At 58.8% G+C, this 56520-nt stretch carries 54 protein-coding genes (2 of these 54 cut by a window edge); 23 read left to right on the top strand and 31 right to left on the bottom strand.

Annotated features, from left to right (window positions below):
* Positions 1-1693, top strand: the 3' portion of a protein-coding gene (locus tag F3I47_RS18455; protein WP_009087627.1) for an ABC transporter ATP-binding protein. Its footprint begins 212 nt before the window's first position; the window shows 1693 of its 1905 coding nt (coding positions 213-1905); the start codon falls outside the window, past its left edge; the stop codon is at positions 1691-1693.
* A gap of 42 nt (positions 1694-1735) precedes the next feature.
* On the opposite strand, the gene tauD is transcribed toward F3I47_RS18455, so the two are convergent.
* From tauD to tauA, 4 genes are read right to left on the bottom strand one after another with little or no spacing between them, the layout of a single operon-like run.
* Positions 1736-2575 carry a taurine dioxygenase gene (tauD, locus tag F3I47_RS18450; protein ID WP_150030069.1) on the bottom strand — a complete coding sequence of 280 codons (840 nt, stop codon included), beginning with the start codon at positions 2573-2575 and terminating at the stop codon, positions 1736-1738.
* Entirely contained in the window at positions 2572-3399 is an 828-nt protein-coding gene (gene tauC, locus F3I47_RS18445) for a taurine ABC transporter permease TauC (RefSeq protein WP_150030070.1), read from the bottom strand. The genes tauD and tauC overlap by 4 nt, the downstream gene beginning before the upstream one ends.
* Positions 3396-4163, bottom strand: a complete 768-nt coding sequence (gene tauB, locus F3I47_RS18440) for a taurine ABC transporter ATP-binding subunit (protein WP_009087632.1) — start codon at positions 4161-4163, stop codon at positions 3396-3398. Before tauB ends, tauC begins: the two co-directional genes overlap by 4 nt.
* A 9-nt stretch (positions 4164-4172) precedes the next feature.
* Complete coding sequence (gene tauA / locus F3I47_RS18435) at positions 4173-5150, bottom strand: taurine ABC transporter substrate-binding protein (RefSeq protein ID WP_150030071.1); 978 nt, start codon at positions 5148-5150, stop codon at positions 4173-4175.
* Positions 5151-5390: 240 nt separating this feature from the next.
* On the opposite strand from tauA, the gene F3I47_RS18430 reads away from it, so the two are divergent.
* A complete protein-coding gene (locus F3I47_RS18430) occupies positions 5391-6371 on the top strand; it encodes a LacI family DNA-binding transcriptional regulator (protein ID WP_046100706.1) in 981 nt (326 codons plus the stop codon).
* Position 6372: 1 nt separating this feature from the next.
* On the opposite strand, the gene F3I47_RS18425 is transcribed toward F3I47_RS18430, so the two are convergent.
* Complete coding sequence (locus tag F3I47_RS18425) at positions 6373-6975, bottom strand: LysE family translocator (protein WP_009087637.1); 603 nt, start codon at positions 6973-6975, stop codon at positions 6373-6375.
* A 58-nt stretch (positions 6976-7033) separates the two neighbouring features.
* On the opposite strand from F3I47_RS18425, the gene F3I47_RS18420 reads away from it, so the two are divergent.
* From F3I47_RS18420 to F3I47_RS18410, 3 genes are all read left to right on the top strand, one after another.
* Positions 7034-8050 (top strand): hydrolase, encoded by a 1017-nt coding sequence (locus F3I47_RS18420; protein ID WP_150030072.1) that lies wholly within the window; start codon positions 7034-7036, stop codon positions 8048-8050.
* 4 nt (positions 8051-8054) lie between these two features.
* A complete protein-coding gene (locus F3I47_RS18415; RefSeq protein ID WP_009087640.1) occupies positions 8055-8273 on the top strand; it encodes a YheU family protein in 219 nt (72 codons plus the stop codon).
* 61 nt (positions 8274-8334) lie between these two features.
* Positions 8335-9204: a phosphoribulokinase gene (locus tag F3I47_RS18410; RefSeq protein WP_009087643.1), complete on the top strand. Its 870-nt coding sequence runs from the start codon at positions 8335-8337 to the stop codon at positions 9202-9204.
* Between the two features lie 419 nt (positions 9205-9623).
* On the opposite strand, the gene F3I47_RS18405 is transcribed toward F3I47_RS18410, so the two are convergent.
* On the bottom strand, positions 9624-10028 hold the full coding sequence (locus F3I47_RS18405; protein WP_150030073.1) for an OsmC family protein: 405 nt from the start codon (positions 10026-10028) through the stop codon (positions 9624-9626).
* Positions 10029-10331: 303 nt separating this feature from the next.
* Between F3I47_RS18405 and crp the strand changes: the two genes are divergently transcribed.
* On the top strand, positions 10332-10964 hold the full coding sequence (gene crp, locus F3I47_RS18400) for a cAMP-activated global transcriptional regulator CRP (protein WP_003852956.1): 633 nt from the start codon (positions 10332-10334) through the stop codon (positions 10962-10964).
* Positions 10965-11021: 57 nt separating this feature from the next.
* The gene (locus F3I47_RS18395) at positions 11022-13109 is read left to right on the top strand and encodes a YccS/YhfK family putative transporter (protein WP_009087646.1); all 2088 of its coding nucleotides are present in this window, start codon (positions 11022-11024) and stop codon (positions 13107-13109) included.
* On the opposite strand, the gene F3I47_RS18390 is transcribed toward F3I47_RS18395, so the two are convergent.
* The 5 genes from F3I47_RS18390 to ppiA all read right to left on the bottom strand — a co-directional run bounded on the left by F3I47_RS18390 (position 13099) and on the right by ppiA (position 16443).
* Entirely contained in the window at positions 13099-14319 is a 1221-nt protein-coding gene (locus tag F3I47_RS18390; protein ID WP_150030074.1) for an aspartate aminotransferase family protein, read from the bottom strand. The genes F3I47_RS18395 and F3I47_RS18390 overlap by 11 nt on opposite strands.
* Before the next feature lie 81 nt (positions 14320-14400).
* On the bottom strand, positions 14401-14976 hold the full coding sequence (locus F3I47_RS18385; RefSeq protein ID WP_009087650.1) for an aminodeoxychorismate/anthranilate synthase component II: 576 nt from the start codon (positions 14974-14976) through the stop codon (positions 14401-14403).
* A gap of 41 nt (positions 14977-15017) precedes the next feature.
* A complete protein-coding gene (locus F3I47_RS18380) occupies positions 15018-15611 on the bottom strand; it encodes a putative adenosine monophosphate-protein transferase Fic (RefSeq protein ID WP_150030075.1) in 594 nt (197 codons plus the stop codon).
* A complete protein-coding gene (locus F3I47_RS18375; RefSeq protein WP_009087653.1) occupies positions 15601-15771 on the bottom strand; it encodes a YhfG family protein in 171 nt (56 codons plus the stop codon). The genes F3I47_RS18380 and F3I47_RS18375 overlap by 11 nt, the downstream gene beginning before the upstream one ends.
* Before the next feature lie 99 nt (positions 15772-15870).
* Positions 15871-16443, bottom strand: coding sequence for a peptidylprolyl isomerase A (ppiA, locus tag F3I47_RS18370; protein WP_046100711.1), 573 nt, complete (start codon positions 16441-16443; stop codon positions 15871-15873).
* A 263-nt stretch (positions 16444-16706) separates the two neighbouring features.
* On the opposite strand from ppiA, the gene tsgA reads away from it, so the two are divergent.
* On the top strand, positions 16707-17885 hold the full coding sequence (gene tsgA, locus F3I47_RS18365) for an MFS transporter TsgA (RefSeq protein ID WP_046100712.1): 1179 nt from the start codon (positions 16707-16709) through the stop codon (positions 17883-17885).
* Between the two features lie 35 nt (positions 17886-17920).
* Here tsgA and F3I47_RS18360 read toward each other — a convergent pair whose 3' ends face one another.
* Positions 17921-19198 (bottom strand): cytosine deaminase, encoded by a 1278-nt coding sequence (locus F3I47_RS18360; RefSeq protein ID WP_304621958.1) that lies wholly within the window; start codon positions 19196-19198, stop codon positions 17921-17923.
* Between the two features lie 215 nt (positions 19199-19413).
* Between F3I47_RS18360 and nirB the strand changes: the two genes are divergently transcribed.
* From nirB to cysG, 3 genes are read left to right on the top strand one after another with little or no spacing between them, the layout of a single operon-like run.
* Positions 19414-21954 carry a nitrite reductase large subunit NirB gene (gene nirB, locus F3I47_RS18355; protein ID WP_150030077.1) on the top strand — a complete coding sequence of 847 codons (2541 nt, stop codon included), beginning with the start codon at positions 19414-19416 and terminating at the stop codon, positions 21952-21954.
* Positions 21951-22277, top strand: a complete 327-nt coding sequence (gene nirD, locus F3I47_RS18350; protein ID WP_150030078.1) for a nitrite reductase small subunit NirD — start codon at positions 21951-21953, stop codon at positions 22275-22277. Before nirB ends, nirD begins: the two co-directional genes overlap by 4 nt.
* Before the next feature lie 44 nt (positions 22278-22321).
* Complete coding sequence (cysG, locus tag F3I47_RS18345; protein WP_150030079.1) at positions 22322-23686, top strand: siroheme synthase CysG; 1365 nt, start codon at positions 22322-22324, stop codon at positions 23684-23686.
* 56 nt (positions 23687-23742) lie between these two features.
* On the opposite strand, the gene trpS is transcribed toward cysG, so the two are convergent.
* The 12 genes from trpS to pilM all read right to left on the bottom strand — a co-directional run bounded on the left by trpS (position 23743) and on the right by pilM (position 33607).
* Positions 23743-24744, bottom strand: a complete 1002-nt coding sequence (gene trpS / locus F3I47_RS18340) for a tryptophan--tRNA ligase (RefSeq protein WP_009087666.1) — start codon at positions 24742-24744, stop codon at positions 23743-23745.
* Between the two features lie 16 nt (positions 24745-24760).
* On the bottom strand, positions 24761-25438 hold the full coding sequence (locus F3I47_RS18335) for a phosphoglycolate phosphatase (protein ID WP_150030080.1): 678 nt from the start codon (positions 25436-25438) through the stop codon (positions 24761-24763).
* Positions 25422-26105 (bottom strand): ribulose-phosphate 3-epimerase, encoded by a 684-nt coding sequence (rpe, locus tag F3I47_RS18330; protein ID WP_009087670.1) that lies wholly within the window; start codon positions 26103-26105, stop codon positions 25422-25424. Before rpe ends, F3I47_RS18335 begins: the two co-directional genes overlap by 17 nt.
* A 67-nt stretch (positions 26106-26172) precedes the next feature.
* Positions 26173-26988 carry an adenine-specific DNA-methyltransferase gene (dam, locus tag F3I47_RS18325; RefSeq protein WP_046100717.1) on the bottom strand — a complete coding sequence of 272 codons (816 nt, stop codon included), beginning with the start codon at positions 26986-26988 and terminating at the stop codon, positions 26173-26175.
* A 93-nt stretch (positions 26989-27081) separates the two neighbouring features.
* Complete coding sequence (locus F3I47_RS18320; RefSeq protein ID WP_150030081.1) at positions 27082-28113, bottom strand: SPOR domain-containing protein; 1032 nt, start codon at positions 28111-28113, stop codon at positions 27082-27084.
* Positions 28114-28185: 72 nt separating this feature from the next.
* Entirely contained in the window at positions 28186-29274 is a 1089-nt protein-coding gene (gene aroB, locus F3I47_RS18315; protein ID WP_150030082.1) for a 3-dehydroquinate synthase, read from the bottom strand.
* Between the two features lie 38 nt (positions 29275-29312).
* The gene (gene aroK, locus F3I47_RS18310) at positions 29313-29834 is read right to left on the bottom strand and encodes a shikimate kinase AroK (RefSeq protein WP_003852989.1); all 522 of its coding nucleotides are present in this window, start codon (positions 29832-29834) and stop codon (positions 29313-29315) included.
* A 363-nt stretch (positions 29835-30197) separates the two neighbouring features.
* Entirely contained in the window at positions 30198-31466 is a 1269-nt protein-coding gene (gene hofQ, locus F3I47_RS18300; protein WP_150030083.1) for a DNA uptake porin HofQ, read from the bottom strand.
* Entirely contained in the window at positions 31408-31788 is a 381-nt protein-coding gene (locus tag F3I47_RS18295) for a HofP DNA utilization family protein (RefSeq protein ID WP_046100719.1), read from the bottom strand. The genes hofQ and F3I47_RS18295 overlap by 59 nt, the downstream gene beginning before the upstream one ends.
* Positions 31778-32266: a hypothetical protein gene (locus F3I47_RS18290; protein ID WP_150030084.1), complete on the bottom strand. Its 489-nt coding sequence runs from the start codon at positions 32264-32266 to the stop codon at positions 31778-31780. Before F3I47_RS18290 ends, F3I47_RS18295 begins: the two co-directional genes overlap by 11 nt.
* Complete coding sequence (locus F3I47_RS18285; RefSeq protein WP_150030085.1) at positions 32259-32798, bottom strand: PilN domain-containing protein; 540 nt, start codon at positions 32796-32798, stop codon at positions 32259-32261. The genes F3I47_RS18290 and F3I47_RS18285 overlap by 8 nt, the downstream gene beginning before the upstream one ends.
* Positions 32789-33607, bottom strand: coding sequence for a type IV pilus biogenesis protein PilM (pilM, locus tag F3I47_RS18280; RefSeq protein ID WP_150030086.1), 819 nt, complete (start codon positions 33605-33607; stop codon positions 32789-32791). The genes F3I47_RS18285 and pilM overlap by 10 nt, the downstream gene beginning before the upstream one ends.
* A gap of 116 nt (positions 33608-33723) precedes the next feature.
* Between pilM and mrcA the strand changes: the two genes are divergently transcribed.
* Positions 33724-36273 carry a peptidoglycan glycosyltransferase/peptidoglycan DD-transpeptidase MrcA gene (gene mrcA, locus F3I47_RS18275; RefSeq protein WP_009087693.1) on the top strand — a complete coding sequence of 850 codons (2550 nt, stop codon included), beginning with the start codon at positions 33724-33726 and terminating at the stop codon, positions 36271-36273.
* Between the two features lie 54 nt (positions 36274-36327).
* Here mrcA and nudE read toward each other — a convergent pair whose 3' ends face one another.
* Positions 36328-36891 (bottom strand): ADP compounds hydrolase NudE, encoded by a 564-nt coding sequence (gene nudE / locus F3I47_RS18270; RefSeq protein ID WP_046100723.1) that lies wholly within the window; start codon positions 36889-36891, stop codon positions 36328-36330.
* Positions 36892-37281: 390 nt separating this feature from the next.
* Between nudE and F3I47_RS18265 the strand changes: the two genes are divergently transcribed.
* The 5 genes from F3I47_RS18265 (at position 37282) to pckA (ending at position 43439) form a co-directional block, all read left to right on the top strand.
* A complete protein-coding gene (locus F3I47_RS18265) occupies positions 37282-39417 on the top strand; it encodes an intracellular growth attenuator family protein (protein ID WP_009087696.1) in 2136 nt (711 codons plus the stop codon).
* Between the two features lie 56 nt (positions 39418-39473).
* Positions 39474-40121 carry a GMP/IMP nucleotidase gene (gene yrfG / locus F3I47_RS18260; protein WP_150030087.1) on the top strand — a complete coding sequence of 216 codons (648 nt, stop codon included), beginning with the start codon at positions 39474-39476 and terminating at the stop codon, positions 40119-40121.
* Between the two features lie 13 nt (positions 40122-40134).
* Positions 40135-40536 (top strand): ribosome-associated heat shock protein Hsp15, encoded by a 402-nt coding sequence (hslR, locus tag F3I47_RS18255; protein WP_009087700.1) that lies wholly within the window; start codon positions 40135-40137, stop codon positions 40534-40536.
* A gap of 49 nt (positions 40537-40585) precedes the next feature.
* Positions 40586-41452: an Hsp33 family molecular chaperone HslO gene (hslO, locus tag F3I47_RS18250; protein WP_009087701.1), complete on the top strand. Its 867-nt coding sequence runs from the start codon at positions 40586-40588 to the stop codon at positions 41450-41452.
* A 367-nt stretch (positions 41453-41819) separates the two neighbouring features.
* Positions 41820-43439, top strand: a complete 1620-nt coding sequence (gene pckA / locus F3I47_RS18245; RefSeq protein WP_111207882.1) for a phosphoenolpyruvate carboxykinase (ATP) — start codon at positions 41820-41822, stop codon at positions 43437-43439.
* Positions 43440-43475: 36 nt separating this feature from the next.
* On the opposite strand, the gene envZ is transcribed toward pckA, so the two are convergent.
* Together envZ and ompR are read right to left on the bottom strand one after the other, a co-directional pair.
* Positions 43476-44846 carry a two-component system sensor histidine kinase EnvZ gene (envZ, locus tag F3I47_RS18240; protein WP_009087704.1) on the bottom strand — a complete coding sequence of 457 codons (1371 nt, stop codon included), beginning with the start codon at positions 44844-44846 and terminating at the stop codon, positions 43476-43478.
* The gene (ompR, locus tag F3I47_RS18235) at positions 44843-45562 is read right to left on the bottom strand and encodes a two-component system response regulator OmpR (RefSeq protein WP_003853014.1); all 720 of its coding nucleotides are present in this window, start codon (positions 45560-45562) and stop codon (positions 44843-44845) included. The genes envZ and ompR overlap by 4 nt, the downstream gene beginning before the upstream one ends.
* Before the next feature lie 536 nt (positions 45563-46098).
* Here ompR and yjbE point away from each other — a divergent pair.
* From yjbE to F3I47_RS18215, 4 genes are all read left to right on the top strand, one after another.
* Positions 46099-46347: an exopolysaccharide production protein YjbE gene (gene yjbE, locus F3I47_RS18230; protein WP_009087705.1), complete on the top strand. Its 249-nt coding sequence runs from the start codon at positions 46099-46101 to the stop codon at positions 46345-46347.
* Between the two features lie 179 nt (positions 46348-46526).
* The gene (gene greB, locus F3I47_RS18225; RefSeq protein WP_009087707.1) at positions 46527-47000 is read left to right on the top strand and encodes a transcription elongation factor GreB; all 474 of its coding nucleotides are present in this window, start codon (positions 46527-46529) and stop codon (positions 46998-47000) included.
* 103 nt (positions 47001-47103) lie between these two features.
* A complete protein-coding gene (locus F3I47_RS18220; RefSeq protein WP_150030088.1) occupies positions 47104-49431 on the top strand; it encodes a Tex family protein in 2328 nt (775 codons plus the stop codon).
* Positions 49432-49559: 128 nt separating this feature from the next.
* Positions 49560-51245 carry an alpha-amylase family glycosyl hydrolase gene (locus F3I47_RS18215; protein WP_150030089.1) on the top strand — a complete coding sequence of 562 codons (1686 nt, stop codon included), beginning with the start codon at positions 49560-49562 and terminating at the stop codon, positions 51243-51245.
* On the opposite strand, the gene F3I47_RS18210 is transcribed toward F3I47_RS18215, so the two are convergent.
* Together F3I47_RS18210 and bioH are read right to left on the bottom strand one after the other, a co-directional pair.
* Positions 51246-51515: a YdgH/BhsA/McbA-like domain containing protein gene (locus F3I47_RS18210; protein WP_009087712.1), complete on the bottom strand. Its 270-nt coding sequence runs from the start codon at positions 51513-51515 to the stop codon at positions 51246-51248.
* Between the two features lie 170 nt (positions 51516-51685).
* Positions 51686-52462: a pimeloyl-ACP methyl ester esterase BioH gene (gene bioH, locus F3I47_RS18205; protein WP_150030090.1), complete on the bottom strand. Its 777-nt coding sequence runs from the start codon at positions 52460-52462 to the stop codon at positions 51686-51688.
* A gap of 34 nt (positions 52463-52496) precedes the next feature.
* On the opposite strand from bioH, the gene gntX reads away from it, so the two are divergent.
* On the top strand, positions 52497-53177 hold the full coding sequence (gene gntX / locus F3I47_RS18200; protein ID WP_033736076.1) for a DNA utilization protein GntX: 681 nt from the start codon (positions 52497-52499) through the stop codon (positions 53175-53177).
* A 58-nt stretch (positions 53178-53235) separates the two neighbouring features.
* Complete coding sequence (gene nfuA / locus F3I47_RS18195; protein ID WP_009087718.1) at positions 53236-53811, top strand: Fe-S biogenesis protein NfuA; 576 nt, start codon at positions 53236-53238, stop codon at positions 53809-53811.
* A gap of 48 nt (positions 53812-53859) precedes the next feature.
* Here nfuA and malQ read toward each other — a convergent pair whose 3' ends face one another.
* Together malQ and malP are read right to left on the bottom strand one after the other, a co-directional pair.
* On the bottom strand, positions 53860-55941 hold the full coding sequence (gene malQ, locus F3I47_RS18190; protein ID WP_150030091.1) for a 4-alpha-glucanotransferase: 2082 nt from the start codon (positions 55939-55941) through the stop codon (positions 53860-53862).
* A gap of 9 nt (positions 55942-55950) precedes the next feature.
* Positions 55951-56520: the 3' portion of a maltodextrin phosphorylase gene (malP, locus tag F3I47_RS18185; protein WP_150030092.1), read on the bottom strand. The gene runs 1836 nt beyond the window's last position; only the last 570 of its 2406 coding nucleotides appear in the window; its start codon lies off the right edge, out of view; its stop codon occupies positions 55951-55953.

Raw genomic sequence — 56520 nt, 5'->3', positions numbered from 1 at the left:
GGAAACCCCCGCGCTGGACAAAGCCGCGCTGGAGTATGTGATTGATGGCGACCGCGACTATCGCCAGCTTGAGGCTGAACTGGCGGAGGCCAACCGGCGGGACGACGGCAATGCGATCGCCCTGCTGCACGGCAAGCTTGATGCGGTGCAGGCGTGGAGTATCCATGCGCGCGCCGCCAGCCTGCTGCATGGTCTGGGCTTCAGTCAGGAGCAGCTGCAGCGCCCGGTCAGCGACTTCTCCGGTGGCTGGCGGATGCGCCTCAATCTGGCTCAGGCGCTGATCTGCCGCTCCGATCTGCTGTTGCTGGATGAACCGACCAACCACCTCGATCTTGATGCGGTGATCTGGCTGGAGCGCTGGCTGAAGAGTTACGAAGGTACCCTGATCCTGATCTCGCATGACCGTGACTTTCTCGATCCGGTGGTCGACAAAATCATTCATATCGAACAGGCGTCGATGTTCGAATATACCGGCAACTACACCTCCTTTGAGCGGCAGCGCGTCGCCAAACTGGCTCAGCAGCAGTCGCTGTATGAGAGTCAGCAGGAGAAGGTGGCGCATCTGCACAGCTACATTGACCGCTTCCGTGCCAAAGCCTCCAAGGCGAAACAGGCGCAGAGCCGCATCAAAATGCTGGAGCGCATGGAGATGATTGCGCCTGCCCATGTCGATAACCCATTCAGCTTCACCTTCCGTAAGCCGGAAAACCTGCCCAACCCGATTCTGAAGATGGAGAAGGTCACGGCGGGGTATGGCGATCGCATTATTCTCGACGCCATCAAGCTCAACCTGGTGCCGGGTTCGCGCATTGGTCTGCTGGGCCGCAACGGGGCGGGTAAATCGACCCTGATTAAGCTCCTGGCGGGCGAGCTGGAGGCGATGGAGGGCAGGATTGGCCTGGCGAAAGGGATCAAGCTCGGTTACTTCGCCCAGCATCAGCTCGAGTACCTGCGGGCCGACGAGTCCCCGCTGCAGCATCTGGCGCGCATTGCGCCGAACGTGCTGGAGCAGCAGCTGCGCGACTATCTGGGCGGCTTTGACTTCCGCGGCGATAAAGTCACGGAAATCACCGAACGCTTCTCCGGCGGTGAGAAAGCGCGCCTGGTGCTGGCACTGATTGTCTGGCAGCGCCCTAACCTGCTGCTGCTGGATGAACCGACTAACCACCTTGATCTGGATATGCGCCAGGCGCTGACGGAAGCGCTGATCGACTTCGAAGGCGCGCTGGTGGTGGTGTCGCACGATCGCCATCTGCTGCGCGCCACCACGGACGATCTCTATCTGGTGCACGACGGCAAAGTGGATGTCTTTGCCGGCGACCTCGAAGATTATCAGCAGTGGCTGAGCGATCTGCAGAAGCAGCAGGCGCAACAGGAGGCCGCGCCAAAGCAGGACAACGGCAACAGTGCCCAGGCGCGAAAAGATCAGAAGCGCCGCGATGCCGAACTGCGTGCGCAGACTCAGCCGCTGCGTAAAGAGATCGAAAAGCTGGAAAAGCAGATGAGCAAATGGCAGAGCCAACTGGCCGATGCCGAAGCTCAGCTTTCAGACAGTGCCATTTATGATCCTGGCCGCAAAGCGGATCTGACCACCGCGCTGCAGCGTCAGGCAGAGAGTAAATCGGCGCTGGAAGAGGTGGAGATGGCGTGGCTGGAGGCGCAGGAGCAGCTCGAACAGATGATGGCGTCCTGACGGGCTGGCCTTCTCCCTGCCCGCAGGGAGAAGGCTGTGCGCTTAACGGGGTCTGTCGCCCAGGACGGTGGCCCGCTGCATAATCCGGCGCGCCGGATAGTAGTCGGCATTGGCATAGTGCTGTGTGACCCGATTATCCCAGATAGCCAGATCGTTGGGCTGCCAGCGCCAGCGCACCTGGAACTCCGGTTTGGTGGCGTGAGCGAACAGAAAGCGCAATACCGCCTCACTCTCCTTCTCACTTAACTCCACGATCCGCGTCGTGAACCCCTCATTCACAAACAGGGCTTTTTTGCCGCTGACCGGATGAGTGCGGATCACCGGATGCTGCACCGGCGGATGTTTATCGACCGCCTGCTGCCAGCGCTGATGCTCCTCCGGGGTTTTGCGGTACTTATACTCCTGGAAGGACTTTTTAAAATCGTGTTCCGCACTCAGGCCCGTCAGCAGTTGCTTGAAGGGTTCAGAGAGCGCATCGTAAGCCGCTATCCCGCTGGTCCAGAGTGTATCGCCGCCCGCCGCCGGTAGCACCTTAGAAGCCAGCAGCGCAATCGCAGGCGGCGTGTCGATAAAGGTGACGTCGGTGTGCCAGTTATCATTATCCGGCGGGTTATCCTGGTGGGTATCCAGCACGATAATCTCCTCCACGCCTTCCGCATGCGGATAGACCGGATGGATATGCAGGTCACCGAAGCGCACCGCCAGCGCGCGATGCTGCTCCGGCGTAATCTGCTGATCGCGCAGAAACAGCACCTGATGCCGCAACAGGCCGTGATAGAGCTGCTCAAACTGCGCATCGCTCAGGGGGCGCGAGACATCCAAATCAGAAACCTGTGCGCCAATATAGGGGCCAAGCGGGGTAAAACTAAGACGTTCACTCATGATTGTTCTCCACTCCAGGGCGTCAGACGGCGCTGCAATGCGCGGAGCCCGAGTTCTAAGCTAAAAGCGATAACGGCAATCACCGCGATACCTGCCAGCACCACGTCGGTGGCAAGAAACTCTCCGGCCGACTGCACCATAAACCCCAGTCCTCGCGTGGCGGCAATCAGTTCAGCCGCCACCAGCGTCGACCAGCCCACGCCCAGACCGATGCGCAGTCCGGTCAGGATCTCCGGCAGCGCACCCGGCAGAATCACCCAGCGCAGCAGCTGCCAGCGGTTAGCCCCCAGCGAGCGGGCCGCCCGCAGCCGCACCGGCTGTGTGTTTCGTACCCCGGCCAGGGTGGAGAGCGTCACCGGTGCGAAGATGGCCAGATAGATCAGCAGAATTTTTGAGGTTTCGCCGATGCCGAACCAGATCACCATCAGGGGCAGATAGGCGAGAGGCGGAATCGGGCGATAAAGCTCAATCAGCGGATCGAGCAGTCCACGCGCAACCGGGCTGAGGCCCATGAGAATGCCGGTCGGAATACCGATGGCGGCAGCAGCGGTCAGCGCAATCAGCATGCGCGTCAGGCTGGCGGCCAGATGCTGCCAGAGCGTGGCATCCATAAACCCCTGTGCGCTGGCAATCAGCAGCAGCTTGCTGAACACCTGCTGCGGCGGTGGCAGAAACAGCGGCGCGATCAGGCCCAGCGCGGTCACGCCCCACCAGAGCAGTAACAGCAGAGAGAGGCTCAGCAGGCTCAGCGTCAGGGCAGTTGAGAAAGGCCAGCGCAGCCGACGGCGCACCGGCAGAGATTTGTCGTTGATAAGCGCGCTCATGCAAATGCCTCCCGCTGATCAAACACCCGGCTCAGCACATACTCGCGCTGGGCGATAAACTGCGGATCGGATTTGATGCTGCGGCACGACTCGCCCGCGGCAAAGCGCCGGCCAAAATCGGGGCGCAGGCGCTCGACAATGCGGCCCGGTCCGGGTGAGAGCAGAATCAGTTCGCTGGCGAGGAAAATCGCCTCTTCAATGTCGTGCGTAATCAGCAGGATCTGTTTACCGCTGTCACGCCACAGTGTCAGCAGCAGGGTCTGCATCTGTTCGCGGGTAAACGCATCCAGCGCACCGAAGGGTTCATCCAGCAGCAGCAGTTGCGGATCGGTCGCCAGCGCGCGTGCGATGCCCACCCGCTGACGCTGACCGCCAGAGAGCTGCCAGATGGCGCGCTTCTCCGCCCCTTCCAGCCCCACCTGTCTGATCAGACGGCGCGCCACCGCCTCACGCGGCTGGCGGGGCATTCCGGCCAGCTGCAGACCAAACGCAACATTATCCAGGACGTTGCGCCACGGCAGCAGCCCCTCATTCTGAAACACCACGCCGCGCTCCGCGCCAGGTCCGGTCACCGGCTGGTTATCCAGCGTAATGGAGCCCGACTCAACCGGCAGGAATCCGGCGACCAGATTCAGCAGCGTGGTTTTGCCGCAGCCGGAGGGGCCCAGTACCACCAGCAGTTCCTGGCTGTCCAGTTGCAGGTTGATATCCTGCAACACCGGCTGCCCGGCATACCGTGCATTAAGGTGAGCGATGCGCAGCATAGTGCCTCCTTACTGTTTAACGAGTGGTGCGACGAAGCGGGAAGTGACGTAGCTGCTGTAGTCGTTATCGGCCTGTGGCACTCTGCCCTGCGCTTTCAGAAACTGCGCGGTATCGACAATCGCTTTATTGACCGGTTTGCCCAGCTGCTCAACCTGCTGCTGCGCCGTCAGATAGGTATTCCCCTTCACCAGGTCCGGCACCTGCGCTTCCGGCACCCCGCTCAGGCGTGACAGTTTGCTGAGGTTTTCAGGCTGCTTCAGCCAGCTGTCGGGACTCTTCAGGTAGGCTTGTTGCGCCTCGATAGCGCTGCGGGCAAAGGCAGTGACGATCTCCGGATGCTGTTCGGCAAAATCTTTGCGTACGACCCAGACATCCAGCGTCGGTGATCCCCAGCTCCCCACCTGCGAAGAGTCGGTTAACACCCTGCCCTCTTTTTCCAGCTCATTCACCGCGGGTGCCCAGACATAGGCCCCGTCAATATCGCCGCGCTGCCAGGCAGCAATAATCGCGGGCGGCTGCAGATTAACCAGCTGAACCTGCGACGACTTAATGCCCCAGTGTTTCAGCGCAGCCAGCAGGCTGTAGTGGGTGGTGGAGATGAACGGCACCGCGATGCGCTTGCCGATAAGAGCTTTCGGGGAGGTGATGCTCTTTTTGACGACCAGGGCTTCCGAATTACCCAGCTGCGACGCGAGTAAAAAGGCTTCAATCGGCAGCTTCTGCGCCGCGGCCACTGCTAACGGACTGGAACCGATATTACCAATCTGGACGTCACCGGAGGCCAGCGCACGTAATACGCCCGCGCCGCTGTCAAACTTACGCCAGTCAACGCTGGCTCCGCTATCTTTGGCAAAACTGTTGTCCGCCTGCGCCACTTTTGCCGGTTCGGCGGAAGTCTGGTAGGCCACGGTGATATTCACCGCATCAGCCCGGAAAGCCAGCAGCGCCAGCGCGGCGGCTAAAAGTGTGAAACGTGTTGTTGCCATGATCGTTTTCCCCCCTGTTTTTTTATCGTGGGGGCAGTGTCTCTGCGCACTATAGTTTCACAAAGGAATTAAAAATTATCCCTAATAGAAATAAGTTCTTAGATCACTATCTGCAAACCTAAGTCAGAAATCGCAAATGCTGAAAATAGCTAAAGTAAGCAAAAATGTCAGGCGCTCACATTGTCCCTGTGTTATTGATATGTGTTCCCATTCATTGCCTGTTAAGGTCTCTGTAACCCGATGTCGATTGAGAAAGTCGCTCAGCTGGCTGGCGTCTCCAAAGCCACGGTATCGCGGGTACTCAACGCGCATCCTGGCGTCAAGCCCGATACGCGTGAGAAAGTTCTGGCGGCGATCTCTGCCTGCGACTATCAGCCCAACTTACTGGCACGTCAGCTGCGTACGGCGCAAAGCCACATGCTGCTGGTGCTGATCTCAGATATCACCAATCCCTTCTGCTCGCGCGTGGTGCAGGGGATAGAGGCAGAAGCCGAACTGCATGGCTATCACATCCTGCTCTGCAACTCCGCTTCGCAGCTGCAGCGGGAAGCCGCCTATCTGAGTTTGCTGACCGGGAAAGTGGTGGATGGCGTGATTACCATGGATGCCGCGTCGGGCTTGCAGGATTTGCAGGCGCTGATTGCCGGTGCGCCGTGGGTGCAGTGCTGCGAGTTTGATCCGACGATCCCCGCCTCCTCGGTCACCATCGATCATCTTGAAGCTGCGCGTGACACCGTCCATTACCTGGCCGGTAAAGGACGTAAACGCATCGGGCTGGTGAATGGCGATATGCGCTACCTCTATTCACATCATCGTGAAAAGGGCTACCGGCAGGCGCTGGAAGAGCTGGAGTATCCCTGGTCTGGCGTCGCTTATACCGATGAAATTTCCCCTGAGGCGGGCAGTCAGGCCGTGAAGGAGCTGCTGGCGCTGCCGGAACCGCCGGATGCGGTGTTTGCGGTTTCCGATGTGCTGGCGGTGGGTGTGGTGCATGCGGCACTGGAGGCAGGTCTGCGCGTACCGGAAGATCTGGCGGTAGTCGGTTTTGATGGGATTCCGTTCACCCGCAGCCTGAATCCGCCGCTGACCACCATCGAACAGCCGATGAACCAGCTGGGCGCTCGCAGCGTGCAGCTGCTGTTGCAGAAGATCCGTAATCCGAACGCGTCAGTGGTCCGCGAAGTACTGCCCTGGACGCGCGTTGAACGCGCATCCAGTTAACTCAGTGCCAGATTAACAGCACGCAGGCGGCAGTCAGCAGCCCCATGGCGAGGTTGAAAATTTTCCAGGCGCGACGGCTGCGCAGAATGCGGCCAATCATCGCGCCGAATCCCATCCAGATTGCGCCCGACAGCAGATTGACCATAAACATGCCGATGCTTATCGCGGCAATCGAATGGCGATAAGCGTCCCCTGCCAGGCTGAAGCTGGCGACTGCGCCCAGCGCCATCAGCCAGGCTTTGGGGTTGATCAGCTGCAGCACGCCCCCCTGCCAGAACGGCATCGGCGCGTCCGGGCCCTGGTCAGTTTCCAGCTTTTCATAGCTGGCTGTGGCGATTTTCCACGCCAGCCAGAGCAGATAGAGGCTGCCGGCGATTTTCAGCATCAGATGCAGTGACGGATAGAGCAGGATCAGGCCACCCACCCCAAAGGCCACCATCAGCAGCATCACCTGCATGCCGATCATGATGCCAATCATCAGCGGAATGGTGCGCACAAAGCCAAAATTAGCGCCCGAGGCGGTGAGTAACATATTATTAGGGCCTGGCGTAATGGCAGCGACCCAGAGAAACCCTAACATCGATAAGAAAAGACTCAGTTCCATGGCAATCGGGTACTCCTTACCCCTGCAAGAAAAAACCTTTCGAAGCTAACAGTGTGATATGGAACAGACAAGCTTTTACCCCATGAAATTTACCGGACCCGGAAATGAGCGCTTTATCCCGCCGGGCTCACTGCGTAATGCGCATCTGCAGACCGTGCTGCCGCGCCTGTTGCGGCGCCATGTCACTCTCCAGCCCCACTGGCAGCGTCTCGATCTGCCGGATGGCGATTTTGTCGACCTCGCCTGGAGCGAAGATCCGCACAAGGCGCAGCATAAACCGCGTGTGGTGCTGTTTCACGGTCTCGAAGGCAGTTTTCACAGCCCCTATATCCATGGCCTGATGGCCATCTGCCGTGCGCGCGGCTGGCTGGCGGTAGTGATGCATTTTCGCGGCTGCAGCGGCGAGCCTAACCGGCTGAACCGGATCTATCACTCCGGCGAAACGGACGATGCCCGCTTTTTCCTGCAGTGGCTGCACCGCCGCTGGGGACGCGTGCCCACCGCCGCCGTAGGCTTCTCGCTGGGCGGCAATATGCTGGGCTGCCTGCTGGGTCAGCAGGGTGCAGACGCCGGGGTTGATGCGGGCGTGATCGTCTCCGCCCCGCTGCAGCTGGAACCCTGCAGCCTGAGACTGGAGCGCGGCTTTTCCCGCGTCTATCAGTACTATCTGCTGGCGCAACTGAAGAAAAATGCCCGCCGTAAGCTACACGCCTGGCCGGATACGCTGCCGGTCAACCTTGCGCAGCTGAAAGCCCTGCGGCGACTGCGCGATTTTGATGACGCGATCACCGCCCGTGCCCACGGGTTTGCGGATGCGACCGACTACTATCAGCGTGCCAGCGCCATGCCGTGGCTGAAGCAGGTCGAAACACCGCTGCTGATCATCCATGCGAAAGACGATCCCTTTATGAGCGATGAGGTGATCCCGCACAGCAGCCAATTATCTGCCACTATTACTTATCAACTGAGCCCACACGGCGGCCATGTCGGCTTTGTCGGTGGGACGTTACGTCAGCCCGAAATGTGGCTGGAACAGCGCATCCCCCAGTGGATCGCCCCTATTCTGGATAACTGATCGCGTGATTATTCCCTGGCAACAGGTCTCCCCGGAGACCCTCGAAAACCTGATTGAAACGTTTGTGCTGCGCGAAGGCACCGACTATGGCGAACAGGAGCGCAGCCTGGTCGACAAGGTCGCGGATGTGCGTCGGCAGCTGGAGTCTGGCGAAGTGGTGCTGGTGTGGTCGGAACTGCATGAGTCGGTCAATATTATGCCGCGCAAAGAATTTCGCGGCTGATGCACCGGCGGGCATTTCATGATAACAATGCTCATTGCCCGACCACACAGGGAGCTTTTCAATGTCTGCTCGTCATCCCATTATCGCGGTGACCGGTTCCAGCGGCGCAGGAACCACCACCACCAGCCTCGCGTTTCGCAAAATCTTCCAGCAGCTAAATCTGCATGCGGCGGAGCTGGAAGGCGATAGCTTTCACCGCTTTACCCGTCCTGAAATGGATATGGCGATTCGTAAAGCGCGCGATTTAGGACGTCACGTCAGCTATTTCGGCCCGGAGGCCAACGACTTTGGCCTGCTGGAGCAGAGTTTCAAAGAGTATGGTCAAAGCGGACAGGGCCAGTCGCGTAAATATCTGCACACCTATGATGAGGCGGTGCCGTGGAATCAGGTGCCTGGCACCTTTACGCCGTGGCAGCCGCTGCCGCAGGACACCGATATTCTGTTCTACGAAGGCCTGCACGGTGGCGTGGTCACCGCGCAGCATAACGTCGCAGAACAGGTGGATCTGCTGGTGGGCGTGGTGCCGATTGTTAACCTTGAATGGATTCAGAAGCTGGTGCGGGACACCAGCGAGCGCGGCCACTCCCGCGAGGCAGTGATGGATTCGGTGGTGCGGTCGATGGAGGATTACATCAACTTCATTACGCCCCAGTTCTCCCGCACCCATATTAACTTTCAGCGCGTGCCGACCGTGGATACCTCGAACCCGTTTGCCGCCCGCGCTATCCCGTCTCTTGATGAGAGCTTTGTGGTAATCCACTTCCAGGGACTGGAGGATATCGACTTCCCCTATCTGCTGGCGATGCTGCAGGGGTCGTTTATCTCGCATATCAATACCCTGGTGGTGCCCGGCGGCAAAATGGGTCTGGCGATGGAGCTGATCATGGGGCCGCTGGTGAAGCGGCTGATGGAAGGTAAACGGATAGAGTGAGCGGCCATAAAGGGCCTTTTTAAACGTATGACAAAACTGGCACAGGGTAAATGTGGCAACCGCTGAGCAGGCTTCAGGGAGCATATAAGTTCAACACGCAGGGAACCGGGTCAGAAGAGGAAAGCGTCCCGCCGCCCGGATAAAAACGCCGGGAGCGTTTTTGAACAACGCAACGTGTTGGCCCGGCTACGGGCGCACCTCAGGGATGAGGTGCGTAATCGCGCGGGCCGAGCGGCCATGGATTGGTTCAAGCGACTTTCCGATCTGACCCGGTTTCCTGCGCAGGCACGGCCTGACAGCGAACCCCCACAAATCGATCTGACCCGGTTCCTTGCACAGGCACAGTCTCAAAGTGAATTCCCCCATCCAGGCACGGCCTCACACCGGACTGCCAGCAACTTTAAAAAAACCTGCGGCTATTACAGCTCAACCACCTCATAGCTATGTGTAATCGTCACCCCTTTCCCCAGCATGATGGCCACCGAACAATATTTTTCCGCCGAAAGATCCACCGCGCGTGAGACCGCTTTATCCTGGAGTGCTTTGCCACTCACGATAAAATGCAGGTTGATGTGCGTAAAGATTCGCGGCGCCTCTTCACGACGTTCTGAGGTCAGTTTTACTTCACAATCAGCCACATCGTTGCGGCCTTTTTGCAGAATTGATACCACGTCGATCGCGCTGCATCCGCCCGCCGCCATCAGCACCATCTCCATTGGGCTGGGCGCTTTATCCCCTGAATTGCCATCCATCAGGATCTGATGGCCGGAGGATGACTCACCAAGGAATGTCATCCCTTCTACCCATTTCACTCTTGCCTGCATGATTTTTGCTCCGGAATACGCTGTTTTGTCGCCAGAGTACGCTTTCGCCTGATAAACAGCAATCCAGAGAAATCCGCCCTTAGCTGAAGCGAGACAACAGAAGACAGTCGGCAAAAGCTGTGCTACAAACAGAGCTGAAAATATTTTTCGTCACCCGATGGCGAAGCCGGGAAGAATGATGCGCACTGCGCCTGATGCGGCCCGAATAATTTCCTGAAAAGGAAACGCTTGAAGCTTTCACCGCCTGACAGGGAAAACTGCCCCCTGTATTTTGGGCACGATTACAACAGAGGATAATAGCGAATGGTTCTCGGCAAACCGCAAACAGACCCTACACTCGAATGGTTCCTGTCCCATTGCCATATTCACAAGTATCCATCCAAAAGTACGCTGATTCACCAAGGTGAAAAAGCTGAAACGCTTTACTACATCGTGAAAGGTTCCGTCGCGGTTCTGATTAAAGATGAAGAAGGCAAAGAGATGATTCTTTCCTACCTGAATCAGGGGGATTTCATCGGCGAGCTTGGCCTGTTTGAAGAAGGTCAGGAGCGCAGCGCCTGGGTACGTGCTAAAAGCGCGTGCGAAGTGGCGGAGATCTCCTACAAGAAATTCCGTCAGCTGATTCAGGTGAACCCTGACATCCTGATGCGACTCTCGTCGCAGATGGCGCGTCGCCTGCAGGTGACGTCAGAAAAAGTGGGTAACCTCGCTTTCCTCGACGTGACCGGACGCATTGCACAGACTCTGCTTAACCTGGCGAAACAGCCAGATGCCATGACGCATCCCGACGGCATGCAAATTAAAATTACCCGTCAGGAAATTGGCCAGATTGTGGGTTGTTCACGCGAAACCGTGGGCCGTATTCTGAAGATGCTGGAAGATCAGAATCTGATCTCTGCACACGGCAAAACCATCGTCGTTTACGGCACCCGCTAATTCCTGTCATCCACGGCGTGATGTTCGCATCACGCCGTTATTGTTTGTGCTGAGCCGATGTGGCGTCGAATTATTTATCACCCTGAAGTGAACTATGCCCTGCGGCAAACGCTGGTGCTCTGCCTGCCGGTCGCGCTGGGCTGGCTGGCTGGCGACCTGCAAAAAGGTCTGCTGTTCTCGTTAGTCCCCGCCTGCTGCAACATTGCCGGTCTCGATACCCCGCATAAACGTTTCTTCAAACGTCTGATTGTGGGCGGCAGCCTGTTTGCGCTTGGCAGCTTCCTGATCCAGTGGCTTACCCTGCATGCGGTTCCGCTGCCGCTGATCCTGTTTGCGATGCCCCTGTTGCTGGGTGTCACCGGGGAGATCAGCCCGCTGCATGGCCGCCTGCTCTCCGGCACCCTCATCGCCGCTATTTTTACCCTGAGCCTGACGGGCCGCATGCCCATCTATGTGCCGCCGCTGCTCTATATCGGCGGCACCCTCTGGTATGGCGTGTTTAACTGGTTCTGGTTCTGGCTGTGGAAAGAGCAGCCGATGCGCGAAAGCCTGAGCCTGATCTACCGCGAGCTGGCGAACTACTGCGACGCCAAATATACCCTGCTGACGCAGCTGACCGATCCGGAGAAGGCCCTGCCGCCGCTGCTGGCTCGGCAGCAGAAAGTGGTCGATTTGATCAACACCTGTTATCAGCAGATGCATATGCTGTCGGCGAGCCGCGACAACAGCCATAAACGGCTGACGCGCGCCTTTCAGGTGGCGCTGGATCTGCAGGAGCACATCTCGGTCAGCCTGCACCGGCCGGAAGAGGTGCAGAAACTGGTTGAGCAGAGCCATGCTGAAGCGGTGATCCGCTGGAACGCCAAAACCATCTCAGCCCGGCTGCGGGTGCTGGCCGATACCATTCTCTACCACCAGTTAGCCGATCGTTTTGCGATGGATAAACAGCTTGGCGCGCTGGAGAAGATCGCCCGTCAGCATCCCGACAATCCGGTGGGCCACTTCTGCCTTTATCACTTCAACCGCATTGCGCGGGTGCTGCGCACCCAGAAACCGCTTTACCAGCGCGACCTGATGGCTGACCGCCAGCGCCGTCTGCCGCTGCTCCCGGCGCTGCGCAGCTACCTCTCATTTCGCTCCTCAGCGCTGCGCACTGCCGGTCGCTTTGCGGTCATGCTGATGCTGGGCAGCGCGCTGGCGCTCTTCTTCAACATCCCTAAGCCCTACTGGATTCTGATGACGATCATGTTCGTGAGCCAGAACGGCTACAGCGCCACCCGCGTCCGTATCCAGCACCGTGCGCTCGGCACCTTTGCCGGCCTGGTGGTCGCGGCGGCCACACTGCGTCTGGCGGTGCCGGAACCTGTCGTCCTGCTGGTGATGCTGGCGATTACCTTTATCAGCTATCGCTTTACCCGTCAGTTTTATGGCTGGTCGATGATTGGCTTTACGGTCACTGCGGTTTACTCGCTGCAGCTCCTCTCACTGAATGGCGCGCAGTTTCTGCTGCCGCGACTGATGGATACGCTGATGGGCTGCCTGATCGCCTTTGGCGGCATGATCTGGCTCTGGCCGCAGTGGCAGAGTGGCTTACTGCGGCAAAATGCCCATGACGCGCTGGAAACCTATCAGGATGCGCTGCGCCTCCTGCTGGGAGAGGAACAGGCACCCGGCAAACTGGCTTATCAGCGTGTGCAGGTGAATCAGGCGCACAATGCGCTGTTTAACTCGCTGAATCAGGCGATGCAGGAGCCGGGTTTCAACGCCCAGTATCTGAAAGATATGCGGCTCTGGGTCACGCACAGCCAGTTTATCGTCGAGCACATCAATGCGATGACCATTCTGGCGCGTGAGCACACCATGCTGACCCCCTCGCTGGCGGAACGTTACCTGCAATCCTGTGAGATCGCGCTGCAACGCTGTCAGCAGCGGCTGGAATATGAGGGTGCCAGTTCGCAGGTTAATCTGCTGGATGAGCTGGGGAATATCAGTGAAGGACCGGTAACGGTGGTGGAGCAGCATGTGCGACGCATTCTCGATCATCTCAGCGTCATGCATACCATCTCCTCGCTGGCGTGGAGCCAGCGACCACAACATGGCCGCTGGCTGATCAGACACTTACGGAAAAAATCCGCTAGCCGTTGAGCACTTTGCCGACAGCCGTGGCAAAGCGGCTCATGCCCTCTTCGATGTCAGCAGGCTCGATGATCAGCGACGGAGCAAAACGCATCACGTCGGTGCCGGCGACCAGCACCATCACGCCTTCAGCGGCCGCGGCATTGAGGATGTCGCGCGACCGTCCGGCATGCTGCGGTTTCAGCGCCGCGCCAATCAGCAGCCCCTTGCCGCGAATATCGCTGAACAGATCGTACTTCGCATCGATAGCCTGTAAGGCGGTCACAAAGTGCTGACGACGCGCCTCAACGCCTGACAGCACCTCTGGCGTATTGATGATATCGAGTGCGGTTTCGGCAATCGCACAGGCCAGCGGGTTGCCGCCGTAGGTAGTGCCATGCACGCCTGGCGCCATCGTCGAGGCGATCTCATTTGTGGTCAGCATGGCGCTGACCGGGAAACCGCCGCCCAGCGCTTTGGCTGAGGTCAGGATATCGGGCTGAACACCATAGTGCTCATAGGCAAACAGCTTGCCGCTGCGGCCCATACCGCTCTGCACTTCATCCAGCACCAGCAGCGCCTGATGCTTATCGCACAGCTCACGCAGTCCCTGCATAAAGGCCTGCGTCGCGGGCATCACGCCGCCTTCGCCCTGAATCGGTTCCACCACGATGGCACAGGTGTGATCGTCGATAACCGCTTTTACCGCCTCCAGGTCATTGAACGGCACATGCACGATGTCCGCCGGTTTCGGGCCGAAGCCGTCTGAATATTTTGGCTGACCGCCAACCGTGACGGTAAACAGCGTCCGTCCATGGAAGGCGTTATGAAAGGCGATGATCTTACTCTTGAAAGGGCTGTGACGTTTGCAGGCATAGTAACGCGCCAGCTTAAAGGCGGCTTCGTTCGCTTCGGCACCGGAGTTGGCAAAGAAAACGCGCTCCGCAAAGGTGGCCTGGATCAGCTTACTGGCCAGGCGCAGGGCCGGTTCGTTGGTGAAAACGTTGCTGGTATGCCATAGCGTTTCGCCCTGGCTTTTCAGCGCCTCCACCAGCGCCGGATGGCAGTGGCCCAGTGCGGTGACGGCGATCCCGCCGGAGAAATCGATATACTCTTTGCCCTGCTGATCCCACACACGACTGCCTTTGCCTTTTACCGGCACAAACTGCGCAGGTGCATAAACAGGCAAAATAACGTTATCGAACGTCTCCCGGGTAACCGCAATTTTTTCCGCCGCCATTGATGACCCCATTTGAATGATAGTTGTGCAACATTGAAATAATAATCACAAAATATGCATAAAAAATCACTCAAAGGCAACTTATTGCGTCAGGAAATTGCGCAGCAGCTGATGACCCTGCTCGCTGAGAATGCTCTCGGGATGAAACTGCACGCCTTCCAGCGCCAGCGTTTTATGGCGGAAACCCATGATCTCGTCGGGCTCACCGTCGCGCAGACTCCAGGCGGTGACCTCGAACGCATCGGGCAGCGTCTCGCGCTGCACGATCAGCGAATGGTAACGGGTGACAGTCAGGGGATTGTTGAGATTGCGGAACACGCCTTTGCCGGTGTGCTGAATGGCGGAGGTTTTGCCGTGCATCACCTGACGGGCGCGCACCACCTGCGCACCATACGCCTGCGCGATAGCCTGATGACCCAGACAAACGCCCAGCACCGGCAGCTGCCCGGCAAAGTGGCGGATGGCCGCCAGTGAGATCCCCGACTCCGAAGGCGTACAGGGGCCGGGGGAGATCACCAGATGGGTCAGCGGTAAGGCAGCCATCTGCTCCAGCGTGATGGCGTCATTGCGCACCACCTTAACCTGCGCATCCAGTTCGCAGAAATATTGATAAAGATTCCAGGTAAAGGAGTCGTAGTTGTCGATAAGCAGCAGCATGACTGATCCAGAATGATAAACCGCGCCGCTATTCTACGTGGTTAAGCCGCCTCACTCACCACTTTCGCAAAAACCGCCTCCAGCGGAGCCAGATCGCCCGCCACACCAGCCTGATTAGCCGCTTTCCAGCTCTCCGCATCGGTCTCTTCCCACGTCAGCAGATACCCGGCATGCAGCGCCAGCTGTTCGAAGAAGATGCGCTGGGCCCGCCCGTTGCCATGGCGGAACGGATGCAGCATGTTGATTTCACAAAAGTAGTGGGCGATACGCGGGATAAAGGCGTCACGCGGGAGGTCAGCCAGCCCCCTCTCCTCTTCCAGCGCGGCCATCAGGGCGTTGCCCTCTTTTTCGATATATTCGAAATGACAGAACGGTGTTTCATCGCGCCAGATATCGATGGTGCGCAGTTCACCGGCCCAGCTGTAGAGATCCTGGAACAGGGTGCGGTGGATCTGACGCAGCCAGGGCAAACCGGGGTTGCGGGGCCCCAGTTCCAGCGTGGCGAGACGCGCCGCACTGAAGCTCAGCTCCGCCTTACGCAACTGGGCGGCATCGTGAATTTCGGCCAGATTTTTCAGCACATTGTCGTGCTGCCACAGGTAAGGGTCCTGGCTGACGGCGCTGTTAGAGTCCATATTGCCTCCTCAGTGACGCCAGACGCGTTTCCGCATCGTCACTCTTCACGCTGATCTCATTCGGTGTGAAGCCCTCCAGCCGACAGCTGGCCTGATAGCTGGCGCTGCGCCGCTGTTGCCACAGTGTGACCTTCTGTTTTTCGGTGAGTTTGTTCGCCATGCCGCCTCCTGCTCAGGTTTTTGCCCTAAGTATAAGAGCAAATTCTGGCTTTGCCGGAGGCGGCGGGCGATCGCCATCCGCAGATGGCGACAAAAGGCGTTAAGGCAGGACTTTCGCGGAGAGGATAACGACCGGTTTAGACGGGACATTCTGGTAAGGGCCAACATCTTTGGTCGGCACCTGAGAAATTTTTTCAACCACATCCTGGCCTTTCACAATCTTACCGAAAACGGCGTAGCCAAAATCGCGCTGTCCATGGTCAAGGAAGGCGTTATCCGCCACGTTGAGGAAGAACTGGCTGGTCGCGCTGTCTTTATCCGCAGTACGCGCCATCGAGATGGTGCCGCGCAGGTTGCGCAGGCCATTATCGGCTTCGTTCTTGATCGGCGCGTTGGTCTGCTTCTGCTGCATATCGGTGGTGAAACCGCCGCCCTGCACCATAAAGCCCGGGATCACGCGATGAAAAATGGTGTTGTTGTAAAAACCGCTGTTAACGTAATCAACGAAGTTTTTTACGGAAACCGGCGCTTTCTGGTTATTCAGTTCGAGTTCGATATTACCGGCGGAGGTGGTAAGCAGAACGTGCGTGTCGCCTTTTGCGGCCAGCGCCTGGGCGGAAACAGATGAGAGCGCTAACAGGGTAATGGCCGCTGTTAAAGTACGTTTGAACATGAAAGGTTCCTTACCCTGGAGAGTGGGGATCGAAAAAAGTGATTTAGTGTAAAGAGCATGGAATACAAGAGCCAGCGTTTTACCTATATTTACGCTGCCTGCGCAAAAGCGAGACGCAAACGTTAACCCTCAGCAATTACGTGATTAAAATCACACAACACATGAAATTTGGATCTGTAGTTTCACTGCTTGTTTATTAAGATCACAGTTCCGTTTACACTTTCTGACACTTTTTGGCACCCGGTCCCTAACAGGTTCAGAACATGACAAACCGAAATCGTATTGGCCTTACCTGGATAAGCTTTTTCTCCTATGCGCTGACGGGCGCACTGGTAATCGTTACCGGCATGGTAATGGGCGATATCGCAAAAGATTTCCAGATCCCTGTCTCCAGCATGAGTAACACCTTCACCTTCCTCAACAGCGGCATCCTGGCTGCGGTCTTCCTGAATGCCTGGCTGATGGTGATTGTGCCCCTGAAGCGCCAGCTGATTTTCGGCTTCGTTCTGATGGTCCTGGCGATCGTCGGATTAATGACCAGCCGCGATCTGACCATCTTCTCGCTCTGTATGTTTGTGCTGGGCGTGGTCAGCGGCATTACCATGTCGATCGGCACCTTCCTGATCACCCATCTGTATGAGGGTCGTCAGCGTGGTTCCCGCCTGCTCTTCACGGACTCCTTCTTCAGCATGGCGGGCACGCTGTTTCCGGTACTGGCCGGGATCCTGCTGGCGCGTCAGCTGCCGTGGTACTGGGTCTACGTTTGCATCGGCTTCATCTACGTCGCGATCTTCATCATGACGCTGTGTGTGGAGTTCCCGGTGCTGCGCAAGCCTGAAAACAGCCCGACGGTGGAAAAAGAGAAATGGGGTCTGGGCGTGCTGCTGCTGGCAGTGGCGGCTCTCTGCTACATTCTCGGCCAGCTTGGCTTCATCTCCTGGGTGCCGGAATATGCCACCAAAGTCATGGGCATGAACATCAATGATGCCGGACAGCTGGTGGGCAGCTTCTGGACAGCCTACATGGTCGGCATGTGGGTCTTCAGCTTCCTGCTGCGCTTCTTCGACCTGCAGCGCATTCTGATGGTGCTGGCGGGTCTGGCCACGGTGCTGATGTACTGGTTCGTCAGCAGCAACGATGCCGGCATGCTGAAATGGATCATCATGATTCTTGGCTTCAGCTCCAGTGCGATCTACACCACCATCATCACGCTGGGTTCGCTGCAGACCAAAGTCGCCTCACCGAAGCTGGTGAACTTTATCCTGACCTGTGGCACCGTCGGCACCATGCTGACCTTTGTGGTGACGGCGCCTATCGTTGAGAAAAGCGGAGTGCATACCGCACTGGCGACCGCCAACGCGCTTTACGCGGTGGTGTTTGTCATGTGTGCGCTGCTCGGCTTTGTCAGCCGTCATCGTACGCACGGTCACATCACGCATTAATGCTTCAGGGCGGCGATTCATCGCCGCCCTGCTCGTTAACGCCGGAAATCTACGCGCTCCCGCTCCCGCCAGTAAATTTCACTTTCCGCCGGTTTTGTTTCAGCCACGACGCTGCCACGCCGCACCGAGTAGCGCACCGGAACCTGCCTTCTCACCGCATCAAAGCCACTCTCAGCCGGCAGAATGATCAGGCTCGCCTCGTTGCCGCTCTGAATGCCATAGCCTGCAAGCTGCATCGTCTTCGCGCTGTTATGCGTAATCAGATCCAGCCCCGCATCAATCTGCTCGTAGCCCATCAGCTGACAGACATGTAAGCCCATGTGCAACACCTGCAGCATGCTGGCGGTGCCCAGCGGATACCAGGGATCAAACACGTCGTCGTGGCCGAAGCAGACGTTGATCTCCGCCTCCAGCATCTCTTTCACCCGCGTAATGCCGCGCCGCTTAGGATAGGTTTCGAAACGCCCCTGCAGGTGAATATTGACCAGCGGGTTCGCGACAAAGTTAATGCCCGACAGCTTCAGCAGGCGGAACAGCCGCGAAGTGTAGGCACCGTTATAGGAGTGCATGGCGGTGGTGTGGCTGGCGGTCACGCGTGCGCCGTTGCCGTCGCGATGGGCCAGCGCCGCCACGGTTTCCACAAAGCGCGACTGCTCATCATCGATCTCATCGCAGTGAACATCGATCAGCCGGTCGTAGCGGTTCGCCAGCGCAAAGGTCTTATGCAGCGACTCCACGCCATATTCGCGGGTAAATTCGTAGTGCGGAATCGCCCCGACCACATCAGCACCCAGCCGCAGCGCCTCCTCCAGCAGCGCCTCCCCGTTGGGATAGGAGAGGATGCCCTCCTGAGGAAAGGCGACGATCTGCAGGGTTATCCAGGGGGCCACCTCCGCCTTCAGCTCCAGCATCGCTTTGAGCGCCGTCAGGGAGGGATCGGAGACGTCAACGTGGGTGCGAACAAACTGGATGCCGTTGGCGATTTGCCATTTCAGCGTCTGCATCGCCCGCTGTTTAACATCCTCGTGACTGAGCATCGCCTTGCGTTCCGCCCAGCGCTCTATGCCTTCAAACAGGGTGCCGGACTGATTCCACGCGGGCTGACCCGCGGTCTGGGTGGTATCCAGATGAATGTGTGGCTCAATAAAGGGCGCACAGGCCAGACCGCCCTCGCCGTCCAGCGTCTGATCGGCCGGTGTCGCCTGCTGGGGCTGGGCCGAGAGGCGGACAATGCTGCCGTCGGCAATTTCGATCTGCCACAGACCTTCCCGCCAGGGTAAACGCACGTTGTTAATCCACTTGGGTGACCGCATTGCCATCTCCTTATCCGGGTTTTGGTTAAAACTAGCACGAATCGTCGTCCCGGCGGCAATACCGGATTATCAGCGGGTTAGCCCTTCCGGATAAAATCAATTCAAATCAACCACCTAACCATAAATAGGTATATGGACGGGTGGTTGATGTACATCAATAAGCGCCAGAAAAGGCGCGCTATTGTAGCCGCAGAAATCGCAAATCTGAGGCAAAAATGAGCAAGCACAATGTCGTCGTTATCGGTAACGGCATGGTCGGCCACCGCTTCATAGAAGAGTTAATGGAGAAAGCGGAACCTGACCAGTTTTCGCTGACCGTCTTTTGTGAAGAACCGCGCGTCGCCTACGATCGTGTCCACCTCTCGGCTTACTTCTCCCACCACACCGCAGAAGAACTCTCGCTGGTACGTAAAGGGTATTACGAGAAACATCAGGTCACGCTGCTGCTGGGCGAGCGCGCCATCGCCCTTAACCGTGATGAGAAACTGATCCACTCCAGCACTGGTCACACGGTCCGCTACGACACGCTGATTTTTGCCACCGGCTCTTATCCCTGGGTCCCGCCGATTAAGGGAGCGGACGGCAGCGACTGCTTTGTCTACCGCACTCTTGAGGATCTTGATGCGATTGAGGCCTGCTCACGCCGCAGCACACGTGGCGCGGTGATTGGCGGGGGTCTGCTGGGCCTGGAAACGGCGGGTGCCCTGAAAAATCTGGGCATAGAAACCCACGTTATAGAATTTGCCCCCGTGCTGATGGCAGAACAGCTGGATCAGCAAGGCGGAGAGCAGCTCCGTCGCAGGATCGAAGAGATGGGTGTACGGGTTCACACCGGCAAAAATACCCAACAGATTGTGCATCATGAACAGGGCGGCAAAACACTGCAGTTTGCCGATGGCAGCACGCTGGCGGTCGATTTTATCGTCTTCTCCACCGGTATCCGTCCGCAGGACGCGCTGGCGAAGCAGTGTGGCTTGACGCTGGGGCCGCGCGGCGGCATCGCGATTGATGACCAGTGCCGCACCAGCGACCCCGCTATCTACGCGATCGGCGAGTGTGCCGCCTGGCAGAACCGGGCCTATGGCCTGGTGGCACCGGGATACAAAATGGCCCAGGTTGCCAGCGACCATCTGCTGGGCCGCGACAATGCCTTTACCGGCGCGGACATGAGCGCGAAGCTCAAGCTGCTCGGGGTCGATGTCGGCGGGATTGGCGATACGCGCGGCACCACACCAGGCGCCCGCAGCGTGATCTGGCTGGACGAAGGCAAATCGATCTATAAACGCCTGATTCTCAGTGAGGATCAGAAAACCCTGCTGGGGGCCGTGCTGGTGGGCGACACCCGCGACTATGGCAACCTGCTGCAGCTGGTGCTGAACGCGATTCCGCTGCCTGACCAGCCGGAAGCGCTGATTCTGCCCACAGGCAGCGGTGAAAAACCGACTATCGGCGTCGACTCTCTGCCGGAGAGCGCGCAAATCTGCTCCTGCTTCGACGTCACTAAAGGCGATATTGTGCAGGCGGTCCAGGCGGGCTGCCACACCGTGGCTGCACTGAAAACCACCACCCGTGCAGGCACCGGCTGCGGCGGCTGTATTCCGCTGCTCACACAGGTGCTCAACAGTGAGCTCAGCCGCCAGGGGATTGCGGTCAGCGACCATCTTTGCGCCCATTTTGCGTATTCCCGTCAGGCGCTGTATCACCTGATTCAGGTAGAAGAGATCAAAACCTTTGATGAACTGCTGGCCCGCTATGGCCAAGGCTACGGCTGTGAGGTCTGCAAGCCCACGGTGGGTTCGCTGCTCGCCTCCTGCTGGAATGAGTATGTGCTCAAACCCCAGCACGCCCCGCTGCAGGACAGCAATGACCTCTGCCTGGGCAATATTCAGAAGGATGGCACCTACTCCGTGATCCCGCGCTCCCCCGGTGGGGAAATCACGCCGCAGGGACTGAAAGCGATAGGTGAGATCGCCGGGCGCTACCAGCTCTACACCAAAATCACCGGTTCACAGCGCATCGGCCTTTTCGGGGCGCAGAAAGACGATCTGCCCGCCATCTGGTCACAGCTGATCGACGCCGGCTTCGAAACCGGCCAGGCCTACGCTAAGGCACTGCGAATGGCGAAAACCTGCGTCGGCAGCGCCTGGTGCCGCTATGGAGTCGGCGACAGTCTCGCTCTGGGCGTGATGCTGGAGAACCGCTACAAAGGCATCCGCACCCCGCATAAGATGAAATTTGGCGTCTCCGGCTGCACCCGCGAGTGCGCGGAGGCCCAGGGGAAGGATGTCGGCATCATCGCCACCGAAAAAGGCTGGAACCTTTACGTCTGCGGCAACGGCGGCATGAAGCCGCGGCATGGCGACCTGCTGGCCGCCGATCTGGATCAGGAGACCCTGATCGCCGCGCTTGACCGCTTCATGATGTTCTATATCCGAACCGCCGATCGTCTGCAGCGCACCTCGCTGTGGCTGGAGAGCATGGAGGGCGGCATCGGCTATCTGCGTTCGGTGATTATGGATGACCGGCTCGGTCTCAACAGCCAGCTGGAGCATCAGCTGGCTGCGCTGCGCGCCACTGTCCGCTGCGAATGGAAAGTCACGCTGGAAGAGGAACCGTCCCTTTCGCGCTTCGCCCACTTTATCAACTCGCCGCAGCGCGACCCGGGCATACAGCGGGTGGCCGAACGCGACCAGCACCGGCCGGCCCGCGCCGACGAGCGTATTGCCATCACCCTGACAGAGGAGACGAAATCATGAGCCAGTGGCATCCGGTGTGCGCGCTGACGCAGATCCCGCCCGCCACGGGCGTCTGTGCGCTGGTCAACGGCGAGCAGATCGCCATCTTCCGTCCACGCGATGATGAACAGCTCTATGCCATCAGCAACATCGATCCCTTTGCCGGGGCCAGTGTGCTGTCGCGCGGCATTATCGCGGAACATCAGGATGCGCTCTGGGTGGCCAGCCCACTGAAAAAGCAGCGTTTTCGTCTCAGCGATGGTGTCTGTATGGAGGATGCCTCGCGCAACGTGGCCGCCTGGCCGGTGCGGGTCAATGCCGGACAGGTCGAAGTCTGCCTGTAACTCTCTTCACAGCCCGCTCCGGCGGGCTTTTTTAAGGATCGCTGATGGACTACTTCCCCCTCTTCTGCCGCCTGCAGGGCCGGCGCTGTCTGCTGGTGGGTGCGGGTGATGTGGCGGAGCGCAAAGCCCGCCTGCTGCTGGAAGCCGGTGCCGAACTCCGGGTGGGTGCCCCTGATTTTTCGCCCGCCTTCCAGGCGTGGGCACAGCAGCGTGCGGTTACGCTGCTGCCGGGACATTTCGATCCGCACTGGCTGAACGGCTGCTGGCTGGTGGTGGCCGCCACCAGCGACAACGCGGTCAATCAGCAGGTGGCGGAAGCGGCGGAAAGGCAGCAGATCTTCTGCAACCTGGTGGATGCACCGCAGCAGGCCAGCGCGATTGTGCCATCGATCATCGATCGTTCCCCGCTGATGGTGGCGGTGTCGTCCGGCGGACGGGCGCCGGTGCTGGCGCGCCTGCTGCGGGAGAAGCTGGAGGCGAGGCTGCCGCAACATCTCGGCCAGCTGGCGCAGCTGGCCGGTCACCTGCGCGCGCGGGTGAAAAAGCAGTATGGCGCGCCAGGTGCCCGCCGCCGCTTCTGGGAGCGCTTCTTTCACAGCGAGCGACTGGCGCAATCGCTGGCGAACGGCGACAGGCCGCGTGCAGAGCAGATCGCTGACGCACTTTTTGACGCCGACCCGGCCCGCCAGGGGGAGGTGGCGCTGGTCGGTGCCGGGCCGGGCGATGCCGGACTACTGACCCTGAAAGGCTTACAGCTTATTCAGCAGGCGGACGTCATCGTCTATGACCGCCTGGTCTCCGATGCGGTCCTGAAGCTGGTGCGCCGCGATGCCGAGCGTATCTTCGTGGGTAAACGCGCCGGACATCACTGCGTGCCGCAGGCGTCGATTAATCAGCTGCTCTGCGAACAGGCGCAGCGCGGAAAGCGGGTGGTACGGCTGAAAGGGGGCGATCCCTTTATCTTTGGACGAGGCGGCGAAGAGCTGGAGGCGCTGGCGCAGCAGCAGATCCCTTTCAGCGTGGTGCCGGGGATCACCGCCGCGTCAGGCTGCGCGGCTTACAGCGGCATTCCCCTGACCCACCGCGATCATGCGCAGAGCGTCAGGCTGGTTACCGGCCATCTGCAGAAAACGGGCACCCTCGCCTGGCAGACGCTGGCGGCGGAACAGCAGACGCTGGTCTTTTACATGGGGCTGGCGCAGGCCGCAGAGATAGCGCAGCAGCTGATCCGACACGGGATGCGCAGCGATATGCCGGTGGCGCTGGTGGAGAACGGCACCACACCGCGTCAGCGGGTGGTGACCGGCACGCTGAGCGAGCTGGAGAGTCTGGCCGGACAGGTGAGCAGTCCGGGCCTGGTCATCATTGGCAGCGTGGTCAGCCTGCGCGAGACGCTGCGCTGGTTCTGAATCGACAAATGAAAACGGCGGACATCATGTCCGCCGTTTCATTGACTGCTCAGCCGTTACGGCATCGCAACGAAGCCCACCGCCTCATACACCTTCTTCAGGGTTTCCTGCGCCTGTGCGCGTGCTTTCGCCGCGCCATCACGCATCACCTGCTCCAGCAGCGCTTCGTCGTTGCGGAAGGTGTGATAACGTTCCTGCAGCTCAGAGAGCATGCCCGACACCGCATCCGCCACTGCACCTTTCAGATGGCCATACATCTTGCCCTCAAACGCCTGCTCAAGCTCGGCGATACTCTGACCGGTCACGCCCGACAGAATATCCAGCAGGTTAGAGACGCCCGCCTTCTCTTTCACGTCGTAGCGCACCACTGGTGGCTCTTCAGAGTCGGTGACGGCGCGTTTAATCTTCTTCACCACCGCTTTCGGATCTTCCAGCAGGCCGATCACGTTGTTGCGGTTGTCGTCAGACTTGGACATCTTCTTCGTCGGTTCCAGCAGCGACATTACGCGCGCGCCAGACTTCGGAATGAACGGCTCCGGCACCTTGAAGATGTCGCCATACAGCGCATTGAAACGATGCGCGATATCACGGCTCAGCTCCAGATGCTGTTTCTGATCTTCACCGACCGGCACCTGATGGGTCTGATAGAGCAGAATGTCCGCCGCCATCAGCACCGGATAGTCGAACAGACCGGCATTGATGTTCTCTTCGTAGCGTGCGGATTTATCCTTGAACTGCGTCATGCGGCTCAGCTCACCGAAATAGGCGTAGCAGTTCAGGATCCAGCTCAGCTGCGTATGCTCCGGCACATGGGACTGAACAAAGATGGTGCTTTTTTGCGGGTCGATGCCGCAGGCAAGGTAGAGCGCCAGCGTGTCCAGCGTCGCTTTACGCAGTGCGGCAGGGTCCTGACGCACGGTGATAGCATGCAGATCAACGATGCAGTAAATGCAGTGGTAATCATCCTGCATCTGCACCCACTGACGCAGCGCACCCATATAGTTGCCGATGGTCAGTTCGCCGGACGGCTGTGCGCCGCTGAAAACGATGGGTTTCATACTTAAGTCCTGATATTTACAGCCCCAGAGCGGGCAAAAGTTCGTCGAAAGAGTCGAGAGTTAAATCGGGCTGGCTGGTGGCAATCGGCTCGCCATAGTTATAGCCATAGGTCATGGCCACATTGGGCACGCCTGCCGCCTGCGCCGCCTGGATATCATTGCGGGAGTCGCCGACAAACAGCAACTGATCCTGCAGCACCCCAAAGGTGCCAAGCACCATAAAAATGGCGGCCGGATGCGGTTTTTTAACCGGCACATCATCGCCACCAATAATCAGCGAAAACGCATCGGCAATCCCCAGCGATTCCAGCAGCGGCGCCACAAACGGCGTCGGCTTGTTGGTGACAATCGCCATCGGCAGTCCGCTCGCCTTAAGGGCTGCCAGCGTCTGCTTCACGTGCGGAAACAGCGTACTGCCCGCCTCCACGGTATCGGCGTAGTGCCGGTCAAACAGCACCCGCGCATCGCGCTGCTCTTCCGGCTGCGGTTCGCGGCCCAGCGCAAAGGTCAGCGCACGCGCCATCATGATATCGGCACCGTTGCCAATCCACGTAGACACTCGCGCCAGGCCCGCCTGCGGCAGACGCAGGTCGTTCAGCGTGCGGTCGATAGCCTCGGCAAGGCCGGGTGCGCTATCCACCAGGGTGCCATCCAGATCAAACGCCAGCGCACGAATATCAGTGAAATGAGCCATTGGCCTTCTCCAGTTCGTTGCGCATGTCGTCGATAACTTTTTTATAGTCGGGATGACCGAAGATGGCGGAACCGGCAACAAACATGTCGGCACCGGCGGCGGCAATCTGGCCAATGTTGTCGATCTTCACACCGCCATCCACTTCCAGACGGATGTTGTAGCCGCTCTGATCGATACGCCGGCGCGCTTCACGCAGTTTATCCAGGGTGCCCGGAATAAATGACTGACCGCCAAAGCCCGGGTTCACGGACATCAGCAGAATGATATCCAGCTTATCCATGACGTAATCGAGGTAGCTCAGCGGGGTCGCCGGATTAAAGACCAGACCGGCTTTGCAGCCATGCTCTTTAATCAGCTGCAGGGTGCGGTCAACGTGTTCGCTGGCTTCGGGATGAAAGGTGATATAGGTGGCACCCGCTTTGGCGAATTCCGGGATCAGCGCATCGACGGGTTTCACCATCAGATGCACATCGATAGGGGCGGTGATGCCATAGTCGCGCAGGGCTTTCAGCACCATCGGACCCATGGTCAGGTTTGGCACGTAGTGGTTGTCCATCACGTCGAAGTGAACCACGTCACCTCCGGCCGCCAGCGCTTTGGCTGTATCTTCGCCCAAGCGGGCAAAGTCCGCCGACAGGATTGAAGGGGCCAGCAAATATTGTTTCATCCGATTCTCCCACTGTTGTGCGCCAGCACTCAGGCTGGCGTAATGCGTTGGTCGCGGACGAAACAGACTAGCGATAAAGTGCCAGCAGTTCGTCGACCTTGGTGCGACCGGTTATGCTCCGGCTGATAGAACGCCGGGCTTTGACCACATGTAACACTGCATCCTGATACCACAGACGCGTCAGTGCAGTGTCGTGGTTAGAAATCAGTACCGGAATCCGGTGCTCCGACGCGGCCAGCTGTGCCGCCAGCATCGCCAGATTCTCCTGCTCACGCAGGCTGAAGCTGTTGGTGTGATAAGCCGTAAAGTTGGCCGTTGCCGACAGCGGCGCATAAGGGGGGTCACAATAGACCACCGAGCCTTTGCCGGCACTGGTCAGGGTAACATCGTACGATTCACAGACAAACGTCGCTTTTTGCGCTCGCTCGGCAAACCATAACAGCTCAGCTTCCGGAAAATAGGGTTTGCGATAGCGGCCAAACGGCACGTTGAACTCACCACGCAGGTTATAACGGCAGAGGCCGTTATAACAGTGGCGGTTCAGATAGAGGAACAGCAGCGCGCGCTGGTAGGCATCCGTGCTGAGGTTAAATTCGGTGCGACGCTGGTAGTAACAGGCTTCGGTGTTCCCTTCCGGCGTGAACAACAATTGCGCGTCACGAATGAAATCCGCGGTGCGCAGTTTGACGATGTTATAGAGATTAATGAGGTCGCTGTTGATGTCAGCGAGATGATAGCGATCAAAGTCGGTGTTCAGAAACACCGAACCCGCGCCAACAAATGGCTCAACCAGGCAGTCGCCTTGCGGCAGATGGCGATGGATCTCTTCGACTAAGGGAAATTTTCCCCCTGCCCATTTCAGGAAAGCGCGATTTTTTTTCATGCTGTCGTGGTAATTACATCTTATTGTGAGGCTGTGGCTGGACCGACAGCAGATCTGCGCTTAAAACGGGGCCAGAAACTGGCCCTCTGTCCGCTATTGACTGGCTTCTTTCTTCACCTGGCTGACCGGTTTTACCCACGGGTTTTTCGCACGTACGTCTGCAGGCAACGAGGCGACAGCGCGTTTGGCATCAGCCGGTGTGGCATAGGAGCCGCTCACCAGCACATACCACGCCTGACCATTACGGGTGGTTTTGTAGACGTGATAGCCGCTCAGATTCTGCTGCTTCGCCCAGGCATTCAGGCTTTCTGCTTTGGACGCGCCGCTCAGCTGCAGGGTGTAGCTGCCGCCTGGCAGTGATTTGCTGGCCGTGCTGCTGCCTGCTGCCGATGTAGCGGGCGCAGAACTGACGGGTGACCGTGCTGGCGTCGTGTGTGTTTTGCTGTCGCGGGTTGCCGGCTTCGCCGCCGCTTTGTGCGCGGTGTCGTGCGCCGGACGGGAGGCCGCGTTTGAGCGGGCTGGCGTCTGACGCGTCACCGGTGCGGTAACGGGATTCGCCGCCGTTCCGGCATTGCCGCTGACGGTGGCAGGCGCGGTCGGCAGTGAGCTGCCGCCCTGCGAGCCCATTGCCGCACTGTCGACCTGCTGCTGCTGATTGCTCAGCGCACTGTTCAGATCGCCTGGCAAGGTGACGCGCTGCTGATTCGCTGGGGCGTCAACCGGTGCAGCCTGGGTCGGCGTAGAGGCAACAGGCGGCATTGAGACGTCACGCGCCTGGCCGGACGCCGCCTCACCGCTGGCCGCCGCGTTATTGTCGGTGGTGGCCGGCGTGTTCTGAGCGCCAGACATGGAAGAGGAGCCGGTCAGGTCGATGTTCTTCTCACCGCCGGTGCTGCCACCCGCAGCAGGCGTAGTGCCCGCTGACGCGGGTTTTTTCTCATCAGGGCCGTTGAGCGCGGACCCAATCCCCAGAACCAGTAACAGCAGAACCAGAATCCCGACGCCCATCATGATGCGCTGGCGCGAAACCGGTATTCTGGCTGCGGTAGACGACTTACGAGGGCGCGAGGGACGGCGGTCGCTGGCGTCAGGTTTTAACTCATCTTCCGGTTTAAACTCATCCATTTTGCCTCCTCCGTAAAGCGGCATTCCGCACTGCGCACCCTGCGCGCCGCGTCACCACTCAACTGCTTATTCTCAGGGTTGCTGACAATCGTTAATTGCAGCCAGCACCATATCATGTGCCACGCCGCCACGCACTTCAGAGCGGCCGATCGACAACGGCAGAACCAGCCGCAGTTCGCCCGCCAGAACTTTTTTATCGCGCATCATGTGCGGCAGGTACATCTCTGCACGCATCGCCTGTGGGCCATGCACCGGTAAACCGGCACGCTGCAACAGGGCAATGAGGCGTTCCGTCTCGTGCGGCTGGAACTGCCCCAGCCGTTCCGCCGTGCGCGCCGCCATCACCATACCTGCGGCAATCGCTTCACCGTGCAGCCAGTTGCCGTAGCCCATATGCGATTCAATCGCATGGCCAAAAGTGTGCCCCAGATTGAGCAGCGCCCGCTGACCGTTTTCACGCTCGTCAGCCGCCACCACCTCTGCTTTCAGCTCACAGCAGCGACGAATGCAGTAGGCCAGCGCCTGTTCATCCAGCGCCAGCAGCGCATCAATATTCTGCTCCAGCCACTGGAAAAAGGCGCCGTCGAGGATAACGCCATACTTGATCACTTCTGCCAGGCCGGAGGCCAGCTCACGCGCCGGCAGGGTCTGCAGACAGGCGGTATCGATCACCACCGAGGCAGGCTGATAGAAGGCGCCGATCATGTTTTTGCCCAGCGGATGGTTCACCGCGGTTTTGCCACCCACCGACGAGTCGACCTGCGACAGTAAGGTGGTCGGAACCTGAATAAAGCGCACACCACGCTGATAGCTGGCCGCAGCAAAACCGGCCAGATCGCCAATGACGCCGCCGCCTAAGGCAACCAGCGTCGTATCACGACCGTGCGGCTTCTGCAGCAGTGCAGTAAAAACCTGATCCATCACCGCCAGCGTCTTGTATTGTTCGCCATCGGGTAAGATCACCTGATCAACTTTTACGCCTGCCGCCGTCAGCTGCGCCGTTATCCTGTCAAGATAGAGCGGTGCCAGCGTCTGGTTGGTCACCACCATGGCGTTTTCGCCCGCGGTCAGCGGCCAAAAAGAAGCCGGATCGTTAAACAGTCCGGCGGCGATAGTGATGGGGTAACTGCGTTCCCCCAGTGAGACGGTGATCTTCTCCATGATGCTCAATACCTGTCAGAGAGCCTTCGAACGTTGGATCAACTTTTTTCCAACATGTGGATAATCTGATTCGCCACGACTTTCGCACTTTGGTCGTCTGTACGAATGGTCACATCGGCGATCTCTTCGTAGAGCGGGTTACGTTCGCCAGCCAGCGCTTCAAGCACCTCACGCGGCGGGGAGTCCACCTGCAGCAACGGACGTTTTTTATCGCGCTGAGTGCGCGCCAGTTGCTTCTCGATCGTGGTTTCAAGATAAACCACAACACCACGGGCGGAGAGACGATTACGCGTTTCCCGGGATTTGACGGAACCACCCCCTGTCGCCAGGACGATGCCTTGCTTCTCGGTCAGTTCGTTAATGATTTTTTCTTCGCGATCGCGAAAGCCAGCTTCGCCTTCGACATCAAAAACCCAGCCCACATCCGCTCCGGTGCGTCGCTCAATTTCCTGATCGGAATCGAAGAACTCCATGTTGAGTTGCTGAGCCAACTGACGGCCAATAGTGCTTTTGCCGGCACCCATCGGCCCAACCAGAAAGATATTGCGTTTCTCTGCCATTTTGTCGGTATTACTAAGAATTCGTTAATGATACCCCGCGTTCAGCTTTTGCTGGCGGGACAGGAACTGAGACCTCATGAGCGTTAGCAAGAGTCAGATGAAAAATTATCTCAACACTCAAGGCTGTTTGGCAACCGATTATATTGCCTTCAGCACATCCATTTCTGAATTGGCCTGTGTTCGCGAAACTGTAACGCGCCAGCGCTGCGTCTTTTACCACGCTGCTTACAGAGGAGTTGTCTGATCTGTTAACCGGGATTTATCCGGTTCAGACGGTTACACCGTATTGAAAATCGCTAAACCTTGTAAGCTAATTCCTCTTCTGCGTCAACGCAGATGACCCCGAGGGCCTCATTTTCCGTTTTATCCCGTCGTAAGCGCTGCTTCCCTGACCAATCGCGGCGTAATAAAGATAACCAGCTCTCTTTTTTTGCGCTGCGCCGATTGCTGGCGAAACAGTCCGCCAATCAGCGGCACCTTTCCCAGCAGCGGCACCCTGTTCTCTCCCCGGTTTCGCTGCTGCTGAAAGATGCCGCCTAAGGCCAGCGTTTGTCCGTCGCTGACCGTGACCTGGGTCTCTATTTCCTGTTTATCGATGGATAAGATGTCGCTGTCACCGGTCCGGATGCTGCGCCCGGGCATATTCTGACTGATATGGATTTTCAGCCGGATGCGGCCGTTTCCGGCGATAGTGGGCGTCACCTCCATGCCCAGCACCGCTTCTTTAAACTCAATCGAGGTGGCGCCGCTGTTGCCTGCCGACACTTCATAGGGAATTTCAGTGCCCTGCTTAATCGAGGCGGTCTGCTGGTGCGAGGTGAAGAGGCGCGGACTGGCGATGATCTCAATCTGGTTCTCCTGCTCCAGAGCGCTCAGCTCCAGATCCAGCAGGGCGCCGCCGATACGCGCCAGCGCCATCCCTGCACTGATACCAGGTGAACTTACCGCCAGCGGAACAGCGAGCCGGGGATGATGCAGGCTCTCTGTCACTGCTGCATCTCCCGCCAGCATGCCCCACTGCACCCCCAGCTCCTGCAGGTGCTCCTCACTGATGGTGACGATATGGGCAGAGAGTTCAATCTGCTCCAGTGGCCGATCCAGCCCCTGAATCCAGCGCGCCGTCTCTTTCAGTGCCGCGGCGGTATCGCGCAGAAGCAGCGCGTTGGTGCGTTTATCCACCGTCACGCTGCCACGCGGCGTCATCAGTGACTGGCGTTCACTCAGCAGGCTGGCATGAACATCGCTGGCGCTGGCATAACGGAGTGTGACCGTGCGCTGTTGCAAAGGCGTCTGCTGTAACTGCGCCTGCCGCTCCGCCTCCCGGGCCGCGTCCTGTGCCTGCTGCCAGCGCAGCGGATAGACCAGCAGAACATTATCCTGCTCAATAACCGTCAGTTTTGCCATCCGCGCCACCAGCGCCAGCGCCTGACGCCATGGCAGGTTATCCAGCCGCATCGATAGCACCCCCTCAACCTCAGGCGCGATCAGCAGATTGACCTGCTGATAGTCAGCCAGCGCCTGCAGAATCTGCTCTACCGGTGCGTGGTCAAAAGCGAGGCTGAGCGGCGCCTCGTCAGCGGCGTAAACCGGCCGCAGGCTGCTGATGAGGAGCAGGGTCGCTATCCTTAACATGCGCATATCCTTTTAAATAAAATGTGGTTCGCTGAGCGTGACAGCTCGCTGGCACGGCAAGCGTGAGGCTGCGGGAGGTGATCGCCACCAGTTGCCAGGGCGTCAGCGGAAAAGGCTTATCGCTGCCCACCGTGACGCGCTCTCCCTGCGGGGTAAGCAGCCAGGCCTGATAGCGGGTTTCCCGCCCGGCAATCCCCTGCAGACGCCAGCCGGTGAGCGGGGCTACCGCCGCCTGACACAGGGAACCGGCAACAGGCCGGAAGGGATCGCGTGCCAGCACATCACCCCAGCACAACAGCAGAATCAGCAGGCTATGGCGCATCGGCTGGCTCCAGCCAGAGTTGCGCCTCCAGGTCGTGCGGCTGCGCCAGCAGCAGGAAATGCACAGGCAATGGCGCAGAGGCCTGGGCAAATTCAGCAAAGAGTGTCCGGAACGCCTGCCAGGGCAGATGCAGCGTCAGCAGGCGGGCGGGGCCATCCGGCTGCCACGCCTCCAGCTGGTGAGGGCGGCCCGCCAGAATATCGTCGATAGCCCCCTCCGATGCGGCTGCGCGAGTCAGAGCGAGCTGCATCGCCTCCCGCTGCGCCTGCAGCTGCGCGATGGCGGGATGCTGACGCCACTGCTGCTGGCGCTGCTGCAGAGTTCGGGTTAACTGTGACAGCGCCGCCCGTTCAGCGGCCAGTGCCTGCTGCTGAGGCCGTAAGCCCGGCAGCCAGATAAGCAAAAGCAGACCCGACGCGAGAAGGAGCAGCAGGCCGTAGCGCGGAACAGCCGCCATCTGACACCAGCGATCAATCATCGCGTCCCCCGGCTATCTGCGCCCGTAGCGAAAAATGGTAGCGGCCATCCGCCTGACGCCGGACCCCACCCTGCTGCACCTGACCTAACAGGGCGGCGGTAGCGAGCTGCTGGCGAAACTGCCGGATTGCTGCCATATCCTGCGCCTGCCCCTCCAGAATCAGGCGGTTATCATGCTTCTCCAGCCGGATCAGCCAGGCGGTATCGGGCAGCATGCCGGGCAGATCGCGCCAGAACTGTTGCCACCCGGCCAGCTGCGCAGCCTTGTCACGCTGCTTCGCCTGCTGTTTTTGCAGAAGCGCGAGCTGTTCCAGCAGCTGCTTTTGCTGCGCTAAACGCGCAGCCAGTGTCTCCAGCGCCTGCTGCTGCATCCTGCTCTCCTGCGCTATCCGCTGGCGCGCCTCATGGATCCGGTACGCCTGCTGCATCACCAGCAGCAGCAGACCGCCCATCACCAGTGCCAGCACCAGCAGGCTCTGCCGTCGCTGCCGTTGCCGCCGTTGCTGCCGCCACGGCAGCAGATTTACCGCCACGCCGGCTCATCTCCGCTGGTCAGCGCCAGCCCGGTCGCCAGTGCAAAGGCTCCCGGATTCGCGGGCAACGGGGGCTGCTGATAACGAAGCAGATCTAAAGGGGAAAACGCGACAGCGTCAGCGGGCAGCGCGGCTGGCGTGGCGGCACACCAGGCGATGGCCGTTGCCTGGGGAAAGGCCTGCTGTTTCAGTGCGTCCAGCGTGGTGGCGTCGTCACACTCCGCTGCGGTCTGCGCATCACTCCAGAGCCAGCGCCCCTCCTGCTGCAGCACCAGCACCGTGCCGCGCGGCAGCCGCGCCTGCCGGGCCAGCCGCTTCAGCGCGTCGGTGGTCAGTTCCAGCACCTGCGGCCTGAATCCCGCCTGTAACAGGGGCGTCATCCACTGGTCAACACTCTCCCGCCGGGCCGCCGTGACGCAGAGCTGACGGCTCCCGGCCTCCTCGTGATAGTCCAGCGCCAGCGTGTCAGGCTCCAGCGGAAAGAGACGACGCGCGGCCACCTGCACGTAGTGCCCCAGCGCAGGCTCTCTGAGTGACTGTGCGGGCAGCGGAAGCGGCCGCTGCAGCACCAGCCGGGCGGGGAACCCGACCCTCAGCGAGTAACGGCGCGGCAACTGCTGACGCCAGGCTGTCAGGACCGCCTGTAATTCAGGCGAAGATTGCAGCACGCCGTTTCTTAACGTATCTTGCGGCAGCCGTTGCAGCCACCAGTGGCGTAGCTGCCAGCCATCACGACGACGCTGGAGGGCCAGGCCACACATCTGCCTGTTCTGAATATCCAGCCCGATTTGCCAGGTATGAAAAGCCATGCGCGCGATCTCCTTATCGTCCGGGAAAATGGACATATCAAAGCGTCTGGCTTGCCTTTATACTACCGCGCGGTTGTTTATAAACTGCTCAAACGACAATAGATGGGAAACTCCAGGTGAAGTTCGTAAAGTATTTATTGATCCTTACAGTGTGTTGCATCCTGTTGGGAGCTGGCTCGATTTATGGCTTGTACAAGTACATCGAGCCACAGCTGCCTGACGTCAACACGCTGAAAGATGTGCGTCTGCAAACCCCTATGCAGGTTTACAGCGCCGATGGCGATCTGATCGCCCAGTATGGCGAAATGCGCCGTATTCCTTTGACCCTGCAGCAAGTGCCACCTGTGATGGTGAAAGCGTTTATTGCAACCGAAGACAGCCGTTTTTATGAGCACCACGGTGTGGACCCGGTGGGGATTTTCCGTGCGGCCAGCATTGCGCTGGTCTCCGGTCACGCCTCCCAGGGGGCAAGTACCATCACTCAGCAGCTGGCCCGTAACTTCTTCCTGAGTCCGGAACGCACCCTGATGCGTAAAATAAAGGAAGCGTTTCTGGCAATCCGCATTGAGCAGTTACTCAATAAGGATGAAATTCTTGAGCTCTACCTGAATAAGATCTACCTCGGCTACCGGGCTTACGGCATCGGTGCTGCTTCGCAGGTCTATTTTGGTAAGCCGGTTGACCAGCTGTCGCTGAGTGAAATGGCGATGATTGCCGGTCTGCCGAAAGCGCCGTCCACCTTTAACCCGCTCTACTCGCCGAGCCGCGCCCTGTCGCGTCGCAATGTGGTGCTGGCGCGTATGCTGGATCAGCACTACATCACGCAGCAGCAGTATGATGAGGCACGCAATACGCCGCTGGTGGCGAAGTATCATGGCCCGGAAATCGCCTTCTCTGCCCCTTATCTCAGCGAGATGGTGCGCCAGGAGATGGTGAAGCGCTACGGCGACAACGCCTACACCGACGGCTATAAGGTTTACACCACCGTGACCCGTCGCCTGCAGGAAGCGGCTCAGACTTCGGTGCGTAACAACGTCATCGCCTACGATATGCGTCATGGCTATCGCGGTCCGACCAGCGTGCTGTGGCGAGTGGGCGAGCCCGCCTGGGATCAGACTAAGATCGAGAAAGCGCTGAGTGCGTTGCCGGTCTATGGCCCGCTCTATCCGGCGGTGGTCACGGAAGCACGCAGTGATGAAGCAACCGTGATGATGAAAGATGGCAGCAATGTGTCGCTGGCCTTAGCGGGTGTGCGCTGGGCGCGTCCTTATAAGTCTGACACCGTGCAGGGCCCGACGCCGAAAAGCGTGACGCAGGTGCTGCAGCCAGGCCAGCAGATCTGGGTGCGCAAAGTGGGTGATGCGTGGTGGCTGGGCCAGGTCCCGGATGTGAACTCGGCGCTGGTCTCACTGGATCCGAATGACGGTGCGGTGCGGGCGCTGGTAGGCGGCTTCGCCTTTAACCAGAGCATGTTTAACCGTGCAACCCAGGCACTGCGCCAGGTCGGCTCTAACATCAAGCCGTTCCTCTACACCGCCGCGATGGATCGCGGACTGACGCTGGCGTCGATCCTGAACGATGTGCCGATTTCACGCTGGGATGCCGGTGCGGGTGCCGACTGGCGTCCGAAAAACTCACCGCCCACCTACGATGGGCCGATTCGCCTGCGTCAGGGACTTGGCCAGTCGAAAAACGTGGTGATGGTGCGTGCGATGCGCGCCATGGGCGTGGATTATGCCGCAGAGTATCTGCAGCGCTTTGGATTCCCGGCGCAGAACATTATTCACACCGAGTCGCTGGCCCTGGGGGCGGCCTCGTTCACCCCGTTACAGGTGGTGCGCGGCTACTCCGTGATGGCGAATGGCGGCTTCCTGATTGACCCGTACTTCATCACCCGGATTGAGAATGAACAGGGCGGCATTGTCTTTGAAGAGAAACCGAAGATCGCCTGTCCGCAGTGCAATCTGCCGGTGATCTACGGCGAAACGAAGAAAGCGCTGGCGCTGAACGAAGAGAGCGTTGAGAACGTGGCCGCGTCAGACAGCAATCAGAACCAGGCGGTGCCACAGCCTGCACTGGAGCAGGTTCCGGCCCAGGCACAGCAGGGCGAACAGCAATATGCCCCGCATGTTATCAACACCCCGCTCAGCTTCCTCATCAGGAGCGCACTGAACAGCAACATCTTCGGTGAACCGGGCTGGATGGGAACCGGCTGGCGTGCCGGGCGTGATCTGAAGCGTAATGATATTGGCGGGAAAACCGGTACCACGAACAGCTCGAAAGATGCCTGGTTCTCGGGTTATGGCCCTGGCGTCGTGACCTCCGTCTGGATCGGTTTCGATGATGCGCGCCGCAATTTAGGCCGCAGCACCCTTTCCGGCGCGATTCCCGATCAGATTTCAGGCTATGAGGGCGGCGCTAAGAGTGCGCAACCGGCATGGGATGAATATATGAAGAGTGCGCTGGAGGGGGTACCGGTGCAGCCGTTAACGCCGCCGGATGGCGTGGTCACAGTCACGATTGACCGCAGCACCGGCAAGCTGGCAAATGGCGGAGGCAATACGCGTCAGGAGTACTTCATCAACGGCACCCAGCCGACCGAGTATTCCGTTCATGATGTGGGCACCACCATTATGGACAACGGCGAGAGTCACGAGCTGTTCTGATGTGACCCGCACACTTAACCTGTTAAAAGGCCGACATCAGTCGGCCTTTTTTATTCAGTAGCGCAGACGCCCCTGCTTCACCAGCCATTCGCGCGCCATAAAGAGCGCACTGACGTTGCGTGCCTCGCGAAAATCGGGTTCCTCCAGCAGCGACAGCATATCGCTCAGCGGCCAGCGGTGAACAATCAGCGGCTCCGGCTCGTCACCTTCCAGCTTATCGGGATAGAGGCCTTCTGCCACCACGATGTTCATTTTGCTGGAAAAGTAGGAGGGGGCCATCGTGAGCTTGCCCAGCGGCGTGAGGTGCTCAGCCCCAAAACCGACCTCTTCTTTCAGTTCACGCACCGCCGCCTCATTCACGGTTTCGCCCGCATCGATCAGCCCTTTGGGAAACCCGAGTTCATAGGTTTCCAGTCCGACGGCATACTCCTGAATCAGGATCAGATGGTCATCAATAATGGGCACAATCATGACCGCTTCACGTTCTGACGGCTTCATCCGCTCATAGACGCGACGCGCCCCATTACTGAAGGCGAGATCGACCGATTCAACGGTAAACAGCCGCGAACGCGCCACGGCGGTGATATTGAGGATGTCAGGTTTTTTTGGAATTTTCATATCAGCCTCAAAAGTTTCTGCGCCGGCTATCAGGAACGAATTAGCATACCTAACCCCAGGCAATTGTGCGACAGTCTCACCATAACGATATCGTTACATAGATTCCGGCAATTGAATAACAGCCTTTGGTTATCAGTTAAGACTAAATTTGCATTAGTCAATATGCTGCGATAAGTTTCAGATAATACCGATATTTAATCCAGTCTGAGCCGGTTACCATTCGGACAAGGCAGGGTTTAATAAATGCTAATCAGATATTCCTTGGCACTATTTAATCGGGTGTCTGACTCCTCAGGATTATATAATCTTCCGGAATGCCTCTTCAGAAGTGAGCATCCCCGGAGCGTACGTTTAAAGTGAAGGCAGCATTTTGGCTGAATTGAGCAGAGCATGAGCACAATCTTTATGATCCTGGCCATAGTGCTGACCTGTTCAATCCTGGCAGGTATTGGGTTCTGGTACGCTATGCGGCATCGTCCGCCGTTGGCGAAACCGCTGCCATTTATCAGTCCGCCCTGCCGTAAGCTTTCCCCTCAGGAGCGCGAGGCGGTAGACAAATATGTCGCCGCACTGGCAAAACAGCCCCGCACCGCCGTGACGACCGACAAGCGCAGCGCGTCTGAACGCCTGACTCTGACCGCGCAGAGCAACAACGTCTATCCGGTGACCCGCGCCATTACCCGCTACGGCCTCTCAACGGACGATCCCCATAAATGGCGTTACTATCTGGATGAAGTCGAAGTTCATCTGCCGCCGCTGTGGGAGCAGTACATCACCGACGAAAACTACGTCGAGTTAATCCGCACCCAATCCATTCCGCTGGTGATTTCGCTCAACGGCCATTCGCTGGTGGATTACGCGGTGGATCAGCAGTCCCTGCCGACGCTGATGCGTCCGGTGTCGACCAACGCCTCGATCCGCAAAGCAGAAACGGAAAACGTTGAACTGCTGCAGGTGCGTAAAGAGACCCCGGAAGAGTATCGCCTGTCGCGGCCAGACGGCACGCGTGAAGGGGTGATCATCTCGCTTGCCTTCTTACTGTTCTTCTTCAGCCTGCTGGTGCCCACGACTCTGATGATCTGGCTGGTGCTGGCCGGTGCGGGAATGATCGCAGCCAGCCTGTGGCTGCTCTATCGCATTCCGGGTGAGCGCGGCCTGCGTGACATCCACTGCCTGCGCGGCGCGCCGAAGCGCTGGGGCCTGTTCAGCGAATCGAACCAGGAGCAGAGCAACATCACGCTGGGAATTATCGATCTCGCCTATCCGGCGCACTGGCAGCCCTATGTCGCGCACGACCTCGGTCAGGTGACCGATGTGGAGATCTACCTTAATCGTCAGGTGGTGCGTCAGGGCCGCTTTTTATCCCTGCAGGATGAGGTCAAAAATTTCCCGATTCAGCGCTGGCGGAAAAATGTGGTGCTGGCCTGCGGCTCGCTGCTGGTGCTGACCCTGCTGGTCACCTGGATTCCGCTCGGGATGCCGATTAAGCTCAGTCTCGCCTGGGCCAGAGGCACCGACAGCCTGGAGGTCAACAGCGTCGATAAACTCAGCAGCGTGGCCCTGAATATTGGCGACAGCCTGAAGGTGAGCGGTACCGGCATGTGTTCAGTGCCGGATAACTACCAGAGCAACCGGAGTTACGCCTTTATGCCGTTCGACTGCTCGGCCATCTACTGGAATAACGCGAAGCCGTTGCCGCAGCCGCAATCTGACATTATTGATAAAGCCGCCGCCCTGCTGGATACCACGACCCGGCAGCTGCACCCGGAAACCAATACCGATCCCAAACTGAACCCGCAGCTGGCGTCAGCGATCCAGAAGTCCGGGATGATTCTGCTGGATGACTTCTCCGATCTGGTCATGAAGACCCAGGATCTCTGTAATCAGCCGCAGGATTGCGTGCGCCTGAAAAACGCGCTGGTAAACCTGGGCAACGCCAAAGACTGGGAGGCGCTGATGCGCCGCGCCGACTCCGGCCAGCTAAACGGCATGAACGTGCTGCTGCGACCGGTCAGTGCGGAAGCGCTGGAGAACCTGGTGAATACCGCCACCTCGACCTTCTTTTTCCGTGAAACCCGCCGTGCGGCTGAAAACCTCAATAGCCCGCCGCCGGGAGGATTCCTGATCGTCAGTGACGAGGGTCGCCAGCTGGTCAGTCAGCCTCAGCCTGCCGTGTCACTGTTCGATCTCGATCCGCCCGCTCAGTGGCATGAGCTGCAGCGCATCTCCGCCATGCTGCTGCATACGCCTTTCAGCGCCAGCGGCATCATCACCAGCATCACCACCGATGCCAACGGCACGCGTCACATCGCGCTGCACAATGAACCCGATGCCATGGCGCAGTGGCGCTATCTCGGCACCGTACTGCTGCTGATGGTGCTGCTGGCCTGCGGCGTGATCAACGGACTGCTGGCCCTGCGCCGCATGCACCGTAATCGCCAGCGCATGATCGACATCCAGCTCTATTACGACAAGTGTTTCAACCATAACCTCAGCACTTTGCAGAGCGTGCGCTCGATATTCTGAGCCCTGCCCTTCTGTGCTACCCTGTCGCCCGGTTTTTTTACAGGGTGAGAGCCACGATGCTCAACTGGTCTGAAATTGACACCGTGCTGCTCGACATGGATGGCACGCTGCTGGATCTGGCGTTTGATCGTCATTTCTGGCTGGAGCATGTGCCCGCGGTGCTCAGCCAGCAGCGCGGTATCACCCTGGCTGACGCTGACCGGATCATCACGGAAAAGTATCAGGCCGTCGCCCATACGCTAAACTGGTATTGTCTGGATTACTGGGCAGAGGCGCTGGGGCTGGACATCCGTGCCATGACCTGGGCGATGCGCAGCCGGGTCGCACTGCGTGACGATACCCTGCCCTTTTTGCAGGCGCTGCGTCGCGCTGGCAAGCGCACCATCCTGCTGACCAACGCGCATCCCTATAATCTCGACGTCAAACTGGCGCAGACAGGTTTAGCGCCACACCTTGATTTATTACTTTCTACCCATACCTTTGGGTATCCGAAAGAAGACCCGCGTCTGTGGCAGGCGGTACAACAGCACACCGGCTTTTCTGCGCCGCGCACGCTGTTTATCGACGACAGCGAAGTGATTCTGGATGCTGCGGCGTCATGGGGCATCGGCTGGTGCTTAGGCGTAAAAAATCCCGATTCGGGTCGTCCTGAGCAAATCTTTCAGCGTCACCGCGCCACCGGCGACTACCGGACGCTGATCTGAGTCAGGAGCAGCAATGAAAGAGAAAAGCAGCGAAGAGGTTCGCCTCGACAAATGGCTGTGGGCGGCGCGCTTTTACAAAACCCGGGCGATTGCGCGGGAGATGATTGAAGGCGGCAAAGTGCACTACAACGGTCAGCGCAGTAAACCCGGCAAGATCGTCGAGCTGAATGCGGAACTGACCGTGCGTCAGGGCAACGATGAACGTACCGTGGTGGTGGCGAATATCAGCGCTCAGCGCCGCCCCGCCAGCGAGGCACAGCAGCTCTACCGCGAAACCGATGCCAGTATCGAGAAACGCGAAAAAATGGCGCAGGCACGCAAACTGAATGCGCTGACTATGCCCCATCCCGATCGGCGACCTGACAAAAAAGAGCGTCGCGATTTGATGAAGTTTAAATTATCGGGCGATGAGTAATGCCGTCTTCGCGGACGCGCCATCGCCCCGTTCCAGTGAGAGAAAAAATATGTCAGTCCAGGATCAACTGCACCGTTATCTGTTTGAAAATGCCGCTGTGCGCGGCGAGCTGGTGAACGTCTCCGACACCTGGCGTGAAACCGTGAAGAACCACGACTATCCGGCTCCGGTTAAGACGCTGCTGGGTGAGATGCTGGTCGCCACCAGCCTGCTGACCGCCACGCTGAAGTTTGACGGTGAAATTACCGTGCAGCTGCAGGGTGACGGTCCGCTCTCTCTGGCGGTGATCAACGGCAACAACAATCAGGAGCTGCGTGGCGTGGCGCGCATTAAAGGCGACATCCCGGCCGACAGCACCCTGAAAAGCATGGTGGGCAACGGCTACCTGGTGATCACCATCTCCCCTGAAAAAGGTGAACGCTATCAGGGCGTGGTGGGACTGGAAGGTGAAACGCTGGCGGAATGCCTGGAAGATTACTTCATGCGTTCTGAGCAGCTGCCTACGCGGCTGTTTATCCGCACCAGCGACCAGGGTGCCGCCGGTATCCTGCTGCAGGTTCTGCCGGCACAGGAGACAGAGAAAGAGGCGTTCGACCACCTGGCGACCCTGACGGAAACCATCAAGACCGACGAGCTGATCACCCTGCCGGCCAATGAGGTGCTGTGGCGTCTCTACCATCAGGAAGAGGTCACCCTCTATGATCCGCAGCCGGTCATCTACAAATGCACCTGTTCGCGTGAACGCTGTGGTGAAGTGCTGACCACGCTGCCGAAGGAAGAGGTGGATGAGATCATCGCGGAAGATGGCAAAATTGACATGCACTGCGATTACTGTGGTTCAGACTACGTGTTTGACGCAGTCGATATCGCGGCGATTCGCAGCCATTCTCACGGGAATGACGAGCGTCTGCACTGATTCACCGGGCGGCGTCTGCCGCCCCGTTTTCCTCTCCCCCTCCTATCCCCATAATTTCTCAGACAAATTATCTTTTTTTACTTTCATAACATCTTTAAAACGTTCGAAACATAGCCTTAACGCGCCCTGAGTCGCATTTTTAGATCGCTGCCCTTTTTCCCTCAACGCAGAAGAGTAAACTGCGCGCGATCGTGCAGCCGCCCGGAAGGCAGAGGCAGAAGCCCTGATAAGCCTGGTTGTGCCTGCAGGCTGAGGTGACGACGCGCTGTGACTTTTCAGTGCGTCGTCGCATCAGTGCAACAGCCGGCCGTACGATCCCAACCTATCTCTGCTTTGCAGAACAGACACCGATTTAAGGAGCAGTAAAATGCGCGTTAACGGCCTGACCTCGCAAGACCTTGCCGCTTTGGGCATCGTGGATACCACGGAAGTGGTTTACAACCCTGATTACGACACGCTCTTTCAGGAAGAGACGCGCCCGGACCTCGAAGGTTTTGCACGTGGCACCCTGACGCAGAGCGGTGCGATTGCAGTAGACACCGGGATTTTCACCGGGCGATCGCCAAAGGATAAGTACATTGTGCGTGACGACACCACGCGCGATACCCTGTGGTGGAACGACCAGGGCACCGGCAAAAATGACAACCAGCCCCTGTCGCAGGAGACCTGGAACGCGCTGAAAAGCTGCGTCACCCGGCAGCTCTCCGGCAAGCGCCTGTTTGTCGTGGATGCCTTCTGCGGTGCCAATGCTGACTCCCGTCTGAGCGTGCGTTTCGTCACCGAAGTGGCCTGGCAGGCCCACTTCGTCAAAAATATGTTCATCCAGCCGACCGACGCTGAGCTGGCCGACTTCACGCCCGATTTTGTGGTGATGAACGGCGCGAAATGCACCAACCCGGACTGGCAGGCGCAGGGTCTGCACTCTGAGAACTTTGTCGCCTTCAACCTGACGGAACGCATGCAGCTGATTGGCGGCACCTGGTACGGCGGCGAGATGAAGAAAGGTCTGTTCGCCATCATGAACTACCTGCTGCCGCTGAAAGGCATCGCTTCGATGCACTGCTCTGCTAACGTTGGCAAAGCGGGCGACGTGGCGGTCTTCTTTGGCCTGTCGGGCACCGGGAAAACCACCCTCTCGACCGATCCTGATCGCCAGCTGATTGGCGATGATGAACATGGCTGGGACGATGACGGCGTGTTTAACTTCGAGGGCGGCTGCTACGCCAAAACCATCAACCTCTCAGAGCAGGCTGAGCCGGAGATCTACCGCGCCATTCGCCGTAATGCGCTGCTGGAGAATGTGGTGGTACGCGAAGATGGCAGCGTGGATTACGCCGACGGCAGCAAAACCGAAAACACCCGCGTCTCTTACCCGATCAATCACATCGACAACATCGTGCAGCCGGTCTCAAAAGCGGGCCATGCGAAGAAGGTGATTTTCCTGACCGCCGATGCGTTTGGGGTGCTGCCACCGGTTTCCCGTCTGACGCCGGAGCAGACGCAGTATCATTTCCTGTCCGGTTTTACCGCCAAACTGGCCGGAACCGAGCGTGGCGTGACTGAGCCAACACCGACCTTCTCTGCCTGTTTTGGTGCCGCATTCCTGACGCTGCACCCGACGCAGTATGCCGAAGTGCTGGTGAAGCGGATGGAGGCGTCCGGTGCGCAGGCGTATCTGGTCAATACCGGCTGGAACGGCAGCGGCAAGCGCATCTCGCTGAAAAATACCCGTGCCATCATCAACGCGATCCTGGCGGGTGAACTGGATAATGCGCCGGTAGAAACCCTGCCGATCTTCAATCTGCAGATGCCGGTGACACTGGGTGAGCTGGACAGTGAGACGCTCGATCCGCGTCGCAGCTGGGAGAGTGAAGAGAAGTGGACCGCCGCCGCCGAAGGTCTGGCGCAGCGCTTTATTGATAACTTCGATAAGTACACCGATAACGCAGCCGGTGCGGCGCTGGTAAAAGCGGGCCCGCAACGCTGACGGAACGGGCGCGGCAGTCCTCCTGCCGCGCCGGTTTTATCCGCCTGAGACGCTGTTGCTGCCGTTGTTATGGCTCAGCGCCATATTTTCCGTTAACGGCAACCAGGCGCGAATACGCAATCCCCCGCGCTCGCTCTCGCCAATCTCCAGCGACCCCTGATGCGCATCAATAATACGCTGTACAATCGCCAGGCCGAGACCGGTTCCGCTGGTGCTGCGGGCACTGTCGCCGCGCACAAACGGCTGGAAGAGATGCGCCAGTTGATCGGGCTTAATACCCGGCCCGTCATCTTCCACCTGAAACCAGGCGCGATGCAGTTCCCGTCCGCTGCTGACTTTAATCCAGCCATTGCCGTATCGCGCGGCGTTGACCACCAGGTTAGCCAGTGCGCGTTTGATCGACAGCGGGTTGATATCCAGCATTAACTCTTCCGGCATCACCGCATTTTCGATCTCACGTTCGTAGCCACTCTCTGCGGCCACCACCTCGCCCAGCACGCTGTTCAGGTCGGCGCGCTCGGTCTGCATCTCCTGACCGGTGCGCAGGTAGTCGATGAACTGTTCGATGATGGCGTTGCACTCTTCGATATCTTTGTTAATCGATTCGGCCAGATAGCCATCCTGCTCGCTCATCATCTCGGTGGCGAGACGAATACGGGTCAGCGGCGTGCGCAGGTCGTGACTGACCCCCGCCATGAGCAGCGTGCGGTCATCCGCCAGCTGTTTTACCCCGGCCGCCATCTGGTTAAAGGCCCGGGTCACCGAGCGAACCTCGGACGCGCCATACTCGCGCAGCGGCGGCGGAATAATCCCGCGCCCGACCTGCAGAGCGGCGTGCTCCAGATCCACCAGCGGCCGGTTCTGGATGCGGATAAACAGCCAGGCGCCGCCAATCGCCAGCAGCATTATCGCCAGGGTATAGCGGAACAGCGGCGAGAAGTCGCCCTGATGGATTTCCGTCAGGGGCACCCGCACCCAGATATCAGGCGACAGCCAGGTTTTCAGCCAGACCACAGGCGAGTTTTTGTTGACCTCGACCCGCACATCGGTGGGCCCGCCCAGCTGCTGCCCCATCTGTTCACTCAGGAATTCATAATGCTGCGCCCAACGCAATCCGCTCTCCTCTGCTGCTGCATTGGTGTAGAGCGAGATCCCCAGTTCGCGGTAGATTTCCCGGCGAAACGCCGGAGGCACTTCCAGCTGCGTACCATCCTCCAGCTGCAGCCGGTCGGTCATCAGCATACGTACTTCGTATGCCAGCACCTTATTGAACTGCTGCAGGCTGGGAAGGATGGCAAAGTTCAGCACCACCAGATAGGTCGTGACCAGGCTGACAAACAGCAGGGTCACGATCAGCAGCAGGGTGCGCGCAAACGAACTGCGTGGCGAGAAGCGCAGTCGCCTCATGCTTTACTGCCGTCCGGCACGAAGACGTAGCCCAGACCCCAGACGGTCTGAATGTAGCGTGGATGTGCCGGGTCCTCTTCCACCATGCGACGCAGGCGGGAGATCTGAACGTCAATCGAACGCTCCATGGCGCTGTATTCACGGCCACGCGCCAGGTTCATCAGCTTGTCGCGCGACAGCGGCTCACGCGGGTGGCTCACCAGGGCTTTCAGCACGGCGAACTCACCGCTGGTCAGCGGCATCGGCTCATCTTCACGGAACATCTCGCGGGTGCCGAGGTTAAGTTTGAATTTACCAAAGGCGATAATCGCCTCTTCCTGCGACGGTGCGCCGGGCAGTTCATTGGCCTGACGACGCAGCACCGCGCGGATACGCGCCAGCAGTTCGCGCGGGTTAAAGGGTTTAGGAATGTAGTCGTCCGCGCCGATCTCCAGCCCGACGATACGATCGACCTCTTCACCCTTGGCCGTCACCATAATGATAGGCATCGGGTTGCTCTGACTGCGCAGACGACGGCAGATAGAGAGGCCATCTTCACCTGGCAGCATCAGGTCGAGCACCATCAGATGAAAGGATTCACGGGTTAACAGACGATCCATCTGCTCGGCATTAGCGACACTGCGCACCTGAAAGCCCTGCTCGGTGAGATAGCGTTCAAGCAGAGCACGCAGACGCATATCATCATCGACGACCAGAATTTTGTAGTTCTCTTGCATTTTCAACTCCCAAAGGCGCTATTGCCTGAGCCAACATTGTTAAAAAAAGATGCCTTATAGTGACAGTCATTAATGGTTTATATTCTAGCCAAAATTGTTACAAAGCATATTAAACAGGAGCTTATATTTAATTTCGGGCCAATTTCGGGGCCAGGCTCACCCTTTTTACCGGCGACAGGGCAGGATACGGCAAATCTGAAAAAACGGCCCTGTTTCTCAGAATCGCTGGCGTCAGAAGCGGACCGGCATTTATTCGATTAAGAAATTCAGCGGCTTAGCAGTTAATTTGGCTTAAAACGGAGTCATCATTATGGATAAGCTCCAGATAATCTACCCTGCCCGCATTCAGACAGCATAATATTCCAGCAAAAGCGCCCGGGACGCCATCCTCATCTCGGATTAATTTCAGTGCTTCTCACAGCAAGGCCAGTTGAAATTAAAGTCCGATAAATCAATCAGTAAAGCCAACTTTTCGCCTTCTCCGTTTTCAACCAGACTGCTCAGGCACCATTCGACGTCTCAACGGGGATTACACAATGAAAAAAACGATTTTACTGCTGAGCGCGCTGGCATTAGGCAGCGTTAGCCCAGGTTATGCTGCCACAGCGACCGGTGAAGCGGCCGGTGCAGCGGCAACCTCAACCGCTAAAGGTAACTCTGACGCCATTGGCGTTGGCGCAGTCGCAGCCCTGCTGGGCGTTGCGCTGGCGACCATGGGCGGCGGCGGCGGTGACGGACATGGCACCGGCACCTCGACCACCACGGCGACTCACGCCGGAAAATAAGTCTGTTTTATTGGCCAGCGTCCTGTGACTGGCTCCAGATTACGCTTCAGCAGCACCCCTTTCGCCGCCGGGGAAGTCAACGCGGGTTTTTAGCTTTAAAAACCCCTTCCCCGACTCTTTTTTGCCGCGCCCTGTTTGCCTTACACTGTTTCTCTTTTGATTTGGCTGGCCGGATTAGCATGAAAACCCGACTGATTACCCGCGAAGGCTTCGATAAGCTGAAAGCGGAACTCGACTACCTCTGGCGTGAAGAGCGACCGGAAGTGACCAAAAAGGTGACCTGGGCTGCCAGCCTTGGCGATCGCAGTGAAAATGCCGACTATCAGTACAACAAGAAACGGCTGCGGGAAATTGACCGTCGCGTTCGCTACCTGACCAAAAGTCTTGAGCAGCTGCGCATCGTTGACTACTCGCCTCAGCAGGATGGCAAAGTCTTCTTCGGTGCCTGGGTGGAAATTGAAAACGATGCGGGCGACCTCAAACGCTTTCGCATCGTGGGCTACGATGAGATTTTTGGCCGCAAGGATTACATCTCCATCGACTCGCCGATGGCGCGGGCGCTGCTGAAAAAAGAGGTGGGCGATGCTGCCACCGTCGAGACGCCAGTGGGTCCGGCGCTCTGGTATGTCAACGCGATTGATTACCCGCAATAACGTTTCAGATTATGGCTGAAAGCCGCCCGCGTCTCTGGCAATTTTGACCATCAATCCGTATAACTGTCCGCTATTTCTCAACCCGGAAAGCAAGACAGTCCTGATGATGAACGTTCTGAGCCAGATAATAGCCAGTGAGCTGCAGGCGCGTCCCGAACAGGTTGACGCCGCCGTTCGCCTGCTGGATGAAGGGAATACCGTGCCGTTTATCGCACGCTATCGTAAAGAGGTCACCGGCGGACTGGATGATACCCAACTGCGCCAGCTGGAAACCCGCCTCAGCTATCTGCGTGAACTTGAAGAGCGACGCCAGTCGATTCTGAAGTCGATTGACGAGCAGGGAAAACTCACCGACGACCTCGCCCGCGCGATCAACACCACCCTCAGCAAAACCGAGCTGGAAGACCTCTACCTGCCCTACAAACAGAAGCGCCGTACGCGTGGACAGATCGCGATTGAAGCGGGTCTTGAGCCGCTGGCGGACACCCTGTGGCAGGATCCGTCTCACACCCCTGAGCAGCTGGCTGCACAATATGTCGATGCCGACAAAGGGGTGGCTGACGTGCGTGCCGCGCTGGATGGCGCCCGCTACATTCTGATGGAGCGTTTCGCTGAAGATGCGGCGCTGCTGGCGAAAGTGCGTAACTATCTGTGGAAAAATGCTCACCTGGTGTCGCGCGTGGTGGAAGGGAAAGAGGAAGCGGGCGCGAAGTTCCGTGACTACTTTGACCACCATGAAGCGCTGAGCAGCGTGCCGTCACACCGTGCACTGGCGATGCTGCGCGGCCGCAACGAAGGCGTTCTGCAACTCTCGCTGAATGCCGACCCGCAGTTTGATGAAGCGCCGCGTGAAAGCCACGGCGAAACGCTGATTGCGGAACACCTGAACCTGCGCCTGAACAACGCCCCGGCAGACAGCTGGCGTAAAGCGGTCGTGAGCTGGACATGGCGCATCAAAGTGATGCTGCATCTGGAAACCGAGCTGATGGGCACGGTGCGCGAACGCGCAGAAGATGAAGCGATCAACGTGTTTGCCCGTAACCTGCACGATCTGCTGATGGCCGCGCCTGCGGGCATGCGGGCCACCATGGGACTGGACCCGGGCCTGCGCACCGGCGTTAAGGTCGCTGTCGTTGATGCCACCGGCAAGGTGGTCGCGACCGATACCGTCTATCCGCACACCGGTCAGGCCGCGAAAGCCGCCGCCGCCGTTGCGGCCCTCTGCGTTAAGCATCAGGTGGAGCTGGTGGCGATTGGTAACGGCACCGCATCCCGCGAAACTGAGCGCTTTTTCCTCGATCTGCAGAAGCAGTTCCCGCAGGTCACGGCGCAGAAAGTGATTGTCAGTGAGGCGGGCGCGTCCGTCTACTCCGCCTCTGAACTGGCGGCGCAGGAGTTTCCGGATCTGGATGTCTCTCTGCGCGGCGCGGTGTCGATTGCCCGACGTCTGCAGGACCCGCTGGCTGAGCTGGTGAAAATCGATCCGAAATCGATCGGTGTCGGTCAGTATCAGCATGATGTCAGCCAGAGCCAGCTGGCGAAGAAACTCGACGCGGTGGTGGAAGACTGTGTGAACGCCGTCGGCGTGGATCTGAATACCGCCTCGGTGCCGCTGCTGACCCGCGTCGCGGGCCTGACGCGCATGATGGCGCAGAACATTGTCGGCTGGCGGGATGAAAATGGCCGCTTCCGCAACCGCCAGCAGCTGCTGAAAGTAAGCCGCCTGGGACCAAAAGCCTTTGAACAGTGCGCGGGCTTCCTGCGTATCAATCACGGCGACAACCCGCTCGACGCCTCCACGGTCCACCCGGAAGCCTATCCGGTGGTCGAGCGCATTCTGGCCGCTACCGAGCAGGCGCTGAGCGACCTGATGGGTAATGCGGGCAGCCTGCGCAATCTCAGCCCGCGCGATTTCATCGATGACCGTTTTGGTCTGCCGACCGTAACCGACATCATGAAAGAGCTGGAGAAGCCGGGCCGCGATCCGCGTCCTGAGTTCAAGACGGCGCAGTTTGCGGAAGGCGTCGAGACGCTGAGCGACCTGACGCCGGGCCTGATTCTGGAAGGCAGCGTTACCAACGTCACTAACTTCGGGGCGTTTGTGGACATCGGCGTTCATCAGGATGGCCTGGTGCATATCTCTTCACTCTCTGACCGCTTTGTGGAAGATCCTCATCAGGTGGTAAAAGCGGGTGATATCGTCAAAGTCAAAGTGATGGAAGTCGATCTGCAGCGCAAACGTATTGCCCTGACTATGCGTCTCGATGAGCAGCCCGGCGAAGGCAATGCGCGTGGCGGCGCGAAAAATGGCGCGCCGCGTGACGAGAAACGTCCGGCTGCCGCGAAAGGCCGTGCGCGTCCGGTCAGCGCCTCTGCGGGTAACAGCGCGATGGGTGATGCTCTGGCCGCCGCGTTCGGTAAAAAACGCTAAGCTTATCAGGGGGCCGCACGCTGGCCCCCTGTTCCCGCCGCTTTCCCCGGTTGAAAATCCCCGCCATAACGCTACGCTAAAAAGACGCCTGTCATAAAAACAACATCTGCTGTGGCATCCAACTCACGATGGAAACGATCACCGATCTGATTGATAAGATTTATGCCGGCACCTTTCCCCAGGCTACCCTGACGCGCCTGCTGAGTGAGATCGCCACCGCCCGCGACGCCATCAAGCTGCCGCGCAAGGCGCACTGGGACGAGCAGGATGTGGTGCTCATCACCTATGCCGATCAGTTTCGGGAAACCGGCAAGCCCACGCTCACGACCTTTTCCCGCTTCTATCAGCAGCATCTGCAATCCCTCTTTCCGCTGGTTCACCTGCTGCCTTTCTTTCCCTGGTCGTCTGACGACGGCTTTTCTGTCATTGATTACCATCAGGTTGATCCGCTGTGCGGTGACTGGCAGGATGTTGCCCGCCTGCATCAGGAAACCCGGCTGATGTTCGATTTTGTCTGCAACCATATGTCGTCGCGGAGCGCCTGGTTCCGTCACTTTCTGGCGCAGGACCCCGGCTGGGACGATTTCTTTATCAGCATGCCGCCCGCCACTGACCTCAGCGCCGTCACCCGTCCGCGAACCTCGCCGCTGCTGACCCCTTTTCAGATGGCCGATGGCGACACCCGCTTTATCTGGACCACCTTCAGCGCCGATCAGATCGACCTGAACTTTGCCAATCCTGAGGTGCTGCTGCGCATGGTCGGGGTCCTGCTTGACTACCTGATACGCGGCGCGGACTACGTGCGGCTCGATGCGGTCGGCTACATGTGGAAAACGCCCGGCACGCGCTGTATTCACCTGGAAAAAACCCATCAGCTGGTGAAGCTCTTTCGCGCGATTGCCGACCAGGTCGCCCCTGGCACGGTGATTATCACGGAGACCAACGTGCCACATCGGGACAACATCAGTTACCTGGGCAACGGCCACGATGAGGCGCAGATGGTTTATCAGTTTTCGCTGCCGCCGCTGGTGCTGCATGCGATTCATACCGGCTCGGCGCGCGCGCTGCGGCAGTGGGCCAGCTCGCTGGATCTCAGCAGCAATGACACCACCTTTTTTAACTTTCTGGCGTCCCACGATGGTATCGGCCTGAATCCGGCGCGCGGGATTTTGTCGGAGGTGGAGATCGTGGCGCTGGTGCGCGACCTGGCGCTGGAGGGTGCGCTGGTCTCCTACAAAAATAATCCGGACGGCACCACCAGCCCGTATGAAATCAACGTCACCTATCTGGATGCGTTAAACCGTGAGGCGGACGACGACGCCACGCGGCTGAAGCGTTTTTTACTGGCCCATGCCATTCTGCTGGTGTTCCCTGGCGTGCCGGCCATCTATATCCAGAGCATTGTGGGCGGGCGAAATGATTACGATGGGGTGCGTGCCGCCGGACACAACCGGGCGATTAATCGTCAGAAGTATGATCTGCAGATGATTGAAGCGGCGCTGGCGGGAGAAGAGTGGCTGCGTCAGCAGATCTATACCCGGCTCGGTCAGCTGATCCAGCTGCGCCGTCGCCAGCCTGCTTTTCATCCCGATAATCCGATGACGATCTCAGAGAGCGAAAATGCCCTGCTGGTGCTCAGACGTCATTCGCCGGACAGCGATGAAGGATTGCTCTGCGTGTTTAATCTCAGTGGACGGCCGGTGGAGACACCGCTACCTGAGGCACGTATGTGGCAGGATCTGATAAGCGGAGAGAAGATGGATGGCACCCAGCCGGTTAAGCTGGATGCCTGGCAGTTCATGTGGCTACGCTGATTACTTGTAGACTTCAGCGGTGGCGCTGAATTTACCGTGTTCGCGACCCGCGATCACCAGGTAGTATTTACCGCCTTTCTCGTCAGCAAGCTGAGACAGCACTTTTTTAGCATCCATTGGCGAGGTGGTTTCCGCTGTGGTGTTAACAGTGCCAATCTTCTGCAGGTTCATTGATTTAACTTCTTCTTTGGTGACTTCTTTCGCTGCCATCGCAGAAAATGAAATCGCGCCCATCATCATTGAAGCCACAACCCATTTAAAAACCTTCATTATGTTTACCCTCATTCATGATCCATTGTGAGATGTAAGCAGCCGCTAAACGCGTAAGGCAGTATGGAACGGCATAGTCATTTCCGTGACTAATCACATAAATTTGCAGCGGCCTTGCTCACAGAGAGAAGTATTGCTGCTGCCAGCGATTTTGCCAACTTAAAGCCTCATTATCCCGGCAAATCACTGATAAAGTTAATAATATGCTGACAAAAGATGTCTGGATGGGAAATAAAAGGTGCATGTGCTGCCTTGTCGATAACGACTGAAGGCGAGGCTGGCAACATTTCATCAATCTCTGCAGCAATCCGGCGCGGCACCAGCCCATCGAGTGCGCCATAGAGACGCAGGAACGGCAGCCCGATCTGCGGTAACGCGCTGCGCAGATCGACCTGACGCAGAATCTCCAGTCCGCTATCCAGCACCGCCACTTCCGGCATCGGTTGCGACAGCACCACCTCTTTCAGCTGCCGTGCATCGGCGCGCGCCGTTTCGGTGCCCAGCGTCTGCAGCGCCAGAAAGCGCTCCACCGTGCGCTGAAAATCGTTGCTGAGCATCTGCTGAAAGTTCTGCAGCGTCTCGGGTTTAATGCCGGGCCAGTGCTCTGTGGCGGTGAAACAGGGCGACGACGCAACGGTGATCAGGGCACCCAATCTGTCTGGCGCGGTCAGCGCCAGCTGCGTTGCCACCAGTCCCCCCAGAGACCACCCCATGACGATCGCCTGTGAGGGCAGCGCAGGCAGTAGCGCCTCTGCCATCTGTGTCAGCGTCAGGGCACCCGCATCCTGACTGCGACCATAACCCGGCAGATCGACCAGATGCAGGCGGTAATGCGGGCTGAGTCGCGGAATAATGCTTTGCCAGACTTCGGCATTCAGCCCCCATCCATGCAGCAGCACAAGATCGCGTTTTCCTTCTCCGCAGGTGTGCCAGTAGAGCGACGTCATCAGTTACTATCCCGAAAATGATAAGGAGGTCGCTATGCTAGCAATGCCTGCCCTGTGTTGGCTATGCCAGATGCCGTTACAGATCGCCCGTCACGGTCTGTGCAGCTTATGTCTGCGTGAATTACCGCCGCTGCCCCTGCTCTGTCCACGCTGCGGTTTACCCGCCGGGACGACGCGGGTCGCCTGTGGCCGCTGTCAGCGCAAACCGCCCGCCTGGCAGGCGCTGGTCTGCGTCAATGACTATCGCCCGCCATTCAGTGAGTGGGTTAATCAGCTTAAGTTTTCTCACATAACCGCACTCAGGGTGATGCTGGCGCGGCTGCTTTTGCTAAGCTGGCTGGATGTCTGGCGGCACGGTCGTGTGGTGCGTCCCGACCTGCTGCTGCCGGTGCCGCTGCACTGGCGGCGACGCTGGCGGCGTGGCTACAACCAGAGCGCCCTGCTGGCCGCCCCGCTGGCGCACTGGCTGCGGTGCGAATGGCGTGACGGCCTCTCCCGCCAGCGAAGGGGAGCGTTGCAGCATCAGCTCACTGCCCGCCAGCGCCGCACTAACTTACGGGATGCCTTCCGCCTTGAAATGGCGGTGCAGGGTCGCCATATCGCCCTGCTGGATGACGTCATCACCACCGGCAGTACGGTCGACGAAATCAGTCGTCTGTTACTGGCGCAGGGCGCGGCCAGCGTGCAGGTCTGGTGCCTGTGCCGTACCTTGTAGAGCGTCATTGATGGGCGTATTATAACCAACTAAATTAGTCAACTATTGAGCAATCGACATGATCCGAATTACTGACTCTGCCCAGGAACATTTTTCTAAACTGCTATCCAAACAAGAAGATGGCACCCAGATTCGCGTATTCGTGATTAACCCGGGTACGCCAACTGCGGAGTGCGGCGTCTCTTACTGTCCGCCTGATGCCGTTGAAGCGACTGACACCGAGCTGAAGTTCGAAAAGCTCTCTGCGTATGTTGATGAACTGAGCAAACCTTATCTGGAAGATGCGGAAATCGACTTCGTGACCGACAATCTCGGCTCACAGCTGACGCTGAAAGCGCCGAACGCCAAAATGCGGAAGGTGTCTGACGATGCGCCGATGGTGGAGCGCGTGGAGTATCTGCTGCAGGCGCAGATCAACCCACAGCTGGCCGGTCACGGCGGACGCGTGTCACTGATGGAGATCACCGATGACGGTTACGCCATTCTGCAGTTTGGCGGCGGCTGTAACGGCTGTTCGATGATCGACGTCACCCTGAAAGATGGTATCGAGAAAGAGCTGCTGGCTGCCTTCCCGGAACTGAAAGGCGTGCGGGATATTACCGAGCATCAGCGCGGCGAACACTCCTTCTACTGATGTTAACGCACAGGATAAGAGCGCGGCAGTCAGACTGCCGCGCTCTTGTTACTTCTCTTTACTGCCTGACTGACGCTGCTGGCTGACCACCTTCAGCAGTGCATTCACTTCCCTGTCGGCAAAGATCGCCTCCAGCGTTTTGCTCAGCTTACGTCGCCAGTTGGGATATTGATCTACCGTGCCCGGCACGTTGACCGGCGTGGTCATGCCGAGCCAGTCCTCCGGTTGCAGCCCCAGCAGCGCACTGTCGGTGTCGGCCAGAAAACGGTGGATTGCCCGGTTCAGTGCAGGCGTCATCGCCAGCTTCTCCGCCTTTTTCTGACTGCGAGCCGGCAAAGCCCCCGCCTGATGCAGGGCATCCAGCAGCGCCTGCTTCTGCGTCGCCCGCTGCTCATGCAGTGCCTTCACCGCGTCGCCCGGATAGAGGCCCAGTTTCTCGCCCAGCGCCAGGTCGCCCTGCTCCCAGAAACCGGTGAGGGTGGGCAGATCGTGCGTGCTGGCGCTGGCAATCGACTGACGCGGATAGTCCTGCGGCGCGCGATAGCGCTGATCTTTCTCCTGCTCGAACCAGAGCACCTTCCATGAAAAGACGCCGCTTTTGCGCAGCAGGCTGACTATCGCCTCCGGCACGGTGCCCAGATCTTCGCCAATCACCATGCAGCGCAGCCGGTGGCTCTCCAGCGCCAGAATCCCCAGCAGATCGTCGACCGGATAGGCGACATAAGCGCCTTTATCCGCCGTCTCTCCGGCGGGCACCCACCACAGACGCAGCAGCGACATCACATGATCGATGCGCAATGCACCGCAGTCACGCATGTTGGCTCGCAGCATGTCGATAAAGGGCTGATAGCCGCGCGCCTGCATCACATGCGGGTCCATTGGCGGCAGGCCCCAGTTCTGCCCCAGCGGACCGAGGCGGTCGGGCGGTGCGCCGACAGAGGCTTTAAGGCGGTAGAGCTCCGGGTCGTGCCAGGTTTCGGCGCTGCCTTCCGCCACGCCAACCGCCAGGTCACGGTAGAGACCCACGCTCATACCCAGCGCCTGGCTGTGCGCCCAGCAGCCTGAAAACTGCTGCTGCGCCAGCCATTGCAGCCACTGCCAGAAGGCGATCTCCTCTTCGTGCTCCTTACACCACTGCTGCACCTCCGGCTGCTGACTGTTGCGCCACCCTTCCGGCCACGCGGGCCAGCCCCACTGTTTTGCATTCTCAGCCCGTCGGGCCTGCTGTATGCCGTCGTAGGCCGCCTGATAACGCAGGCTGTCACCGCCTTCACGCACAAACTCAGCCCAGGATTGCTGCTCGTCGCTGGCGCGGTCACGGGCCTGAAAGTGTGCCCAGGCGTGGCGCAGTGCGGCGAGCTTCAGCGCCATCACCGCTGCGTAATCGACATGCTCCGCCTCGCGGGCTTTGGCCAGCGCCTTCTGCGTTCTGGCACTTTTCCACCACTTCTGTGCCGCCGCGCTTTGCTGAAAATCGGCCACCTGGCTGACATCGATATAGATGATGTTCAGCCAGCGGCGTGATGACGGACTGTAAGGACTGGCGAAATCGGCGCTGGCGGGATAGAGCGCATGCAGCGGATTCAGCCCGACGAAATCGCCTCCGCGTGCGGCCAGCTGCACCAGCAGCTGGTCGAGATCGCCGAAGTCACCGATGCCCCAGTTCTGTTCAGACCGCACGGTATAGAGCTGCACCAGTGCGCCCCAGCGTTTCTCTCCCGCCTCCAGCGCCGGCGGCAGATAGCATCGGCGTGGGGCAACAATGACCCGCGTCTGCCAGCTTTTCTTCCCTTTGCTGAGCGTCAGCTGGTGATACCCCTGCGCCAGCGGCGTGGGCAACGTAAAGGGTTCGCCCGCGGTTAACTCGCCGCTGAGCAATTTGCCCTTCTCTGTCTGCAGCTGCCAGCGATAGACGCCACGGCCCTGCGGCGTCAGCTGACGTTTGCCTCTGCCGCTGAAGATGGCGACTGGCGGCAGCGGTGACTGACTCGCCTCCTGCGGATCGCCCATCACCGCCAGCAGCGCACGTTTGGTTTCGTCGCTGATCGCCTCTTTCTCGCCGTTAACGTTGATGTAATCCAGTGAAATACCCGCAGCACGGGCGGCCTGATCAAGTGTATCCTGTTTCATTGCTGCTCCTTAGCGCGGTGCCTGCCAGATACGTTGCTGATAGTCACGAATGGACCGGTCCGAACTGAATATGCCGGTCCGGGCCGTGTTGAGGATGGCGGCGCGGGTCCAGCCTTCCGGGTCGCGCCACAGGGCTTCCACCCGTTGCTGCGCCTCGATGTAAGGCTGGAAATCGGCCAGCACCAGCCAGGGATCGCCATGTTTCGTCAGGCTCTCCAGCATCAGGTCAAACGCGTGCTTGTCCCCGTCGCTGAATTTGCCCTTCTCCAGCGCTTTCAGTAAATCATCCAGCGCCTTGTTCTGCCTGCGCACCTTTTTCGGGTTATAGCCTTTGGCCTTCAGCGCTTTCACCTCCTCCACGGTGTGACCGAAGATAAAGATATTCTCCTCGCCCACCTGCTCAGCGATTTCGACATTGGCCCCGTCCAGCGTGCCGATGGTCAGCGCGCCGTTCAGCGCCAGCTTCATGTTGCCGGTGCCCGAGGCTTCATAACCGGCGGTAGAGATCTGCTCAGAGAGGTCGGCCGCCGGGATCATCATTTCGGCGACGGTGATGCGGTAGTCGGGGAGAAAAACCAC

The organism is Pantoea sp. M_10, assembly GCF_008631515.1.
Taxonomy (GTDB): domain Bacteria; phylum Pseudomonadota; class Gammaproteobacteria; order Enterobacterales; family Enterobacteriaceae; genus Pantoea; species Pantoea anthophila.
This window is presented reverse-complemented; position numbering and strand designations above follow the sequence as displayed.

Bases quoted from the DNA above. Each gene is read 5' to 3' on its own strand.
- F3I47_RS18405 (WP_150030073.1), bottom strand. From the start codon at position 10,028: ATGCAGGCAAGAGTGAAATGGGTAGAAGGGATGACATTCCTTGGTGAG.
- F3I47_RS18320 (WP_150030081.1), bottom strand. From the start codon at position 28,113: ATGGATGAGTTTAAACCGGAAGATGAGTTAAAACCTGACGCCAGCGAC.
- nirB (WP_150030077.1), top strand. From the start codon at position 19,414: ATGAGCAAGCACAATGTCGTCGTTATCGGTAACGGCATGGTCGGCCAC.
- yjbE (WP_009087705.1), top strand. From the start codon at position 46,099: ATGAAAAAAACGATTTTACTGCTGAGCGCGCTGGCATTAGGCAGCGTT.
- ppiA (WP_046100711.1), bottom strand. From the start codon at position 16,443: ATGTTCAAACGTACTTTAACAGCGGCCATTACCCTGTTAGCGCTCTCA.
- gntX (WP_033736076.1), top strand. From the start codon at position 52,497: ATGCTAGCAATGCCTGCCCTGTGTTGGCTATGCCAGATGCCGTTACAG.
- malQ (WP_150030091.1), bottom strand. From the start codon at position 55,941: ATGAAACAGGATACACTTGATCAGGCCGCCCGTGCTGCGGGTATTTCA.
- F3I47_RS18410 (WP_009087643.1), top strand. From the start codon at position 8,335: ATGTCTGCTCGTCATCCCATTATCGCGGTGACCGGTTCCAGCGGCGCA.
- greB (WP_009087707.1), top strand. From the start codon at position 46,527: ATGAAAACCCGACTGATTACCCGCGAAGGCTTCGATAAGCTGAAAGCG.
- tauD (WP_150030069.1), bottom strand. From the start codon at position 2,575: ATGAGTGAACGTCTTAGTTTTACCCCGCTTGGCCCCTATATTGGCGCA.
- F3I47_RS18335 (WP_150030080.1), bottom strand. From the start codon at position 25,438: ATGGCTCATTTCACTGATATTCGTGCGCTGGCGTTTGATCTGGATGGC.
- F3I47_RS18360 (WP_304621958.1), bottom strand. From the start codon at position 19,198: ATGCGGTCACCCAAGTGGATTAACAACGTGCGTTTACCCTGGCGGGAA.
- hslR (WP_009087700.1), top strand. From the start codon at position 40,135: ATGAAAGAGAAAAGCAGCGAAGAGGTTCGCCTCGACAAATGGCTGTGG.
- nfuA (WP_009087718.1), top strand. From the start codon at position 53,236: ATGATCCGAATTACTGACTCTGCCCAGGAACATTTTTCTAAACTGCTA.
- F3I47_RS18265 (WP_009087696.1), top strand. From the start codon at position 37,282: ATGAGCACAATCTTTATGATCCTGGCCATAGTGCTGACCTGTTCAATC.
- tauC (WP_150030070.1), bottom strand. From the start codon at position 3,399: ATGAGCGCGCTTATCAACGACAAATCTCTGCCGGTGCGCCGTCGGCTG.
- pckA (WP_111207882.1), top strand. From the start codon at position 41,820: ATGCGCGTTAACGGCCTGACCTCGCAAGACCTTGCCGCTTTGGGCATC.
- ompR (WP_003853014.1), bottom strand. From the start codon at position 45,562: ATGCAAGAGAACTACAAAATTCTGGTCGTCGATGATGATATGCGTCTG.
- rpe (WP_009087670.1), bottom strand. From the start codon at position 26,105: ATGAAACAATATTTGCTGGCCCCTTCAATCCTGTCGGCGGACTTTGCC.
- hslO (WP_009087701.1), top strand. From the start codon at position 40,586: ATGTCAGTCCAGGATCAACTGCACCGTTATCTGTTTGAAAATGCCGCT.
- tauA (WP_150030071.1), bottom strand. From the start codon at position 5,150: ATGGCAACAACACGTTTCACACTTTTAGCCGCCGCGCTGGCGCTGCTG.
- tsgA (WP_046100712.1), top strand. From the start codon at position 16,707: ATGACAAACCGAAATCGTATTGGCCTTACCTGGATAAGCTTTTTCTCC.
- yrfG (WP_150030087.1), top strand. From the start codon at position 39,474: ATGCTCAACTGGTCTGAAATTGACACCGTGCTGCTCGACATGGATGGC.
- F3I47_RS18215 (WP_150030089.1), top strand. From the start codon at position 49,560: ATGGAAACGATCACCGATCTGATTGATAAGATTTATGCCGGCACCTTT.
- F3I47_RS18290 (WP_150030084.1), bottom strand. From the start codon at position 32,266: ATGATTGATCGCTGGTGTCAGATGGCGGCTGTTCCGCGCTACGGCCTG.
- F3I47_RS18295 (WP_046100719.1), bottom strand. From the start codon at position 31,788: ATGCGCCATAGCCTGCTGATTCTGCTGTTGTGCTGGGGTGATGTGCTG.
- cysG (WP_150030079.1), top strand. From the start codon at position 22,322: ATGGACTACTTCCCCCTCTTCTGCCGCCTGCAGGGCCGGCGCTGTCTG.
- bioH (WP_150030090.1), bottom strand. From the start codon at position 52,462: ATGACGTCGCTCTACTGGCACACCTGCGGAGAAGGAAAACGCGATCTT.
- envZ (WP_009087704.1), bottom strand. From the start codon at position 44,846: ATGAGGCGACTGCGCTTCTCGCCACGCAGTTCGTTTGCGCGCACCCTG.
- aroK (WP_003852989.1), bottom strand. From the start codon at position 29,834: ATGGCAGAGAAACGCAATATCTTTCTGGTTGGGCCGATGGGTGCCGGC.
- trpS (WP_009087666.1), bottom strand. From the start codon at position 24,744: ATGAAACCCATCGTTTTCAGCGGCGCACAGCCGTCCGGCGAACTGACC.
- F3I47_RS18380 (WP_150030075.1), bottom strand. From the start codon at position 15,611: ATGGACTCTAACAGCGCCGTCAGCCAGGACCCTTACCTGTGGCAGCAC.
- crp (WP_003852956.1), top strand. From the start codon at position 10,332: ATGGTTCTCGGCAAACCGCAAACAGACCCTACACTCGAATGGTTCCTG.
- pilM (WP_150030086.1), bottom strand. From the start codon at position 33,607: ATGGCTTTTCATACCTGGCAAATCGGGCTGGATATTCAGAACAGGCAG.
- F3I47_RS18385 (WP_009087650.1), bottom strand. From the start codon at position 14,976: ATGCTGCTGCTTATCGACAACTACGACTCCTTTACCTGGAATCTTTAT.
- aroB (WP_150030082.1), bottom strand. From the start codon at position 29,274: ATGGAGAAGATCACCGTCTCACTGGGGGAACGCAGTTACCCCATCACT.
- hofQ (WP_150030083.1), bottom strand. From the start codon at position 31,466: ATGTTAAGGATAGCGACCCTGCTCCTCATCAGCAGCCTGCGGCCGGTT.
- F3I47_RS18420 (WP_150030072.1), top strand. From the start codon at position 7,034: ATGGAACAGACAAGCTTTTACCCCATGAAATTTACCGGACCCGGAAAT.
- F3I47_RS18425 (WP_009087637.1), bottom strand. From the start codon at position 6,975: ATGGAACTGAGTCTTTTCTTATCGATGTTAGGGTTTCTCTGGGTCGCT.
- tauB (WP_009087632.1), bottom strand. From the start codon at position 4,163: ATGCTGCGCATCGCTCACCTTAATGCACGGTATGCCGGGCAGCCGGTG.
- dam (WP_046100717.1), bottom strand. From the start codon at position 26,988: ATGAAAAAAAATCGCGCTTTCCTGAAATGGGCAGGGGGAAAATTTCCC.
- nudE (WP_046100723.1), bottom strand. From the start codon at position 36,891: ATGAAAATTCCAAAAAAACCTGACATCCTCAATATCACCGCCGTGGCG.
- F3I47_RS18390 (WP_150030074.1), bottom strand. From the start codon at position 14,319: ATGGCGGCGGAAAAAATTGCGGTTACCCGGGAGACGTTCGATAACGTT.
- F3I47_RS18220 (WP_150030088.1), top strand. From the start codon at position 47,104: ATGATGAACGTTCTGAGCCAGATAATAGCCAGTGAGCTGCAGGCGCGT.
- nirD (WP_150030078.1), top strand. From the start codon at position 21,951: ATGAGCCAGTGGCATCCGGTGTGCGCGCTGACGCAGATCCCGCCCGCC.
- F3I47_RS18375 (WP_009087653.1), bottom strand. From the start codon at position 15,771: ATGGCGAACAAACTCACCGAAAAACAGAAGGTCACACTGTGGCAACAG.
- F3I47_RS18430 (WP_046100706.1), top strand. From the start codon at position 5,391: ATGTCGATTGAGAAAGTCGCTCAGCTGGCTGGCGTCTCCAAAGCCACG.
- F3I47_RS18210 (WP_009087712.1), bottom strand. From the start codon at position 51,515: ATGAAGGTTTTTAAATGGGTTGTGGCTTCAATGATGATGGGCGCGATT.
- F3I47_RS18395 (WP_009087646.1), top strand. From the start codon at position 11,022: ATGTGGCGTCGAATTATTTATCACCCTGAAGTGAACTATGCCCTGCGG.